Origin of the sequence: Gillisia marina, assembly GCF_000258765.1 — a bacterium.
Classification (GTDB): domain Bacteria; phylum Bacteroidota; class Bacteroidia; order Flavobacteriales; family Flavobacteriaceae; genus Gillisia; species Gillisia marina.
On sequence record NZ_AJLT01000004.1, the window covers coordinates 1 to 42,152 of the forward strand.

At 34.4% G+C, this 42,152-nt stretch carries 44 protein-coding genes and 1 pseudogene; 26 read left to right on the plus strand and 19 right to left on the minus strand.

Features of this window, described 5'->3' with window-relative positions:
- Window positions 1-130 precede the first annotated feature (130 nt).
- Window positions 131-1,456 carry an FUSC family protein gene (locus tag ON07_RS16825; protein ID WP_237708818.1) on the minus strand — a complete coding sequence of 442 codons (1,326 nt, stop codon included), beginning with the start codon at window positions 1,454-1,456 and terminating at the stop codon, window positions 131-133.
- Window positions 1,449-2,390 (minus strand): YccS/YhfK family membrane protein, encoded by a 942-nt coding sequence (locus tag ON07_RS16830; protein ID WP_237708819.1) that lies wholly within the window; start codon window positions 2,388-2,390, stop codon window positions 1,449-1,451. Before ON07_RS16830 ends, ON07_RS16825 begins: the two co-directional genes overlap by 8 nt.
- A gap of 173 nt (window positions 2,391-2,563) precedes the next feature.
- Here ON07_RS16830 and ON07_RS17575 point away from each other — a divergent pair, with 173 nt between their 5' ends.
- Both ON07_RS17575 and ON07_RS17580 read left to right on the plus strand, forming a co-directional pair.
- Window positions 2,564-3,199 carry an NADP-dependent oxidoreductase gene (locus tag ON07_RS17575; RefSeq protein ID WP_316928058.1) on the plus strand — a complete coding sequence of 212 codons (636 nt, stop codon included), beginning with the start codon at window positions 2,564-2,566 and terminating at the stop codon, window positions 3,197-3,199.
- 140 nt (window positions 3,200-3,339) lie between these two features.
- Complete coding sequence (locus ON07_RS17580) at window positions 3,340-3,561, plus strand: hypothetical protein (RefSeq protein ID WP_316928059.1); 222 nt, start codon at window positions 3,340-3,342, stop codon at window positions 3,559-3,561.
- A 57-nt stretch (window positions 3,562-3,618) separates the two neighbouring features.
- On the opposite strand, the gene ON07_RS01525 is transcribed toward ON07_RS17580, so the two are convergent.
- Both ON07_RS01525 and ON07_RS01530 read right to left on the minus strand, forming a co-directional pair.
- Entirely contained in the window at window positions 3,619-4,017 is a 399-nt protein-coding gene (locus ON07_RS01525) for a hypothetical protein (RefSeq protein ID WP_010227620.1), read from the minus strand.
- A gap of 165 nt (window positions 4,018-4,182) precedes the next feature.
- The gene (locus tag ON07_RS01530) at window positions 4,183-4,902 is read right to left on the minus strand and encodes an SDR family oxidoreductase (protein ID WP_010227621.1); all 720 of its coding nucleotides are present in this window, start codon (window positions 4,900-4,902) and stop codon (window positions 4,183-4,185) included.
- Window positions 4,903-5,174: 272 nt separating this feature from the next.
- On the opposite strand from ON07_RS01530, the gene ON07_RS01535 reads away from it, so the two are divergent.
- The 5 genes from ON07_RS01535 to ON07_RS16835 all read left to right on the plus strand — a co-directional run bounded on the left by ON07_RS01535 (window position 5,175) and on the right by ON07_RS16835 (window position 8,006).
- Window positions 5,175-5,552 carry a hypothetical protein gene (locus ON07_RS01535; RefSeq protein ID WP_010227622.1) on the plus strand — a complete coding sequence of 126 codons (378 nt, stop codon included), beginning with the start codon at window positions 5,175-5,177 and terminating at the stop codon, window positions 5,550-5,552.
- A 79-nt stretch (window positions 5,553-5,631) separates the two neighbouring features.
- Window positions 5,632-6,249 (plus strand): YqaA family protein, encoded by a 618-nt coding sequence (locus ON07_RS01540; RefSeq protein ID WP_010227623.1) that lies wholly within the window; start codon window positions 5,632-5,634, stop codon window positions 6,247-6,249.
- Between the two features lie 56 nt (window positions 6,250-6,305).
- Entirely contained in the window at window positions 6,306-7,073 is a 768-nt protein-coding gene (locus ON07_RS01545; protein WP_010227624.1) for a DUF1206 domain-containing protein, read from the plus strand.
- 149 nt (window positions 7,074-7,222) lie between these two features.
- Window positions 7,223-7,774 (plus strand): DUF1206 domain-containing protein, encoded by a 552-nt coding sequence (locus ON07_RS14150; protein WP_237708820.1) that lies wholly within the window; start codon window positions 7,223-7,225, stop codon window positions 7,772-7,774.
- Window positions 7,743-8,006, plus strand: a complete 264-nt coding sequence (locus ON07_RS16835) for a DUF1206 domain-containing protein (protein WP_237708821.1) — start codon at window positions 7,743-7,745, stop codon at window positions 8,004-8,006. Before ON07_RS14150 ends, ON07_RS16835 begins: the two co-directional genes overlap by 32 nt.
- Before the next feature lie 5 nt (window positions 8,007-8,011).
- Here the strand turns inward: ON07_RS16835 and ON07_RS01555 are convergent, their stop codons facing one another.
- Window positions 8,012-9,121 carry a DEAD/DEAH box helicase gene (locus ON07_RS01555; protein ID WP_010227626.1) on the minus strand — a complete coding sequence of 370 codons (1,110 nt, stop codon included), beginning with the start codon at window positions 9,119-9,121 and terminating at the stop codon, window positions 8,012-8,014.
- Window positions 9,122-9,279: 158 nt separating this feature from the next.
- Here ON07_RS01555 and ON07_RS01560 point away from each other — a divergent pair, with 158 nt between their 5' ends.
- A complete protein-coding gene (locus ON07_RS01560; RefSeq protein WP_010227628.1) occupies window positions 9,280-9,435 on the plus strand; it encodes a YqaE/Pmp3 family membrane protein in 156 nt (51 codons plus the stop codon).
- A gap of 61 nt (window positions 9,436-9,496) precedes the next feature.
- On the opposite strand, the gene galE is transcribed toward ON07_RS01560, so the two are convergent.
- A complete protein-coding gene (gene galE, locus ON07_RS01565) occupies window positions 9,497-10,528 on the minus strand; it encodes a UDP-glucose 4-epimerase GalE (RefSeq protein WP_010227630.1) in 1,032 nt (343 codons plus the stop codon).
- Window positions 10,529-10,708: 180 nt separating this feature from the next.
- On the opposite strand from galE, the gene ON07_RS01570 reads away from it, so the two are divergent.
- The 5 genes from ON07_RS01570 to ON07_RS01585 all read left to right on the plus strand — a co-directional run bounded on the left by ON07_RS01570 (window position 10,709) and on the right by ON07_RS01585 (window position 14,483).
- Entirely contained in the window at window positions 10,709-10,993 is a 285-nt protein-coding gene (locus ON07_RS01570) for a DUF3817 domain-containing protein (RefSeq protein ID WP_010227631.1), read from the plus strand.
- 1 nt (window position 10,994) lies between these two features.
- Complete coding sequence (locus ON07_RS01575; RefSeq protein ID WP_010227633.1) at window positions 10,995-12,308, plus strand: mechanosensitive ion channel family protein; 1,314 nt, start codon at window positions 10,995-10,997, stop codon at window positions 12,306-12,308.
- Between the two features lie 21 nt (window positions 12,309-12,329).
- Complete coding sequence (locus ON07_RS16840) at window positions 12,330-12,698, plus strand: hypothetical protein (RefSeq protein ID WP_237708822.1); 369 nt, start codon at window positions 12,330-12,332, stop codon at window positions 12,696-12,698.
- Window positions 12,649-13,422, plus strand: coding sequence for an endonuclease/exonuclease/phosphatase family protein (locus ON07_RS14155; protein ID WP_237708823.1), 774 nt, complete (start codon window positions 12,649-12,651; stop codon window positions 13,420-13,422). Before ON07_RS16840 ends, ON07_RS14155 begins: the two co-directional genes overlap by 50 nt.
- 131 nt (window positions 13,423-13,553) lie before the next feature.
- Window positions 13,554-14,483, plus strand: coding sequence for a mechanosensitive ion channel family protein (locus tag ON07_RS01585; protein WP_010227635.1), 930 nt, complete (start codon window positions 13,554-13,556; stop codon window positions 14,481-14,483).
- Here ON07_RS01585 and ON07_RS01590 read toward each other — a convergent pair.
- The 4 genes and pseudogenes from ON07_RS01590 to ON07_RS14160 form a co-directional block, all read right to left on the minus strand.
- A complete protein-coding gene (locus ON07_RS01590; RefSeq protein WP_010227637.1) occupies window positions 14,480-14,869 on the minus strand; it encodes an acyl-CoA thioesterase in 390 nt (129 codons plus the stop codon). The genes ON07_RS01585 and ON07_RS01590 overlap by 4 nt on opposite strands.
- Window positions 14,870-14,878: 9 nt before the next feature.
- A complete protein-coding gene (locus ON07_RS01595) occupies window positions 14,879-15,304 on the minus strand; it encodes an NUDIX domain-containing protein (protein WP_010227639.1) in 426 nt (141 codons plus the stop codon).
- Window positions 15,305-16,177 (minus strand): DUF72 domain-containing protein, encoded by an 873-nt coding sequence (locus tag ON07_RS01600; protein ID WP_010227641.1) that lies wholly within the window; start codon window positions 16,175-16,177, stop codon window positions 15,305-15,307.
- 18 nt (window positions 16,178-16,195) lie between these two features.
- Window positions 16,196-17,547: pseudogene (locus tag ON07_RS14160) on the minus strand (NAD-dependent succinate-semialdehyde dehydrogenase).
- Window positions 17,548-17,708: 161 nt separating this feature from the next.
- Between ON07_RS14160 and ON07_RS01610 the strand changes: the two are divergent.
- Complete coding sequence (locus ON07_RS01610; RefSeq protein WP_010227643.1) at window positions 17,709-18,116, plus strand: hypothetical protein; 408 nt, start codon at window positions 17,709-17,711, stop codon at window positions 18,114-18,116.
- Here the strand turns inward: ON07_RS01610 and ON07_RS01615 are convergent.
- The gene (locus ON07_RS01615) at window positions 18,090-18,812 is read right to left on the minus strand and encodes a DUF3307 domain-containing protein (protein ID WP_010227645.1); all 723 of its coding nucleotides are present in this window, start codon (window positions 18,810-18,812) and stop codon (window positions 18,090-18,092) included. The genes ON07_RS01610 and ON07_RS01615 overlap by 27 nt on opposite strands.
- A gap of 1 nt (window position 18,813) precedes the next feature.
- The gene (locus ON07_RS01620) at window positions 18,814-19,488 is read right to left on the minus strand and encodes a SatD family protein (protein ID WP_010227646.1); all 675 of its coding nucleotides are present in this window, start codon (window positions 19,486-19,488) and stop codon (window positions 18,814-18,816) included.
- 192 nt (window positions 19,489-19,680) lie between these two features.
- Here ON07_RS01620 and ON07_RS01625 point away from each other — a divergent pair, with 192 nt between their 5' ends.
- The gene (locus ON07_RS01625; RefSeq protein ID WP_029331320.1) at window positions 19,681-20,133 is read left to right on the plus strand and encodes a hypothetical protein; all 453 of its coding nucleotides are present in this window, start codon (window positions 19,681-19,683) and stop codon (window positions 20,131-20,133) included.
- Here the strand turns inward: ON07_RS01625 and ON07_RS01630 are convergent, their stop codons facing one another.
- Window positions 20,134-22,179: an HD family phosphohydrolase gene (locus tag ON07_RS01630; protein ID WP_010227648.1), complete on the minus strand. Its 2,046-nt coding sequence runs from the start codon at window positions 22,177-22,179 to the stop codon at window positions 20,134-20,136.
- Window positions 22,180-22,295: 116 nt separating this feature from the next.
- On the opposite strand from ON07_RS01630, the gene ON07_RS01635 reads away from it, so the two are divergent.
- Complete coding sequence (locus tag ON07_RS01635) at window positions 22,296-23,474, plus strand: acetyl-CoA C-acyltransferase (RefSeq protein WP_010227649.1); 1,179 nt, start codon at window positions 22,296-22,298, stop codon at window positions 23,472-23,474.
- A 23-nt stretch (window positions 23,475-23,497) separates the two neighbouring features.
- Window positions 23,498-24,247, plus strand: coding sequence for a C40 family peptidase (locus ON07_RS01640; RefSeq protein ID WP_010227650.1), 750 nt, complete (start codon window positions 23,498-23,500; stop codon window positions 24,245-24,247).
- Between the two features lie 237 nt (window positions 24,248-24,484).
- Here ON07_RS01640 and ON07_RS01645 read toward each other — a convergent pair whose 3' ends face one another.
- Together ON07_RS01645 and gyrA are read right to left on the minus strand one after the other, a co-directional pair.
- Window positions 24,485-25,738: a tetratricopeptide repeat protein gene (locus ON07_RS01645; protein WP_033445003.1), complete on the minus strand. Its 1,254-nt coding sequence runs from the start codon at window positions 25,736-25,738 to the stop codon at window positions 24,485-24,487.
- A gap of 22 nt (window positions 25,739-25,760) precedes the next feature.
- Complete coding sequence (gene gyrA / locus ON07_RS01650; RefSeq protein ID WP_010227652.1) at window positions 25,761-28,298, minus strand: DNA gyrase subunit A; 2,538 nt, start codon at window positions 28,296-28,298, stop codon at window positions 25,761-25,763.
- A gap of 257 nt (window positions 28,299-28,555) precedes the next feature.
- Between gyrA and ON07_RS01655 the strand changes: the two genes are divergently transcribed.
- Window positions 28,556-31,105, plus strand: a complete 2,550-nt coding sequence (locus ON07_RS01655) for an ATP-dependent Clp protease ATP-binding subunit (protein ID WP_010227654.1) — start codon at window positions 28,556-28,558, stop codon at window positions 31,103-31,105.
- Between the two features lie 223 nt (window positions 31,106-31,328).
- A complete protein-coding gene (locus ON07_RS01660; RefSeq protein ID WP_010227656.1) occupies window positions 31,329-31,703 on the plus strand; it encodes a hypothetical protein in 375 nt (124 codons plus the stop codon).
- Here the strand turns inward: ON07_RS01660 and hutH are convergent.
- The gene (hutH, locus tag ON07_RS01665; protein WP_010227658.1) at window positions 31,700-33,211 is read right to left on the minus strand and encodes a histidine ammonia-lyase; all 1,512 of its coding nucleotides are present in this window, start codon (window positions 33,209-33,211) and stop codon (window positions 31,700-31,702) included. The genes ON07_RS01660 and hutH overlap by 4 nt on opposite strands.
- 140 nt (window positions 33,212-33,351) lie before the next feature.
- Entirely contained in the window at window positions 33,352-34,884 is a 1,533-nt protein-coding gene (locus ON07_RS01670; protein WP_010227660.1) for a bifunctional ADP-dependent NAD(P)H-hydrate dehydratase/NAD(P)H-hydrate epimerase, read from the minus strand.
- A gap of 142 nt (window positions 34,885-35,026) precedes the next feature.
- Here ON07_RS01670 and gcvT point away from each other — a divergent pair, with 142 nt between their 5' ends.
- The 5 genes from gcvT to ON07_RS01695 all read left to right on the plus strand — a co-directional run bounded on the left by gcvT (window position 35,027) and on the right by ON07_RS01695 (window position 38,833).
- Window positions 35,027-36,109: a glycine cleavage system aminomethyltransferase GcvT gene (gcvT, locus tag ON07_RS01675; protein ID WP_010227662.1), complete on the plus strand. Its 1,083-nt coding sequence runs from the start codon at window positions 35,027-35,029 to the stop codon at window positions 36,107-36,109.
- Between the two features lie 5 nt (window positions 36,110-36,114).
- Window positions 36,115-36,930 carry a sugar nucleotide-binding protein gene (locus tag ON07_RS01680; RefSeq protein WP_010227664.1) on the plus strand — a complete coding sequence of 272 codons (816 nt, stop codon included), beginning with the start codon at window positions 36,115-36,117 and terminating at the stop codon, window positions 36,928-36,930.
- Between the two features lie 82 nt (window positions 36,931-37,012).
- Entirely contained in the window at window positions 37,013-37,723 is a 711-nt protein-coding gene (locus tag ON07_RS01685; RefSeq protein WP_010227666.1) for a flavodoxin family protein, read from the plus strand.
- Window positions 37,724-37,742: 19 nt separating this feature from the next.
- Window positions 37,743-38,030 (plus strand): 4a-hydroxytetrahydrobiopterin dehydratase, encoded by a 288-nt coding sequence (locus tag ON07_RS01690; RefSeq protein ID WP_010227668.1) that lies wholly within the window; start codon window positions 37,743-37,745, stop codon window positions 38,028-38,030.
- 83 nt (window positions 38,031-38,113) lie between these two features.
- The gene (locus tag ON07_RS01695) at window positions 38,114-38,833 is read left to right on the plus strand and encodes a YebC/PmpR family DNA-binding transcriptional regulator (RefSeq protein ID WP_010227670.1); all 720 of its coding nucleotides are present in this window, start codon (window positions 38,114-38,116) and stop codon (window positions 38,831-38,833) included.
- Window positions 38,834-38,845: 12 nt separating this feature from the next.
- Here the strand turns inward: ON07_RS01695 and ON07_RS01700 are convergent, their stop codons facing one another.
- Window positions 38,846-39,385 (minus strand): 1-acyl-sn-glycerol-3-phosphate acyltransferase, encoded by a 540-nt coding sequence (locus tag ON07_RS01700; RefSeq protein WP_010227673.1) that lies wholly within the window; start codon window positions 39,383-39,385, stop codon window positions 38,846-38,848.
- Between the two features lie 10 nt (window positions 39,386-39,395).
- Window positions 39,396-40,592, minus strand: coding sequence for a proline dehydrogenase family protein (locus ON07_RS01705; RefSeq protein ID WP_010227675.1), 1,197 nt, complete (start codon window positions 40,590-40,592; stop codon window positions 39,396-39,398).
- A gap of 103 nt (window positions 40,593-40,695) precedes the next feature.
- Between ON07_RS01705 and aroB the strand changes: the two genes are divergently transcribed.
- Window positions 40,696-41,763 carry a 3-dehydroquinate synthase gene (aroB, locus tag ON07_RS01710; protein WP_010227677.1) on the plus strand — a complete coding sequence of 356 codons (1,068 nt, stop codon included), beginning with the start codon at window positions 40,696-40,698 and terminating at the stop codon, window positions 41,761-41,763.
- A 69-nt stretch (window positions 41,764-41,832) separates the two neighbouring features.
- Window positions 41,833-42,126, plus strand: coding sequence for a hypothetical protein (locus tag ON07_RS01715; protein ID WP_010227680.1), 294 nt, complete (start codon window positions 41,833-41,835; stop codon window positions 42,124-42,126).
- Window positions 42,127-42,152 lie beyond the last annotated feature (26 nt).

The following is a 42,152-nucleotide window of genomic DNA, read 5'->3' on the forward strand; positions in this document are numbered from 1 at the left end:
AAAAAAAGCAGGATCAAAAGAAAACTCAACAGCCTAAACGATAATTAGGCTAAAATTTTAAATTAAAATTTTGGAAGCCACCTTTTTTAGGTGGCTTTTTGTAGTTAAAAGCATACTAAAAATTTAAGAACTAAGCTTTTGGAAAATCAATTATTCTAATTCTCTTTATAATTTTTTCACTCAAAGCATACAGCCATTTTAATTGAGTTGTAATTAATTGAACTTCTTGTAATTGCTCTATATTACTTATGTCAGTAGCGTCAGATCCCCTTTTTTCAAGTCCAGAATTTTCATTTATATTTTCAAATCGTTGCTCAAAATATTGTTGGGCTTCAGTTGTATTATTAGATTCTATAGGTTCTGTATAATCCTCTTCAGAAATTAGACCATGTGCAATATTTAAATTATTAGCTATCTCATGCATATAATTATTAAAATAATCAGAAGCCTTTGTAGTTGGATGGTTTTGGATATATGTACCCATAGATGCAAGCGAGGACAAAAATGTATGATTTAATACAACCACCTCATAAAATTTGTCCAAATGCATCTGCTTAGACTTTGGCTCTTGAGCCATCCTTTGGAATGCAGCACTTAAATTTCCACTAGCCAAAAAAGCTCTTTTTCTCGCCAATTTATAAGTAGTGGGAACTGCTCCTTTTTTTTGATAATATTTTTGAATAGAAGTTAAGTATTCTTTATTTGCATTTAAACTCTCCCCTATTACCGCATTAATACTAAAATATTCCCATGAGGGCCAAAGCACTGCATTTCCTAAGGCTGCTAAACCAGCCCCAATTATAGTATCTATTATTCTAAACTGAATCACATTAAGCACATCTGGTTTTAAAAGCGCATAAATAAATACCACGCTTAGCGTGATAAAGGTCGCAGAGGTCTTATAATTTCTCTGAACCATGGAAAAAGCAATTATTAAACTTAATATCCCAAGAATAGCATATACTGTTGTGTCCTGAATTAGTAAAACGATACCGGTAGCAAAGGCCCCTCCTATTAACGTACCTAAAATCCGCTGCTTAGATCGTTGCTTTGTAAGTCCATAATTGGGCCTCATTATCACTACAATTGTAAGTAAGATCCAATATGCGTTTTGTAAAGAAAAATATGCACCAATAGTAAACCCAATCATTACAACAAGCGCAAGTCTTAAAGAATGTTTAAAAATTGGTGACTTTAAACTGAAATTTTCACTTAGAATATTAAGGTCGTATACTTGATGCGAGATAAAACGTTGGGCATCTACATTTTTTATAAAGCCTAATTCCTTAAAATCTTTATTACTTAAGATGTGTTCAATCTTTCTAATTTTTTCTACCTGTTTGTATTGATAATCATATAAATTCTTAAGCAGAATAGAACTTTCTAAAGACCCAATTACTTCTGAAGGTTTTTCTTTATCTATGAGGTCTCTTATCTTTTGAAGATATTCATCCAAAATACCCGTGTTTTTTACTTTTTTTTGAATGTAATAAGAGTTCAGAAATATGACTCATCCTAGCAGCCATTTCAAAAGTTAAAGACTGAAAAAGTTGTGTTTTTTCAGGATGATTAGATAGAATCTCATCCATCTTTTCATAATCCACAGGATTAGCCATTGCTAATTCTAAAATATCGACTAGCTGAATAAATATTAATAATCGCCTACGCTCGAAATTTGAATTTCCCGATGATTTACGTGAAGAAATTAAAATATCGCGTAGCGTTTCATGATTTACATTTAAATCTGCCTGAAGCTCTAAGAGTCTTTTTTGTAGTTTTTCCCTGTTAGATTTTGCATCCCATAATTTCCCACGAATTTCCAAATACTGCGCAGTGAGATCTAAGCCTTGAGATAAAAATTGTTCGGTTTCTGCCTTGGGGTTTATCTTATGCCAAGCCATCGTCAAAAATAAATACCAAATTCCACCTAAGCCTATTAAAATAGCGCGTTCATAAAATTCGAGCACGTTAAAAATATTTGCAAAACTAAGCACGAGCGCAAATAACCCTGAAAAACTTATAAGGGAAGCTCTAAATCCATATACTGCGAAATAAGAGAAAGCAAACATAATGACACCTATAATTGGAATAGTAATCCAAGCTAAAGGATTTAAAAGCGCGCCAATTAAACTCGCCAACACTGCTATGAGAGCAGATAATAAAATTCCGAAATTTCTGTTCCGAAAACTTCCTGTCACATCACTTGGGGAACTTAGTAAAGCTCCAAGCGCCAAAGCAAGCCCTATCTCAAAGTAATTCACATAAATTCCGATAATTATAGGAATCGTTATTCCCAAAGCCAAAATGATTGCCTTAGTGAAATCGGTGCTTTTGAGAAACAATATAGATTCCTTGTAGGATTCCCTAAAATTAAACTTCGGGTACTTCAAATTTTAGTATAAATTTTGAAATGTAAAGGTAATGGCAAATGCTGTGAGGAGCGTTAAACTTTTCTGAAAATGCCACGATTTATAGTCTTTAAAACAAGGGAGGACTTAAAATTCAATAATTTTATAAGAAATCAATTAAAGGCATAAAAATTACAAATCGAAAATTATAGATTATGAATAAAACAATTTATCTAAAAAATAGGCCTTCCGGAACTCCTACTCTTAACGACTTTGAATTTAAAGAAGAGCACAAGCCTAGTGCCGGGGATGGCGAATTATTATTGAAAACAAAATATATTTCTGTAGATCCATATTTAAGAGGAAGAATGCGAAGTGGAGAATCCTATATAGCACCTTTTGAAGTTAATAAACCTTTAGAATCTGGAATTATTGCTGAAGTGATCTCTTCTAATAATTCGAATTTTAAAAAAGGGGATTTTGTTAACGGAATGCTGAAATGGAAAGAGTTTCAAGTGAGCGATGGCGCAGGATTAAATAAAGTAGATCCTAACTCGGCACCATTGTCTGCATATCTGGGAGTATTAGGCTTAACTGGAATAACGGCGTATTTAGGATTAGAGAAAATCGGGAAGTTAAAAGAAGGTGAGACTCTACTGGTTTCTGGAGCAGCGGGGGCTGTAGGTAGTATTGTTGGCCAAATAGGAAAGATAAAAGGATGTAAAGTGGTTGGAATTGCCGGAACAGACGAAAAAATCGAAATGCTTCAAAATGATTTTGGGTTTGATAATGCTATCAATTATAAAACCACCTCTAATATGAGCGAAGCTATAAAAAAAAGCATGTCCTAACGGAGTTGATGTTTACTTTGATAATGTGGGAGGTGAAATTCTGGATGCTGCTTTAGAACACATCAATAAATTTGGTAGAGTTATTAATTGTGGTGCAATTTCTCTTTATAATGCTACCGAAACGCCTACGGGTCCTAGAAATGAAGGCACTCTCATCAAAAAAAAGTGTTTTAATGCAAGGATTTACTGTTAGAGATTATGTAAAAGAATTTGGACCTGCGATCAAACAATTAGCAACGTGGCTACAGGAGGATAAAATTAAATATTCTGAAACTATAGTTGAAGGCTTTGATAATACTCCACAGGCGTTCCTAGATTTATTTAAGGGTAAAAATAGCGGTAAAATGATTGTGAAGATCTAAATTAAAATTCCTGAACTTTCTTAAAAATGAGTTCAGGAATTCCTTGTTTTATTAATCTCAGATCGAGTTTCCATTCATTTTATTCCAAATAGTTTTATCATCTATCTTTTTTAGCTTGGAATCATTTATAATCTCAAACACAAGGGTTCCTTGTGGCACTTCAGGATTATTTTCAAATCTTAAAATTATATTTTTATTTATTACAGAGTATTCTCCCCTCCAGATAATATCCGTGAGAATAATTTCAGCCAAACCATTTTCAAAGAAACTAATTTCAGAATGACAGTTTATAAAAAAATCTGAATGTTGCGAATCTAAACATTGCTGTTCAGTTTTAAAATGAAGATATACAAAAGTTTCATTTTCAAGATCAATAGTACCTTTTGGATGTTCACTTCTCTCACAAAAACTGGCCATCAAAAAGAATGAGCATAAAAAAAGTAGTTTTATTTTCATAATTAGACATTTAAGGAAAGTTGTATTTAATTTACTAAATATCAGGCAATTATTAAATAAACTTATGCTCTTTAATTATAACCATTTGCTATAAAAAATGCTTCCAAAACATTAGCCTTGGAAGCATTTTTATACCTATTTAATTCTTTCTAAATATTATAAAAATTAAGATTTTGGAGGCATAGAAGGCCGCACTTCTATTTTGCTAGGCAAGGTTCTAGGATTCATTTTTAAAAGATCTACGACTAGTTCTCCTATATCCTCTTTTTGAATTTTCCAAGAATCCTTCTCACTAGGCTCATGATCATTAAAGTGAGTTGCAACAGACCCCGGCATTATGGTACTTACTTTTATTCCATATTCTCTAAGATCGAGCATTGCTGCTTGAGTAAATCCTGTTACTCCAAATTTACTCGCATTATATGCCGTACCTCCGGCAAAGAAATTGGTTCCCGCCAAACTTGAAATGGTAATTACATAACCTTCAGACTTTTTTAAGCTTTCTAAACAAGACTTAATACTATAAAACACACCTGATAAATTAGTATCTATAGTAGCTTGCCAATCTTCTACGCTCAATTCATCTATAGGTGCAAAATGCCCTACTCCGGCATTGGCAATCAAAACATCCAATTGTCCCCAGGTATCTTTAACTTTCTTTACTGCATTTTCCTGGCTTTTATATTGTCTAACATCGGCTTCCAAGGCTAAAACCTCTCCGCTTCCTATATTTTTTAAATCCTTAGCAGCCTTTTCTGCAGAATCTAAGCTTCTACTCGTAATAGCTACCTTCATACCCAATTTCAATAGAGATTCGGCTACACCATATCCTATTCCTTTGCTACCTCCTGTTATAAGAGCTACTTTTCCTTTATAATTTTCCATTTTCTTTATTTTATTGAATTGATTTAAAACTACTAAAGATCTATTGCCACTAAAAATTTTAGAGACTAATTAATTGTTAATTCTTGGTGAGAATATGGCTTGCTTACTATGAATGAAGACTTTAAACAAAGCATTAAAATCTTTTATAAATATTAGCCAAAATGGTTTCAAAAAAACTTTAAAGCAGTAACTTTGCGATCACCCTTAAAAAGCCTATAAAATGAGCTGATATAGGGTTTCACAATTTGACAGTAACATAAAAAATATATAAGTTGAAAAATCCTAAAGCTCAAAAATTAATTGATAAAATACAACGCGATTTAATGCGCAATGGTTTAGTAATCAATACGCTTGTAGATGATCTAAAGCAATTAAGGCCTTTTGCTATTGAAGAAGAAAATCCTCTTTTGGCAAAAGTGATTCGATTAACTTTTGAACATATTGAGTCTACAAATTCTTTCGAAATTGCTATTCCAGATGATGAACCAATTGATGAGAATGAAGAAGAAGCAACTGCTGCTATTGAATCTACTCCTCAGGAAAGTTTAGATTATTTACTATCCTTGATGCATGACACTTCAATAAAAAATAATGTGATCGATCTACGTGAATATAGTCGTGCTTTAACTGAATATGCTGAAGATAATTAATTGTATTTCAATGCTATTATATAAGTTTTAATCGACTTTTATAATAGCATTAATATGTCTATAACTAAATTAATCATGAATGAAAAAGGAAGCGAAATCTAAAAAGAAATCGCGAGCGCGTTTACTTCATCAATATTATAGCTACACAGGCTTTTATAAGTTTGTAGCTAAGAGTGTAAAAAAGGCAATTATTCCGATTATCCTTTTTATCGCAGCCATTTTCGCATTGGATTATTTTGTTCTGGATCTAGATAAATTATTAGTTACAGTTACCGAAACCTATTCTCCTATAGGTATTCTTAGTGTATTTTTTGCTTCAGAATCTTTACTAGGAATTATCCCTCCCGAATTATTTATTGCTTGGGCGGGAAAATCTGAATTCCCTATATTTTATTTATCGCTTTTGGCCGCCGCCTCTTATTTGGGTGGAATTGTTTCTTATTGGATTGGAGTTGGAATCACTAAAATTCCGGCGGTACATAAACAAATTGAAACCAACATGGCAAAGCATATTAAAAACACTCGAAAATGGGGTGGTTTTTTAATTATAGTGGGAGCACTACTTCCCATTCCTTTTGCTATGACTAGTATAGCTGCTGGAATTATAAGATTTCCTTTCATGAGTTATCTTATGTATGGCTTACTTAGGTTTGTTAGGTTTTATGCCTATGCTTTGGTAATATTTGAAATGGTTTAAAACAAGCTTATTTGTGATTTTCAAATTTATATGAACATTATTCCTGATACTTATTAATGGGCGCACTAAGAAATATAGCTCGCACAGGATATATCGCTAAGGGTGTCATTTATACCATAACAGGTGTATTAACATTTATGGCGGCAATAAATATTGGCGGGGAAAAAGCTGGGAAAGAAGAAGTTCTTGATTTTATTAAAAAACAAGACTTAGGTAGCACCTTATTAATTCTTTTGGCTTTGGGACTTTCTTGCTATGCTACTTGGCGTTTTGCACAAGCTTTTGTGGATCCTCAAGGCAAGAAAGGGAAAAGCAAAAATAAAGGGCAACGTTTTGCTTTATTTGTAAGCGGACTTAGTTACCTAGGTTTAGCAGGGCTTGCAATTCTCACAGCCGGCGGAAGATCGGGCTCTTCTAGTCTTAAGCATTCCAGTATTTTAACTACAGAAAAAGGTCTTTGGATTTTAGCAGCAGTAGGTTTAATTTTTGCCGGAAGGGGGATTTACCAGATAACACGACTGTTTAAAACGAATTTTATAAGAAAATTCGATTTTGAATCCATGACAGACGAAAAGAAAAGAAAGATTATTAAAAATAGCGCTTATATGGGAATGACTTCCCGCGCAATAATTTTCTTAATTATCGGTTTTTTTGCCTTAAAAGCAGCTATTACTGCAGATTTAGATGAAATAAAAAACACCTCGGATGTATTTCATTTTATTGAAACCTCCACTTGGGGATCTTTTCAATTAGGAATGATATCCGTCGGGTTTTTGGGATATGCAGTATACATGTTTCTCTCTTCTAAATATAGAAGTTTTTAAGTTTTACAATCCCTTTAAGTTACTTCCATTTCCCTAAATAAGATTTCTTTTTTACTCTTCGTGTAAATCTTGAACTTTTCATAATTTAATTATAAAGGGCATATAAAATTATATGTTTTCTGATATATTGAACATCCAACCAGAAAATTATGAACAAGAAATTAAAAAACATAGCGCGAACGGGGCTAGTTGCCAAAGGAATTATTTATGCGATCATAGGAATACTAACTTTTTTAGCTGCCTTTAATATGGGCGGACAAAAAGCTGGCAAGCTTCAAGTTATAGATTTCCTGGAAAAACAAACATTTGGAAAAATCTTGCTTATTATCGTTGCTCTTGGTTTGTTATGCTATGCATTTTGGAGGCTTACTCAGGCTATCAAAGATCCTGAAAATATTGGAAGTGATAAAAAAGCGAAAGTAAAACGCACGGGCTATTTTGTGAGCGGATTCTTGTATTTAGGTCTCGGAGTTCTTGCATTACTAGACGCCATTGGATCAGCAAATAGCTCTGGAGGATCATCTGGGGAAGATGGAAGCTTTTTAGGTACTAATACAGGTTTGGTACTATTAGGAATTGTAGGAGTTATATTAATAGGATTAGGTATTTATCAATTTACACGAATAAAAAAGGATAAATTCGAAAAGAAATTCAGTTCTAAAGCTCTAAGTGAAGAAAAACGAAAAAAAAACCATCTATAATTCTGCTTATTTTGGCCTTGCTGCAAGAGGAGTTATTTTTTTAATTTTAGGTTTCTTTGCGATTAAAGCTTCCTATACTTCAGATCCCGATAAAATTAAAACCACATCAGATGTATTCTCCTTTTTAGAAGATTCATCCTATGGTTCTTGGTTACTAGGAGTTGTAGCCGCAGGATTAATAGCATATGCCATTTACACGTTTATGCTAGCAAAATATAGACGCTTTAACTAATCGATCTATTTAATCTTAGTAAACTTAATGCTAAGCTCCTTCTCCAATTCATAGATCCTTCTGGTTTCCTTTGGATTGACTAAAACCAAAGAAATTCCAGTTTTTCCGGCTCTGGCAGTACGTCCACTTCTATGAGTATAGTATTCGGTTTGATCTGGTAACTGGTAATGCACCACAAATGCTAAATTATTTACGTCTATTCCTCTGGCGGCAACATCTGTAGAAACTAGTAAACGCAAACTTTTATTTTTAAAGGCTCTCATTACCTTTTCCCTATCTTTTTGAAGCATATCACCTTCTAACAGGCCAACTTCATGATTTTTGGAATGTAATTGCTTAGCCAAAATCTTTGCAGCAGCCTTTGTCTTGGTAAATATTATTCCTCTTTGTTTTCCCTGAGATTTCAGAAAAGAGGCTAAAGTATCTAGCTTATTATTATCGTCCCCGGTTACATAGTGATGAGAAATTCCAGTATTCACAGAATCACTTTTATCTACAGAGATTCTAAGCGCATCTTTAGAAACGTAGTTTTCTATAATTTCATTAAGTTCTTTTGGAATAGTAGCCGAAAACAACCAAACATTCCTGTCCCCTTTTGTTTTTGAAAGTATCTTGGTAAGATCATCCTTAAAACCCATACTCAACATTTCGTCTGCTTCATCCAAAACAAGCGTATGAATTTTAGAAATATCCAATGCCTTCCTATTCAAAAGATCTATTAGTCTTCCAGGGGTAGCAACCACAATTTGGGTTGGTCTTTTCAATCTTGAAATCTGAATATCGATCTTCTCACCTCCGTAAACGGCTTCAGTAAATACATTTTCAGAATATTTTGTGAATTTGAATAACTGTTTAGCAATTTGTTGCCCAAGTTCCCGAGTTGGTGCTAATACTAAGGCTTGAATATAATCTCTACTAGGATCTACTTTGGCCAATATTGGTAATCCAAAGGCCGCAGTTTTACCAGTTCCCGTTTGCGCCTGTCCTACAAAATCTATATTTTCTACAGATAAAACCGGGATGGCAGCCATTTGGATTTTAGTAGGATTTATTATTCCTAATTCTTTTAATCCTTTATCGATTTCTTTAGAAACACCTATTTCAGTAAAGCTCATAATTATATTTTGAATTTGCAAAGATACCTTTTCTAATTCAGTTTAAGTATTCCTAAGAAGAAGTTATAATTAGTTAAAATATAGCTAAACCAAATGCCTGAATTGTAGATTATAGAAGAGAATAGTTAAATTCGGCAAAACCAAAAAAAACATATACTATGTCTTTGATTACTATTATTATAAATATATTATTACCACCATTAGCTGTATTCTTAAAACATGGCCTTGGAGTTACTTTTTTAATTAGTTTATTGCTTACAGCTTTAGGTTGGTTACCCGGTGTAATTCACGCCTTCTATGTGAATGGGAAATAAAAATAAAAAAGCCACTTATCTATAAGTGGCTTTTTTATTTTCAAATTTATAGATGCGATTCCTAATCTTCTTTCTTAAAGACTTTTTTCTCCCATTTCCACGCACTTTCTAAAGCTTCATCCAAGCTATGTTCTGCTCTCCAATTTAATACTGAATTTGCCTTATGTGTATCTGCATAAGCTGCTGTAATATCTCCTTCTCGCCTGTCTACTATCTTATAAGCCAACTTCTTTCCTGTAGAACGCTGAAAAGACTCTATTACCTCTAATACTGAATTTCCTTTCCCTGTTCCTAAATTGAAAACATCGTAATTGCTTTCAGAATTACCATTCATTAATTTCTGCAAAGCGACTACATGAGCTTTAGCCAAGTCCATTACATGAATGTAGTCTCTAATGCAAGTTCCATCACTTGTTGGATAATCATTTCCAAAAACAGATAATTGTTCGCGCTTCCCAATAGCTGTTTGGGTGATAAACGGAACTAAATTTTGAGGAGTTCCTATTGGCAACTCTCCTATTTCTGTACTTGGATGCGCCCCAATAGGATTAAAATACCTCAAAGAAATTGCGCTTAGATTAGGATGCACCTTACAGGTATCTTTAATGATCTCCTCCCCTATTTGCTTGGTGTTACCATAAGGAGACATCGCTTTTTTAATAGGAGCATTTTCATTAATTGGTAAAGAATCTGCTTGCCCATACACTGTACAAGAAGAACTGAATATAAAATTAGCGCTATCCTTCTTACTTAGATGTTGTAATATATAAATTAAAGTAGATAAATTATTTTCATAATAAAGCAACGGATTTTCAACGCTCTCCCCTACTGCTTTGGAAGCTGCAAAATGAATAACTCCATTTACATCATCGTATTTCTCAAAAAACTCATTTACCGCTTCCTTATTTCGAAGATCAATATTTTCAAACTCTGGAGTAATTTGGGTGATTTTTGTGATTCCTGCCAATACATCTATGGAAGAATTTGATAGATTGTCTATAATTACAACTTCAAATCCTTGCTGCTGAAGCGCCACTACCGTATGAGAACCAATAAATCCAAGTCCGCCGGTAACTAATATTTTAGATTTCATTTTTAATTTTTCTAATTGAGTGCAAAATAGTCAAATTGCGAAAAATGAAGCATATTTAAAGACATTTCCATTTAATTTTTGGTATAGTTTTAACAGGCTTGCTCCTTCAACACACATTTTAATAGAAGGAATATTTACCTACTCTAAGTATTAAATTTATCTTTGCGAAAATTTAAATTGATGAATGATCAAATTCAAATTAAGGTTTTTAAATGGGTAAGTATTCTAGAAGGCCTTTCCTTTTTGTTATTGCTCTTTATAGCCATGCCATTAAAGTATTTGTTTAACCTCCCGCAAATGGTTCAAGTGGTTGGAATGGCACACGGAATCCTTTTTATATCCTATCTTGTGGGTGCTATACTTGTTTATAATATTCTGAATTGGAATTTTAAAACCTTACTGATTGCCGTTGCATGTTCAGTAATTCCATTTGGCCCATTCTATATAGAAAAAAAGTATTTATAATATGTTTGAAGACATTCTTAATATAAAACCTACAAGTTGCTTTCTTGAAAATTATTTTATTGAACAAGGAATGAATACTGTTGCCGCAGGTTATCTTAATCTGGCAATAAATCTTCTAGCACTTTTTGGTTTGGTTATTTTGGTGAATTATATCATTAGAAGATTTGTAATTGAATCTTTTAAAGCATTTACCAATAAAACCAAAACTACGTTCGACGATTTCTTGATAAAGAGTAATTTCCCAAAATATGTAGGGAGAATTATTCCAATTCTTTTGATTTACGCTACTATTCCGGTTATTCTAATAGATCATCAGTTCGTTTTAAAGGTTGTTATTTTCTTGACGAATCTGTATATAATAATTTTAGTTGTTTGGATCTTTAGAAGCTTGTTACGCACCAGTAAAAACTATTTAAAAACCAGAGAAGAATTTTATGACAAGCCTTTAGATAGTTACATACAAGTACTTATGATCTTTATTTGGATTGTAGGCATCATGTTTATTTTTTCTGAAATAACCGGGAAATCCGTTCTCAATTTTGCGATATCATTAGGTGCTGCATCTGCAGTTATTTTATTGATATTTAAAGATACAATCATGGGATTTGTAGCATCTATACAAGTTTCAGTGAATGACATTGTGCGTATTGGAGACTGGATTACTTTCAGTAAATATGGAGCAGATGGAGATGTTACTGAAATAAATCTTGCAACTGTTCGGGTTCAGAATTTCGATAATACATTCACTACAATTCCTACCTATAGTTTAATTGCAGATTCTTTTCAAAACTGGCGTGGAATGCTGGAATCACCTGGCAGACGAATTAAACGTGCAATAAATATCAAACAGAATTCAGTGAAATTTGTGACTTTAGAAGATCTGGAAAAACTTAAATCTATAACACTCATAGCTCCTTATTTAGAGCATCGCCAAAAAGAGGTAAATAAATATAATAAGACAAATAATATAGACACCTCACTTCCTATAAATGGTAGAAATCAAACCAATTTAGGAATTTTTAGAAAGTATGCCGATGCTTATTTACATGATCATCCGGCTATTAATAAAGAGCTATACTTAATGGTTAGGCACCTATCACCAACCCCACAGGGAATCCCGTTGGAAATCCTTTGTTTTAGTAGCGATAAGCGTTGGGAGAATTATGAATATATCGCAGCAGATATTTTCGATCATTTAATAGCAGCATTGCCTTATTTTGGGCTTCAACTTTTTGAAGCTCCATCGGGAGATGATCTAAAATATTTAGCAGATAATATGAATCAGAATTCTCAAATAAACAAAAACCAAGCATAACCAACCCATAAAACTAACCCTATGAAATTAAAACCCTTCTTACAAGGTTTCGGACTATTTGCCATCCTGTTAACCTTAATTCCCATAGCTGCAGCAGATTTCTGGTGGATTAGAATGTTCGATTATCCCCATACGCAGTTAACCATTCTTACCTTCGTGGCCTTGGTGGTTTATTTTATGAGATTCGATGTAAAATGGATCAAGGATTATGCATTTGTAACCGTTTTACTTGCGTGTTTTGTTTTTCAGCTATATAAGGTTTATCCTTATATCCCTCATAATTCATATGAAGTTGGAGAAGCTGAAAACACAATAGATAATAAAAATGCATTTAAATTTTATGCGGCCAACGTGCTACAAAAAAAACACCAATCCAAATATTTTAATTGAAGAGATTAATACGATAGATCCAGATATTCTTCTCTTAACTGAAACTGATACTCGTTGGATGAATGATGTTGCTGGAGCGGTTTCTAAGTATAAGTACAAAGTAGAAATCCCAATAGATAATACCTATGGAATGCTTTTGTACTCTAAGCTTCAATTAAAAGATACAGAAAAGAAATTTTTAGTAGACGATAGTATTCCTTCAATTCAAACCATTGTTAAATTAAGATCGGGTAAGGAGATTATGTTGTACGCAATCCACCCTACACCACCTATGCCTCAGGAAAATCCAAGTTCTACAGATAGAGACGGGGAAATGATGATGGTCGCTAAAAAAGCTTTAAATCGAAATATGCCAGTTGTTGTAGCCGGAGATTTCAACGATGTTCCTTGGTCTGGAAGTACCAAATTATTCAAAAAGGTAAGTACGTTATTAGATATTAGGGTTGGTCGAGGTTTTTATAACACATTTGATGCAACCAGTTTTATAATGAAATGGCCCTTAGATCAATTCTATGTTTCTGAAGAGTTTAAAGTAATCAAGCTTGCAAAAGGAAAAGATATAGACTCAGATCACCTTCCATTTTATGTGGAATTAAGTCTTGAACCAAAAGATGCAAAGGAACAAGAATCTGAAGAGCCTACCGAAAGTCAACTAGAAAATGCTGAAGAACAAATTCAGGATGCAAAAGAAGAACAAGTAGAGAAAAAAGCGGAAGGTCAATAAAATTAAAACTAGCTGAAATACAAATCAGTACATCGTTTCATTTCACTTAAGCCTTCATCTATTTAATATTCTAACAAATATTTAATAGAAGAAGGTTTTTTTAATATCTATATTTCAGAAAATTATAATAAATGCAGGATAGTTCTACAGATCAGGTAAGTTTAAATGAATCTTTTAAACATTTCTATGAAAGTTTTATAGATCAGTTACCTGGAATAGGATTGGGCTTACTAATTATAATTTTAGGAGTCCTAATTGGCTCTTGGATTGGCAATTTCGCGAGAAAGCGGATTTCCAATCGTACCAATGACCCGCTAATGAGTCGGTTTTTAGGGAAAACTATTAAAATTATCGCTTTATTAATAGCAATTATGCTCGCCTTGAGAGCTGCTGGTTTAGGCGGAATTGCAACTGCAATTCTAACGGCTGCTGGAGCAAGTGCGGTAGTCCTAGGCTTCGCTTTTAAAGATATTGGAGAGAATTTTATAGCTGGAATCATTCTCGCTTTCAATAGGCCTTTTGATATAAATGACACTGTAGAAATTGGTGATAATTTTGGAAAAGTGAAAGCCTTGGAATTTAGATATACAAAGCTGAAAACATTCGACGGAAAAGATGTTTATATCCCAAATAGTGATGTTTTAACTGAACCTGTGACAAATTATACGGAAGATGGTTTCTTTAGATGGAATTTTGTGATTGGGATTGCATACGAAGATAATATCGAAGGAGCTAAGAAAACAGTTATGGAAGCTTTAAGAAATGAGCCAGACGTAATTGAAGATGAAGAGCATGAAAATTTTGTGATCGAAGATGAATTAGCGACAAGCACCGTTAATTTAAAAGTGTTCTTTTGGGTAGATACTAAAGATTTTAGACGAAAAGCACTTACAACTAAAGGAAGTGTGGTGAGAGCCGTGAAAGAGGCCTTAGAAGACAATGGATATTATATGCCGGCAGATATTCAAGAGATTAAGATCTATGGTGGTAACAAGGACTTAGAGTTACCAGTAAGACTTTCTTCCTTAAAACAAGATGAGAATCCAACGAAAAAGGCTTAATCCTTAAGACGGTCTTTTACATATTCTATTTGAGATTTACCATGAGCCTTGGGTTTCCCATTCTTATCTAAACTAACCATAACAATATTTTCTATAGTTATAATAGTGTCTCTAGTCATCTTATTTCGTACTTCACAACGCAGGGTTAAAGAAGCATTACCAAATTTCACCACATCTATCCCAATTTCAATGATATCCCCTTGAGAAGCTGAGCTTTGAAAATTTATTTCACTCATAAATTTAGTGACCACTTTTGGGTTTTCTAATTGAATAATGGAATACAATGCGCATTCTTCGTCTATCCATTCTAGTAATCTGCCACCAAATAAGGATGCATTAGGATTTAGGTCTTGTGGTTTTACCCATTTTCTGGTATGAAATCTCATATTTACTAATTATAATTTATTACGCTGAAGATACCTTTTTGCATCTTCAATTATTTCTGAATGGTCAAAAGCGAGTTCGGGTAGCTCATCTAAATTAAACCAGACTGCTTCTTTAGCATCATCTCCCGCCTTTATTCTCACTTCCTTATTTACTATTCCAATAAAAGCGATTGAAACTGTTCTACCTCGTGGATCTCGATTTAAATCACCATAGGCTTTCAATTGTATTAAATCTTCTACTTCCACCCCAGTTTCTTCCAATAATTCTCTTTTCGCAGCATCTTCCAAGTTTTCAATAGCTTCAAGGAAACCTCCCGGCAAGGCCCAATTATTTTTATAAGGCTCATTCTTCCGTTTTATTAAAAGAATTTTAGCTGAAGAATTTAAATCTTTAATTATTACAGCATCTACAGTAATTGCTATTTCTTGCCTCATTTAGCTTAAGGTGTTTGGAATTGGAAGCTCCAAATTAAACTTGGCGTTCAGCTTTTTTATAAAATACGCAGATAAGAGTGGGGATGCCTCTTCAACATTTTGATGCACAAAGAAATATAGGTTCTTAAGGCCTAATTCATACCACTCTTCTATCACGTTTAACCAATCATCTAAACGGGTATAATCTGAAGGATGATTTGCGCCATTATACCTAATGAATGCGGTTTCGTTACTAAGCCTCATATGAAGTAAGTCGCGTCTACCAGCACTATCGGTGATAATATTGGTGATATTATGTTTCATTAAAATTTCATTCAACTCATCAGAGATAGATGAATCTTGAAACCATTCTGTGTGTCTTAATTCTAATCCAAGTGGAATTTCCTTCGGCCAATGTTTTAGAAACGGTTCTATTCTATCTAAATTTTTAGGATGAAAATTCTCCGGCATTTGCAAAAAAACCATCCCCAACTTCTCTTTCAAAGGCATTAAATTACTCACATAATCATCTACCAATATTTGTGAATCATTTAGTCTTTTAATATGACTGATAGATCTTGTTACCTTCGGAAAAAATTGAAAATCTCCTTGAGCTTTATCATACCATGTTTGAAATTGTTCTGGAGGGAACATTCTATAAAAGGAAGCATTTAATTCTATAGAATTAAACTGCGATGTATAATATGTTAATTCATCTTTTGTTCCTTTAGGATAAAAGTTTTTGAGATCTTTCTTATTCCATTTAGCACAACCCACTCTCACATTTAAAAATTTAGATGGCTCCTGCTTTTTTAAAACTTTAATTGTTTGCTCGTGTGTTGGTGGCAAAGTAAAATCTATATTGCCGGGATCGTCTACTTTTCCGAAATTCATATATTATAATTAGAAATTTTATTTAATATACACCGTTTTCTTATTTACAAACTCCCGAATACCATGAATAGACAATTCTCTTCCATAACCAGATATTTTTGTTCCTCCAAAGGCTAATCTAGGGTCACTTTTCACCAATTCATTTATAAATACCGCACCATCATCAAAATTAGGAGCTATTTTTTCTGCAAATTCCAAGTCGTCGGTGAATACAGATACTCCCAATCCAAAATCTGAAAAATTTACTAGTTCTACCGCTTCTTTTTCATCTTTAAAAGTTGTTACAGAAATTACAGGGCCAAAAGTTTCTTCTTTAAAAACCGTCATCTCTTTAGTAACGTCTGTTAAAATTGTAGGCTCATAATAAGTGCCATTTCTAATGCCTCCTAAATGAATTTTTGCTCCTTGTTTCACAGATGCTGCAACTTGCTTTTCAAGATCTTCCGCAAGATCTTCGCGTGCCAAAACGCCAATGTAGGTTTCTTCATCCATTGGATTTCCACTTTTAAGCTCTCTAACCTTTTTCGAAAAAAGCTCCAAAAATTCGTCAGCAATGGAATCTTGTAATAAAAGTCTTTTTCCTGCAATACAACTCTGTCCTGTATTCTGAAACCGTGCCTGTACACAGGTATCTACAGAATTTTCAAGATTGGCATCTTCAAAAACTACCAAAGCATTGCTTCCGCCTAACTCTAAAACGGATTTTTTGATCTCCTCTCCAGCCACCGAAGCTACGGCGCTACCTGCAGGTTTACTTCCTGTTAACGTAACTGCTTTAATTCTAGGATCTCTAATAATTTCTTCTACTTTCTTACTACTAATTGGAAGATTTTGAAAACATCCCTTTGGAAAGCCTGCTCTTTCAAATATTTTCTGAATATTATTGGCAGATTCCATCACATTACTAGCGTGTTTTAGAACACCTATATTTCCAGCCATTAATGCCGGAGCAGCAAATCTAAAAACTTGCCAAAAAGGATAATTCCAAGGCATTACGGCCAAAACAACACCAATAGGCTCAAAGGAAGTATAGCTCTTCTTTGCATCTGTTTTAATAATTTCCTTTGCCAGATGCTTTTCTGCATTTTCAGCATAGTACTCACAAACCCACGCACATTTCTCAACTTCGGCAATAGCTGTGTAATTGGTTTACCCATTTCTAACGTAATAGTTTCGGCATATTCCTGTTTATTCTTCTTTAACTCTGCTGCTGCAGACATCATCAATTTTGAACGTTCGCTAAAAGAAGTTTGTCTCCAGCTCTGAAATCTTTTATCGGCAGCCTCTAATGCCTCATCAATCTCTTTCTTATTAAATTCCTTGACACTGGCTACTTCTTCCCCATTATATGGATTACGTGATACAATCATAACTTTTTTCAATTTGATTAAAGGTAAAAAGAACCATGTTAAGGACTAAAGCGATTAAGAGACTTTTAACTGACGAATTTGTTTATAAATCGGTTTAAAAGTTGACTAAGCGTTCTAAAAATCAGCCTTTATTTTATTTAAATTTAATAAACTTCACAACTATGAATCATCGAGATACAGAATTGCTTCGTCTTAGACCAGAAATTCCATCGGCAAGAGTTTCAGAAATAATGAGTCGTGATGAACAATTTCAAAACAAAACCTTACGCCCAGTTATTAAGCTCCAAAATGAACTCTTTGTAGAAGTGTTCAGGAATTACATTAAGAAGCACAAAAATAGTTTTCACACTTATTCTGTAGAAAAGAAATTGAGTTTCATTGAAAATGCTATTCAGCGGGATATAAAATTCAGAAATAGCCTTAAAGGAATTGTTATTGGCCAATTTACTACTGAAGAATATTTGCTTTATATCGAAAATTCTTCAGCTTTAAATAAGCGAATGATGAACATTCTCAAAGAGCGAATGTTTAGCAATATTCAACTATTGGAACAAGAAATGGCGTACTAACAACCCAATAAGGATTGTTATTGTAAAGCTTATTAAAGTTCCAATAAGCACATATTCTGTTTGCTTTCTGGCTCCACTTTCAGATTTATCGCTAAACCTTAAAATAGACTTGGCAGCGATTAAAAACCCAATTGCCGAGAAATTGTTGGTGAGGATAAAGGTTAATACGAGGATACGCTCAAATATACCAATATACCGCCCGGCATCGTCAAGACTGTTCTTTTGGTGGGATTCTTTTATTTCATTTTGCCATTTCTTGGTTGCTTTTCCAATTAAAAAACCTGCTGGGAATATTACAAATAAATATGCGCCAATAACTGCGAGTAAACCTATAGAATTTAAAAGCTCTTTTAAAAATGGGAGGATGTTAGAAAACCCATTTATTAAGTATAGCCATACCGCAACTATAATTATTAAATGAAAGACCTGATCTAAAATGAAATACTTGAGGTTGTCTTTTTTCTGATTTAGTTTCCACCAATCTATTAAGAAATGTGTGACACTTATAACTAATCCAATATACCACCACTCTAATTTCTGAAGAAATACTACTGTCAAAACCCCTGCTATTAAAGCATGGATAATCAAAAAGTGAGATTTTGCTTTATATTTTCTTTTATGCTTTATCCAGCTATTTGGCTGCAGCACAAAATCTGTTAAAAGATGTGCAAGAAGTAATTGTATTAAAATGAGCATCTTATTTCTTGTTTGCTAAATTGTTTATAATCACATCTCTATATCTATCTAATAATACAGAAATAGCATCCCAGCCAGCGGCCTTTTTACGTTGGTTTACGGCAGACTGACTAATGTTGATGGCTGCTGCCACTTCCCGCTCCTTAAGATCTTTTAAAAGATAATATACAACCTCTGCAGAGGCCGTACTCCACTTATCGGTGATGGTATCTAATAGAAATAATGAGGTGTTAAATTCATTATTAATCTCCTCAACATCGGTTTTTAGTTTTGTTTTTCTATGCTCAGACTTCATTTCATCCAAAGTGCGCCCGGAGTATTGAAAAGCGGGACCATTAGATTCTGAAATCGCTTCCCGTTCTAAGTCTTGTTCTCCAATCCCAATAGCGATCTTAAAATCGGCTATTTTAGAATAGGCTTTGCTTTTTACTGTTTCTTTAAAATGAATCCTGTTTATAGCTGTTTTAATTTGAAGCGCTATTTTAAGTGCATTTTCAGGGCTTTTAATAATCCCTTGAAAACTGTCTCCCCTGTAGATTTGAAGACGTACTTCATTTGATTCATATTCATTAGTAATCCCCTTAAATTCTTGCTTAAGAGTATCTAATACTTGTTTCAGAACTTTCTCCTCATAAAGGGAAGAATCTATTAAATCGGCTGTTAAAACTGCTATCATAACTTCAAATATATAAATTTTATTAGTCTAAAGACTTATAAATATAAATTATTAGTCTGTAGACTTATAAAATACCAATATAAGCTTATGGACTTATAATGATGAAATATATGGAATTGGATAATTATTAATTTTTTCCAAATATTTATATAAGATGAAAATCGATACCTACTTTTAATGAAAACTCTAAAGATGGTACCAAATAAAATTCAATTATTTAACAATTGCTTGGATGTAATTAACAAGCAAATATCGCGATACAAGGCAGAAATGGACTCGGTAAAAGAATCTATGGAAGCAAACGATACTCATACAGATTATGATGAAGAGGGAAACCAAGGAGAATTATTAGGAAATTTTGAAAAATATGCCAAATATCTTGATACTGCCCAAACTATGAAACTCACCCTTAACAAAGTAGATAGAGAACATTACAGTGAAACCATAAAATTTGGAAGCGTGATAGAGACCGAAGAAAATTACTATTTTATTGCATGTGGTTTAGGAAAAGTGCAAATGGATGATGGCAGCAGCGTATTCGTTATTTCTACTGAAGCCCCTATTTATGAAAAATTGAAGGGCAAGAAAGCCGGAGAAACGTTTGTATTAAACGAAAAAGAAATTAAAATACTAGAAGTTCATTAACTACTCCGGATATTCTACTCTTAAATGAAAAATATTTTTCAGCTTCTGCTTTAACACCTTCTTAATGAGCTGAATCTCTTTAAAAGTAATGTTAGAATTTAAAAACTGAGCTTCGTCCATTTGTTTATTGATAATTCTTTCTACAAAATCATCAATTTTGGCCGACGTAGGTTCCTTTAGACTCTTACTAGCTGCTTCTACACTATCGCACATCATTAAAATTGCAGTCTCTTTACTAAACGGAATTGGGCCAGGATACCTGAAGTCTAAAGTAGACACCTTTTCGTTCATTTCCTTTTCCTTCATATAAAAGAAATACACTAAAGAAGTACCGTGATGGGTTCTAATAAAATCTATAACCCTATCCGGGATATTATGCTTTCGGGCAATTTCAATTCCATGAATCACGTGATTAATAATAATTTCTGCACTTTCTGCAGGGGATAATTCATCATGAGAATTCACAGAGCTTGTTTGATTCTCAGAGAAATAAGTGGGATTTTCCATTTTTCCAATATCGTGATACAGGGCTCCTACCCTAGCCAGCATGGCATTTGCACCAACTTCATTAGCTGCAGCTTCAGCCAAATTTGCAACATTCAAGGAATGATGAAATGTTCCGGGTGCTTTTTCTGCCAACTCCTTTAATAGTTTCGAATTAGTATCAGATAATTCCAAAAGTGACATATCTGAAACCAATCCGAAGAGTTTTTCATAAATATAAATAAGCGGCTGCACGAACAAGGTTGCCAATCCACCTAGAATAAACGTAAGAAACATTTCAGAATTAAGATCCTGAATATTTCCTTCCTGAATGATGGTAAAAGCAAAATAAACAAGAATGTAAATAAAGGTAATTTGCCCTACTGAAATAAATAAGTTAGCTCTTTTATACAATTCTGAAACCGTTAGAATGGTAACAATCCCGGCAATAATCTGAAGGAACATATATTCATAACTATTTGGAACCACGAACCCCAAAATTAGAACGGTTATAACATGAGAGAACAAACCAAGCCTGGAATCGAAAAATGCTTTTAAAGTTAATGGCAGTATACAAAGCGGTACGATGTAGACATATTTCGCTTCGAACCTTACCACCAAGGTGGTTAGAAAAACCATCAATAGAATATTGAAGAAAATAAACGACACCTTTACATTGTTATCAAAAATATCTCTTCTATTTCTTCTAATAAACAATAGCAACATCAGCAAAGCAAGGCAAACTAAAATACTGTAACCAAATAAAATCCAATTATAACTGGAATCACTCCATACCTGAGATTCATATTCAGATTTAAGAGAGGTTAAAATATCCAAGGTTTCCCCTTCTACAATTTCTCCTTTGGAAATAATGATAGTCCCGCGTTCAATACTTCCCCTAGTATAAGAAATGGATCCTAATTTACTATCTAGTTCCTTCTGGGTAAGTGCTGCATCGAAGGTGACATTTGGCTTAACTACATTATAAAAGAACTCTAACAGCTCCGGTTTTAAAGAAGCTAGATTGCTAAGGTTTATTTGAATATTTAGATAAGGCCTAATTTCATCCTGAAGGAGTAATTTATCGTAGTTCACCTCAAAAGCCTCATTGCCTCGTTTTAGATAAATTAGTTTGTTTGCATCGGCTGGTTTTGCATCGAGTAAAACTCCATATTCGTAAATATCATCTAAGGTTTTATCGATAAAACTAGATAATTGTCTTTCCTTTCTTCTTAAAATACTATCGGTAAAAGTTCTTTCTAATTGTTCCGAAACCTTCGATTTTACTTGTTCAATTACATTTTCATTAACCGTATAATAAGGAATATGATTAGTATTTATCTGAAGCTTTTCTTTAACTATTTCGGCATCGCTTTTTAAGATCGCAAAATCAAACGGAGCATATAAATTTTCGTATTGCCAAGGTTTGCCTTTTGTAATCTCATATTTGAATTTGCCGCCCTTGGGAAGAAGGTAAACAATTAAAATCGCGGTGATTATAAATAGAAAAATCTTGTAAAATAATGCCTGATTTTTGTAAAAGTTGTTTACGAAATTGTTCATGTATTGTAGTACTATTTTTCAAATGTAGTAAAAAAACACGGTGCACCTAGAAGCCTTGGTTTGTTCTTGATAAAATCACTAAATTCGCATCAAGAGAAAAATTAAAATTTTAAGTTATGAATAAGGAAGTAGTAATTGTAAGTGCTGCAAGAACGCCAATAGGGAGTTTCCTAGGTGGATTATCTACAGTACCAGCAACAAAATTAGGTTCTATCGCGATTCAAGGAGCTTTAAATAAAATAGGATTAAAGCCAGAAATGGTGGAAGAAGTATTAATGGGAAATGTGGTACAAGCCGGAGTGGGACAAGCGCCTGCCAGACAAGCTGCATTAGGAGCCGGGATTCCGAATACTGTACCATGTACTACTATAAATAAAGTATGTGCCAGTGGAATGAAGGCAGTTATGCAAGGAGCGCAAGCTATTATGTTAGGCGATGCCAATATTATTGTTGCAGGTGGAATGGAAAACATGAGTTTAATACCTCATTATATGCATTTGAGATCTGGACAAAAATTTGGCCCTGCTACGATGATAGATGGAATGCAAAAAGATGGCCTAGTAGATGCATACGATCATAATGCAATGGGAACCTGTGCCGACCTTTGTGCAACAGAACATAACTTTAGTAGAGAAGATCAGGATGCATTTGCAATTCAATCTTATGAAAGATCTTCTAAGGCATGGAAAGATGGGAAGTTCGATAATGAAGTTGTTCCTGTAGAAGTTTCTCAAAGAAAAGGAGATCCTATAGTAATAAAAGAGGACGAAGAATTCAAGAATGTAAAGATGGATAAAATTGCTTCTTTACGTCCGGCATTCTCTAAAGACGGTACTGTTACTGCTGCAAATGCTTCAACAATTAATGATGGAGCCGGAGCTGTAGTTTTAATGAGCCGTGAAAAAGCAGATGAATTAGGATTAAAAGTATTAGCAAGCATTAAAAGTTTTGCTGATGCTGCTCACGAACCAAAATGGTTTACGACTGCACCTTCTAAGGCACTTCCTAAAGCTCTAGCTAAGGCTGGAATTACAAAAGAAGATGTGGACTTTTTTGAATTTAACGAAGCTTTTGCTGTTGTTGGATTGGCAAATATGAAGTTGTTAGGACTTACAGACAAAAATACAAATGTTAATGGTGGAGCGGTTTCTTTAGGCCATCCGCTAGGATGTTCGGGAGTTAGAATTATAATAACCCTATTGAATGTTTTAGAACAAAATAATGCTAAAACCGGTGCCGCTGCTATTTGCAACGGAGGTGGTGGAGCATCTGCAATTGTAATTCAGAGAGACTAAGTCTAATAAGCAAGTTTTAATTAATGCAATACGGAATATGCAACTTGAGCATTGTGCCGGTTAGAATTCAACCGGCCGATGCTTCTGAAATGGTTACCCAACTCTTGTATGGGGAATATTTTAAGGTTCTTGAAGAACGTGGTAAGTGGAGCCGAATTCGTATTGCATTCGATTCTTATGAAGGTTGGATAGATAACCGCCAATTCGTAAAAATTGAAGAATCTGTATATTTTGAGCTTTCCTCTGAAACCAGAAGATATTCTGCAGACCTCATCGAATTCCTTACAGATGATTCCGAAGGTCTTACCACGATCCCTTTGGGATCTGTTCTTAATAGCAATGCGCCTCTCAAAAGCACTTTTGATGGCAGCAGTGTTTCAGGAATAAAGGAAAAGATCAATTTGGTAAATACAGCACTTTTATATCTTAATGCTCCATATATGTGGGGTGGAAAAACGCCTTTTGGAATAGATTGTAGCGGGCTAACGCAAATGGTCTATATGCTTAATGGATATTCTTTACTTAGAGACGCCTCCCAGCAAGCTACTCAAGGAGAAGCTTTGAGTTTCATTGAAGAAAGTGAACCTGGAGATCTTGCATTTTTCGATAATTCTGAAGGGAAGATTACGCACGTCGGAATTATTATGCATGATAATTATATTATTCATGTAAATGGAAAAGTGAGGATTGATAGAATAGATCACTCCGGTATCTTTAATGCTGAATTAAAAAGGCATACCCACCAATTAAGGGTGATCAAGAAGATTATTTAAATCTGGTATTCTTCGAAAGGCTTAATAACATTGAACTCGTAATTTCTTATTCTGAAAGAGAGAAATAAACCGAAGAATCTCTTTCGTGCAAAATCATTGTAGTTAAAGATTCCTTCTCCGTAGGAATGACAAAAAGCAATGTCTGAATAGATTATAAAGAAATATTAAATTTAAATACAAGAACAAAAAAAAAAGGCTGTCAGAAATGACAGCCTTTTTTAGTAGAATATAAAATTCTTAATTATTTTCTTTTGCAGTTAGTTTTGCTTGTAATGCATCTGCCTTTTCATTATCTCCTAATTGGTAGTAGATATTCATAGACGTTCTAATAGCCTCTAAATTGTCGGCATCATTTTCCATTACTGTTTCTAAATATGGAAGTGCTTTTCTATAAACTTCTTCACGCTTTTCAGCAAGTTCATCATACTTTTTAGTATCAGCTTTACTCATACCTAAAGTATTCATTTCTTCCACAATTTTCGCTTCGTTAGAAAGTATTGCAGCAGCTATATTTAAACGAGCCTCAGTCATTTCTGGCTTATACTCTAGAGCTTTTTCGTAATAAGCGATAGCTCCATCATTATCTCCCATCTCAAAAGCAGTAACTCCTAAATTGTAATATAAAGTTGCATTGGTAGGATCTTGAGCAACAATTTCCTCCATAATCTCTTTATATTTATCCTTATCACCCATTTTGTAATACATATCGGCTTCCGTTTGCATTAAAGTAGAGTCATCTGGATTAGCAGCTTTTGCAGCTTCTAAAGCAGTAATAGCCTCATCTTCTCTACCTTGCTCGATATAGATTAAAGCAATATTCTTAGTGATTTCTCCAGCTTTAGAAGGAGCAACTCTATCTTCCGGCTTAATATATTCACCAGTCTTAACCATTAGGTCACGTTGCACTTTCGGCATAGCCTCTTCCTCACCTGTTGCCTTGTTCACTGCTATATATTCAGTTTCAATACCAGTATATCCAAGATCTTTGAGGTCTTCATAATATTTAAGAGCAGTATCATAGTCCTTTGCGGTTACCGCGTTAGAAGCTGCAAAGTATAAATACAATGTATCCTTAGGATTTAGTTTATAACCTGCATATAACTTTTCTGCAGCCATATCATATTTCTCTGCATTTTGATCGTTAATTGCGCTTTGGATTAAACTATTAGTAACACCAGCTAAACCTTGAGCCGCTGCTTCTGCATTTCCTAATTCTTCAGCTTTTTTGAAAGCCTCTGAAGCAGTCATAAGATCTTTTACAGAAGTTCCTTCTCCTGTTCCCAAATATGCTTGACCTTTAAAAACGTAAAAATCTTCTTTAAGATTATCATTAGCATCACCTAACATAGATTCTGCCTGAGTCAATAAAGTTTTTGCTTCCGCATAACTTCCTTTTTCGATTGCTTTTCCAGCATCGCGAATTTCCTTTTTCTGGGCTATTGCAACTATCGATAGTAAAGATAACCCTATTGATAAAATATTCTTTTTCATTTTGTAATTGGTTTTTTTATTGTTATTCATCTTCGTTGTTGTCTGCAATTGTTGTGCCATCTGAGTTTTCATCACTGATTTCAGTATCTGACAGCTCATCTATCAGATCTTCTACTTCTTCATCATCCTTCATCACTTTGGCAACCGCTGCAATGGCATCGTTACTTTTCAAGTTAATAAGTCGAACTCCTTGCGTAGCTCTTCCCATAACCCTTAAATTCTCGACACTCATTCTAATAGCAAGCCCAGATCTATTTATTATCATAAGGTCATCGTTATCACTAACGTTTTTAATAGCAACCAATTCACCTGTTTTTTCTGTAACAGAAATTGTTTTAACTCCCTTCCCACCACGATTGGTAATTCGGTAATCATCCAGTTGTGAACGTTTTCCATACCCATTGGCAGAAACTACCAAAATGTCAGTATCCATATCGTTTACAGCAATCATTCCAACAACTTCATCATCTTCACTTGCTAAAGTAATACCTCTAACTCCTGAGGCATTTCTCCCCATTGGTCTGGTTTTTTCTTCTTCAAAACGAATTGCCTTCCCACTTTTAATAGCCAACATTACATGACTGTTTCCTGTAGTAAGTTTCGCTTCTAAAAGTTCGTCGTCCTCACGAATGGTAATTGCATTAATACCATTTATTCTAGGTCTAGAGTATTGCTCTAAAGATGTTTTCTTTACCTGACCTTTTTTGGTAGCCATGATTACAAAGTGATTATTTATATACTCTTCATCTTTGAGATCCTGAGTACAGATAAATGCTTTCACTTTATCGTCCGGCTCGATATTTATTAAATTCTGAATTGCTCTTCCCTTTGAAGTTTTGCTTCCTTCAGGAATTTCATAAACCCGCATCCAGAAACATTTTCCTTTTTGAGTAAAGAAAATCATATATTGATGGTTTGTTCCCGAGAATAAATGTTCTAAGAAATCTTCATTTCTAGTAGTAGAGCCTTTTTGACCAACTCCTCCTCTATTCTGAGTTTTATATTCTGTAAGAGATGTCCTTTTAATGTAACCGGCATGAGAAATAGTAATTACTACCTGCTCATCTGGAATCATATCCTCTATACTTAGATCTCCACCTGCATATTCTATAACAGATCTACGCTCATCTCCATATTTATTCTTGATTTCCAATAACTCATCTGTAATAACCTGCATACGACGTTCTTTTCTATCAAGAATGTCCTTCAAGTCTTCGATGGTCTTTTTGATTTCATCGTATTCTGAACGTAATTTATCTTGTTCCAGACCGGTAAGTTGTCTCAATCGCATTTCTACAATTGCCTTTGCCTGAATTTCAGATAAACTGAAACGTTCAATCAATTTAGATCGAGCTTCATCTCCATTGCTGGAAGCTCTAATTAAAGCAATCACTTCATCTATATTATCTGAAGCTATGATTAATCCTTCTAAAATATGTGCTCTTTCTTCAGCCTTACGTAATTCATACTTGGTACGTCTTACAACAACTTCATGACGATGCTCCACAAAGTAATAGATCATATCCTTCAAATTCAACATTTCAGGTCGTCCTTTTACCAAGGCGATGTTGTTAACACTGAAACTGGTTTGAAGTGCCGTATGCTTGAATAATGTATTTAAAACGATATTTGGAATTGCATCTCGCTTAAGAATATAAACGATTCGCATTCCATTTCTATCTGATTCATCTCTAATAGTAGAAATTCCTTCGATCTTTTTCTCATTAACAAGATCGGCAGTTTTTTTGATCATATCGGCCTTATTCACCTGATATGGAATCTCTGTAACAATTATGGCCTCTCTACCGTTAACTTCCTCTAAAGTAGATTTTGCACGCATCATCACTCTACCTCTTCCTGTTTTAAAGGCTTCACGAACACCATCGTATCCATAAATTACACCTCCTGTTGGGAAATCCGGGGCTTTTATATGAGTAATTAATTCGTCTATCTCTATATCATTGTTTTCAATGTATGCAATAGTTCCGTCAATAACTTCAGATAAATTATGAGGCGGCATATTGGTAGCCATCCCTACTGCAATTCCACTTGCGCCATTTATCAATAAACTTGGAACTCGCGTAGGTAAAACGGTAGGTTCTTCTAGAGTATCATCAAAATTCAATCGGTGGTCTACAGTATCTTTGTCAATATCTGCCAACATATCTTCGGCAATCTTCCGCATTCTGGCTTCAGTATATCGCATTGCTGCGGGACTATCACCATCTATAGATCCAAAGTTACCTTGACCATCTACAAGCATATATCGCAAACTCCATTCCTGGGCCATACGTACCATTGCGTCGTATACAGAAGTATCTCCGTGCGGGTGATACTTACCTAATACTTCCCCTACAATTCTTGCAGATTTTTTATGAGCTCCAGTAGCTCTAATACCTAATTCATGCATCCCGAACAAAACCCTTCTATGAACAGGTTTTAATCCGTCACGAACATCAGGTAGCGCACGTGACACAATGACCGACATCGAATAATCGATGTAAGCCGACTTCATTTCATCTTCAATGTTGATAGGAATTAACTTTTCTCCTTCAGCCATATTAAATATTTTAATTTAGTTTGAAAATATAACGTGCCAATTTACGGATTTTGCAGTTGTTTTTAGTACTATTGGTAAGGCTTTGTATAAATTTTATTAACAAAAAATTAGCGCAGCTTCGTTAATAAGTTAGCTATCTTATATTTTGTTTATTGAAAGTAATTTTGTCAATTAGCTAGCGACACATTACCTAATAGGTATAATTTTTGAACTACCCCCAGTAATGATAATATATAATTTTAGAGAAAGGAAATAAGATGGACGATAATTTTTCTCCCAAAGTAAAGGATGTGATTGCCTATAGCAAAGAAGAAGCTCTTAGGCTAGGTCACGACTTTATTGGTACAGAACATTTAATGCTTGGGCTTTTGCGAGATGGAGACGGCAAAGCTATAAACATATTGAATGCCCTAGATATAGACTTGAGTCACTTAAGACGAAAAGTTGAAATTTTAAGCCCTGCAAACCCGGAATCTTTAGGGATTTCTAATGAAAAAAAGAATTTACACCTTACAAGACAAGCGGAGCGGGCTTTAAAAACGACATTTTTAGAGGCGAAGCTTTTTCAAAGCACCTCTATTAATACTGCACATCTATTACTGTGTATTTTAAGAAATGAAAATGACCCTACAACCAAACTTTTAAATAAACTAAAGATTGATTACGATGGAGTTAAAGATCAATTCAAATATATGATTACAAATGATGACGATTATTTAGAAGCTCCAAGAGCCGAATCATTTTCAGATGAAGATGCGAGTGCCGATGATGCTACTAAGGACAATCCTTTTAGTAATACTGGAAAAACCAATAAAAAATCTAAAACTCCTGTTCTGGATAACTTCGGAAGAGATTTAACTGCAATGGCGGAAGTCGATAAATTAGATCCCGTTGTTGGTAGAGAGAAAGAGATTGAACGAGTTAGTCAGATTCTTAGTAGACGTAAGAAAAATAATCCGCTCTTAATTGGAGAACCAGGTGTTGGTAAATCTGCAATTGCTGAAGGATTAGCACTGAGAATTGTACAACGAAAAGTGTCAAGAATTCTTTTTGATAAACGTGTTGTGACTCTAGATTTAGCCAGTTTAGTTGCTGGAACAAAGTATAGAGGACAGTTTGAAGAACGTATGAAAGCGGTAATGAATGAACTTGAGAAGAATGATGATATTATTCTTTTTATAGATGAAATTCATACAATTGTTGGCGCTGGCGGTGCAACCGGAAGTTTGGATGCAAGCAATATGTTTAAGCCGGCCTTAGCAAGAGGTGAAATACAATGTATTGGCGCTACTACTCTAGACGAGTATAGACAATATATAGAAAAGGACGGTGCCTTAGAAAGAAGATTCCAAAAAGTAATCGTCGAGCCTACAACTGTAGACGAGACATTGGAAATTTTGAACAACATCAAAGGGAAATATGAGGAACATCACAATGTAACTTATACTCCAGAAGCCATTGAAGCATGTGTGAAACTTCCAAATAGATACATTACAGATAGATTTCTTCCAGATAAAGCGATTGATGCTCTAGATGAAGCTGGTGCTCGGGTACATATTACCAATATAGAAGTGCCAAAGCAAATCTTAGATCTTGAACAAAAGCTGGAAGCAGTTCGAGAAGATAAAAACGCTGTTGTTAAAAAGCAGAAGTACGAAGAAGCTGCGAAACTTAGAGACGACGAAAAGAATCTTGAAAAACAACTAGGTTTAGCTCAAGAAAAATGGGAAGAAGAATCTAAAAAGCATAGAGAAACTGTTACAGAAGATCATGTTGCAGATGTGGTGTCTATGATGACTGGAGTTCCGGTAAATAGAATAGCCCAAACAGAAATAACCAAACTTGCAGAATTACCAGACCGTATTAAAGGTAAAGTGATTGGGCAGGATGATGCGGTTAATAAAGTGGTTAAGGCTATCCAGCGAAATAGAGCCGGATTAAAAGACCCAAATAAACCAATTGGTTCCTTTATTTTCTTAGGTCAAACAGGGGTTGGAAAAACACAACTAGCAAAGGTTTTAGCAAGAGAATTATTCGATAATGAAGACACTCTTATCAGAATTGATATGAGTGAGTACATGGAAAAATTCGCTATTTCAAGATTGATTGGTGCGCCTCCAGGTTACATTGGATACGAAGAAGGTGGACAGTTAACAGAAAAAGTAAGACGTAAGCCATATGCTGTAATTCTTTTAGATGAAGTAGAGAAAGCTCATCCAGATGTGTTTAATATGTTACTTCAAGTATTGGATGATGGATATCTTACCGATAGTTTAGGTAGAAAGATCGATTTTAGAAATACCATTATTATAATGACTTCTAATATTGGATCTAGAAAACTTAAAGATTTTGGACAAGGTGTAGGATTTGGAACAGCATCTCAAAAAGCTCAAATGGATGATAACGCGAGAAGTGTTATCCAGAATGCGTTGAAAAAAGCCTTCGCTCCGGAATTCTTGAATAGAATAGATGACGTAGTGATCTTTAATTCTCTAGATAGAGATGATATTCATAAGATTATTGATATCGAATTAGAAAAGCTTTATTCTAGAATTGGTGTGATTGGTTATACTTTAATACTTAGCGACAGTGCTAAGGATTATATCGCAGATAAAGGCTTCGATAAAGATTATGGTGCACGACCTTTAAATAGAGCTATCCAAAAATATATTGAAGATGCGCTTGCTGAGGAAATAATTACATCACATCTTCAAGAAGGAGACAAAATATTCATGGACTTGGATAAAGAAGGTGATAAGCTTACAATTAAAATTGAAAAAGCTAAAGAAGAAAACGAGGTTAAATAACCTAAATTATATTAAAAGAGGGACAGCCATAAATTAATATTTATTGGCTGTTTTTTTTGCCTAATTTCTTCAAAAATTAAAATAATCTAAAATATCAACATTTAAACACGTCACATATAGCTGGATTTCAACCAATTGCATTACGCTGTTTTCCTTTTAAAAATTGATTTGGTTTTCTCACTTAAATTCTTAAATTTGATCACATAATTTCCCCTAACATCTTATGATAAAATCTGCTTTAGAGCTTGAATTTGGATCGGTTACATTTCTTGAAAAGATTCAAATAGCCGAACTGAACGAAGGTATTCTTTTTGACATTCCCCATAATCAAGAATTATTGGAATTAGCACGAAAACGATTTAGTAATATGCCCTACGGCTATATTTCTAATAGAGTGAATTCCTATTCTGTAAATCCAATGATTCATTTAGAGTCGGCGAATGTTCCCAACCTAATTGCCATAGCAATTGTCTCCACAAACCCTGTTGTGAAACAAAATTCTATCATAGAGAAACAATTCTTTAGAAATAGTAGTTCCTTCGAAGTTTTTGAAACTTTAGATGAAGCCGTAAATTGGATGAAACATCAGCTTATTTAGTCAAATAAAACCTGAGGTTCAATTTTAAAATTATCCACAAAGTTTTTGGCTGCTTTTATATGTGTAGACATTATTTGATCTTCCAATAATATCGGCACCACTTTTCTAAATTCCGTTATTACTTCCTGAAGAAACGGTGATGTCTTTTGTGGCTCTCTATAATGTAGTGCTTGCGAAGCGTTGAATAATTCTATTGCCAGAATCGTAGAAATATTGTCTACAACCTTTAAAAGTTTAGTCGCCCCGTTAGATCCCATACTCACATGATCCTCTTGTCCGTTTGAAGAAACTATAGAATCTATACTAGATGGGGTGGCGTATTGTTTATTCTGACTCACGATACTAGCTGCGGTATATTGCGGAATCATAAAACCACTATTCAATCCAGGGTTTTCCACCAAGAATGTAGGAAGCTCTCTTAATCCGGAAACTAATTGATAAATTCTTCTTTCAGAAATATTTCCAATCTCAGCCATTGCGATGGCCATATAATCTAAAGCTAAGGCCAAAGGTTGTCCATGGAAATTCCCTCCGGAAATAATTTTATCTGCTTCGATAAAGATGTTAGGATTATCTGTTACCGAATTGATCTCAGTTTTTATCGTTTTTCTTGTAAATGATAAGGTGTCTTTACTTGCTCCGTGCACCTGCGGAATACATCTAAAAGAATAAGGATCTTGTACACTTGCCTTTTCTTTTATCGCTATTTCGCTTCCATCTAAAAATGCTCTAATTCTTTCAGCAGTTTTTATTTGTCCACGATGAGGACGCACCATATGCACCAACTCATCATAAGGTGACATATTGCAATTAAATGCATCTACAGAAATAGCACCAATCATATCTGCCAAATAACATAACCTATAAGATTCTATCAAAGCATATACTCCATGTGCACTCATAAACTGAGTACCATTTAATAAAGCCAAGCCTTCTTTAGACTGCATTTTAATTGGCTCCCAATCAAACTTATTGAGCACTATGGCAGCATTTAATTTTTCACCTTGATAAAAAACCTCTCCCTTTCCTAAAAGTGGTAACGATAAATGCGCTAATGGCGCAAGATCCCCGGAAGCTCCCAACGAACCTTGTTCGTAAACTACCGGTAAAATATCTTCATTATAAAAATCTATTAATCGTTGTACGGTCTCTAATGCAATTCCGCTATGACCATAGCTTAATGACTGAATTTTCAATAATAACATCAAACGAATTATCGGCTTTGCTACTAACTCACCGGTACCGCATGCGTGAGACATCACTAAATTCTCCTGCAGTTTTGTTAAATGATCGTTGGATATTTTTACATTACACAAAGATCCAAAACCAGTATTAATCCCATAGATAGGAACATCGCTTTGTTTAATCTTTTTGTCTAGATATTTTCTGGATTTTATAATATTTACTCTGGACTCTTCACTTAATTCCAGTTTCAATTTATTTTTAATAATATCCTGAATAATTTGCAAATCAAGGACAGCAGAACTTATATAGTGGTATGAACTCATAAACAATTAGGCATTTTAGGAAGAAAAGAAATCAATAATATTAGGGTTCTTAAGAATTCTTAAAGAATAATTATGGTTTAATTCTGCAGGTTTTAAAACGCTGCAAATGTTAAACAAGTGCTAAAATAACTGAAAATTTTTCAATTCCCCTCAGATTGCATTTCCTTTTTAAACAAATCTAAAAATGATCTTCCAATATTAGTTGCAAGATCCCCTGCAATTAGACCTTCATAACTCATTTCTTTAGCCATGATATCTCCAGTTTTTCCATGCAAATACACGCCAAAAACCGCGGCAATCAAAGGTTCATATTGTTGTGAAATAAGGGAAGTAATTACACCAGAGAGAACATCTCCGCTTCCTGCGGTTGCCATCCCCGGGTTTCCGGTATTATTTATATAAAGATCGTCTTTAAAAACAGTTATAGTATGAGCTCCTTTAATAACTACGATCACCTTATGTTTCTTGCTGAATTTTTTAACCTTATATAATTTATCGAAATCGTCTTTCCATGTTCCCACCAGGCGTTCCAATTCTCCGGGATGCGGAGTTAATATAGAATTCTCTGGCAATTCCTTTAAAAACTGCTTATTTTTTGAAAGAATATTAATACCATCGGCATCTATAACCATCGGTTTTTTGGTCTTAATCAATATCTCTTCAAAAGCTGAAGTTGTTTCTTTAGAAGTCCCTGCTCCCATTCCAAAACAAATTACATCTGGTTCAAGATCAAATTCAATTGAATTCAGCATCATCTCACTTTTATCTGTTAGCACCATAGCTTCCGGCAAAACCGTTTGCAAGATCTGATACCCGCATTTTGGTGAAAAGATAGTTACCAAGCCCGCACCTGTTTTTAGCGCAGCCATTGCTGTTAAAGAGATACTTCCAATTTTCCCATAACTCCCGCCAATAATCAGCGCATGACCATAATCTCCCTTATGAGCAAAATTTGTTCGCTGTCTATACAACAACTGCGCTTCTGGCTTATTAATTAATTGCTTGTTTACAATGGTTTTAGCCAAATATTCCCTATCCAACCCTATATCTATTACTTGCATATCTCCTATATATTCTGCAGCCTGGGGCAGGAAAAATATCAATTTTGGAGATTGAAATGTAATAGTCACATTTGCTTTAATTGCAGGCTGCGTTTCATTCGGAATTTTATCTGCAAACATTCCAGAAGGCATATCTATGGCAGCAATAAAGGCTTTGGATTTATTAATATAATGTATTAGTTTCCCAACCCAATCTTCCAGAGGTCTATTAAGACCAATCCCGAACATGGCATCTATAATAAAATCCTTTTCTGAAAGTTCAGGAAAATCATCTTCACCTTTTATTGTAATTGGCCAATCATTATTTACTTCTTTGATCTTTTCATAATTAATCAAAAAATCTTCCGAACGATTATTGCTATAATTAACTACATAAACAGTAACCTGATACCCGTGCTCTAATAAAAGTCTTCCAATCACTAGACCATCTCCCCCATTATTTCCAATCCCACAAAAAATCTTAATCGGAATTTGAGCGCCATTAAGTTTGGAATGAATATCATTAAAAACCAAGGTTGCGGCTCGTTCCATTAATTCCGTAGAACTAATTTCCTGTTTTTCTATGGTTACTTTATCAGCTTCAGCAAGCTGGGCTATATCAAATATCTTCATACTTAAGTTTCTTTATCTCGTATTTACAAATATAAATTTTATAGGAGTGCAATAATATATAAGCCCGAGATTCTTAAGAATTATGTTTATTTGCACCACTATTAAAATTGAAATAAATAAATTTGCGCAAATTCTAAAAGAAATGAAAAAAATAGCCCTTAACGATATACATCATTCCCTAAATGCTAAAATGGTTCCATTTGCAGGATTCAATATGCCAGTTTCTTATGAAGGAGTAAATATAGAACATGAGACTGTTCGTAAGGACGTGGGAGTATTTGATGTTTCTCACATGGGAGAATTTTTAATCTCTGGAGAACATGCGCTGGAGCTTATCCAAAAAATAAGTTCTAATGACGCTTCTAAATTAATAGATGGAAAAGCGCAGTATTCTTGTATGCCTAACGAGGATGGAGGAATTGTAGATGATCTTATTATCTACAGAATGAACGAAGAAAAATACATCTTGGTTGTAAATGCATCTAATATAGAGAAAGATTGGAACTGGATTGCACAGCATAATACCATGGATGCAACTATGAAAGATCTTTCAGATGAATTTTCTTTATTGGCAATTCAAGGCCCAAAAGCCGCAGATGCCATGCAATCTTTAACCGATGTTAATTTAAAAGAGCTTAAATTTTACACTTTTGAAGTAGCAGAATTTGCAGGAGTGAAAAATGTAATTATTTCGGCAACAGGATATACCGGTAGTGGTGGTTTCGAAATTTATTTTAAAAATGAAGACGCCGAAACTATCTGGAATAAAGTATTTGAGGCAGGAGCAGATTTTGGAATCAAACCAATTGGTTTGGCAGCGAGAGACACCTTAAGATTAGAAATGGGGTATTGCTTATACGGAAACGATATAGACGATACAACTTCTCCTTTAGAAGCAGGATTAGGATGGATTACAAAATTCACCAAAGATTTTGTAAATGCTGATGCATTAGCTAAGCAAAAAGAAGAAGGTCCTAAAAGAAAACTAATCGCTTTCGAATTGGATGAAAGAGGAATCCCAAGACAAGGCTATGATATTGTAGATGCTGAAGGAAATGTAATTGGAAATGTTACTTCGGGTACCATGTCACCTTCTTTAGATAAAGGAATTGGAATGGGTTACATCCCAACCGAAATGGCTAAGGCTAATGATAAGATCTATATTCAAATAAGAAAAAAAGCAGTTCCTGCTACATTAGTGAAATTGCCTTTCTATAAAGGATAAACCCATTGGAAAAAGTACTGATATTAGGAGCAAGTGGCTTTATAGGGAATGCCCTATATAAAGAACTCTGCTCCTATTTTGATACTTATGGCACCTATCACACGAATTCAGATTTCTTTGAAGCAAATCATAAGTTCTATGAATTTGATATGGAGTCTGAAAATATTGAGATTTTACTCGAAAACCTTCGGCCAACGGTAATAGTTTCTGCCTTAAGAGGTGATTTTAACGCCCAGGTAAATACCCACTTTTTAGTCATAGATTATATCTTAAGGAATAACAGCAAATTGCTTTTTATTTCTTCAGCAAATGTATTTGATGCCTTTACCAACTATCCTTCTTACGAGTATGATAAAACCTTGTCGCAAAGTATTTATGGCAGATTCAAAATAAAAATTGAAAATGCGTTGCTTAGACTTCCAAATAATAAATACAATATCTTAAGATTACCGATGGTTTTTGGGGCTAATTCTCCAAGAACAATGGAAATCAAAAATAAAATTGAATTTGGCGAAGCGATTGAGGTTTTCCCGAATGTGGTTGTAAATGCTACCGACATTACAAGAGTCACGCAACAAATTCACTATATCATAAATAGGAAAAAACAAGGGGTTTTTCATTTAGGTAGCGAAGATCTCACACATCAGCATGACCTTATAAAAGATATCGCTGCCGCATTGGGTTATAAAAATCCACTTTTAAAGCAAGTGTACGATTCTAATTACGATCGTTTTTTGGCTGTGCTGCCAAAAGACAATCTCTTACCAAAGAATCTAAGCATCTCCTTACAGCATGTAATTAATTCTTCTGTGGTTATCTAATTTTATTAAGCCTTTCCCAAACTTGGCGACATTTTTTTAAGAGTTCTCTGCTATTTAGTAACTTTAGGAAAAATGAAAATAAATGAACACGCCACAATTTAAAGATCTTAAAGCGGTATTTATAAACTGTACGCTTAAGAAATCTCCAAAGCAAAGTCACACCAAAGGTCTTATAGAAGTTTCAAAAAATATTATGGAAAAAGAAGGTATCTCTGTAGAAGTTATTCGCGCTGCAGATTATACACTACCTAATGGAATCCAGCCAGACATGACCACAGAAGGAGAAGAGAAGGACGATTGGCCGAAACTTTTTAAGAAAATTATAGCTGCAGATATTCTAGTTCTCTGCACTCCCATTTGGTTAGGCGCAAAATCTTCTATATGCACTAAAATAGTTGAACGTTTATATGCCATGAGTGCTCAGCAAAATGAAAAGGGACAATATATTTATTACGGAAAGGCCGGTGGCTGTTTAATTACGGGTAACGAAGATGGTATTAAACATTGCGCTATGAATATGCTTTATTCTCTTCAGCATTTAGGCTATTCCATTCCACCCCAAGCAGATGCCGGTTGGATTGGAGAAGTAGGTCCTGGCCCCAGTTATTTAGATGAAGAATCTAATGCTCAAGAAAGTGATTTCACCAATAGGAATACTACCTTTATGACCTATAATCTTATGCATTTAGCAAGCATGTTAAAGCAATTTGGCGGATATCCTGCCTATGGCAATTTGCCTGAAGAATGGAAAGACGGTAAAAGATGGGCTTTTGAAAATCCTGAATACCGGTAATAATTTAAAATAAAAAAAAATGAAAAAATTATCTGAACAAGAAATAAACGAGAAATTAGGAACATTGGAAGGATGGAGTTATACAGACAACTCTTTGCAAACTTCTTTTGAATTTGAAAACTTCAAGGAAGCTTTTACCTTAATGACCAGAATTGCGTTTGAAGCTGAAGCACAAGACCATCATCCAGATTGGAACAATGTTTACAATCAACTGGAGATTTCTCTGTCTACACATGATGCCGGTGGCGTTACCGAAAAGGATTTTAAATTGGCGAAAGCAATTGAAGGAATTGTAAATGCCGAATAAATTATAATTATTTTGATTGTCGTTCCATTTTTTTAGCTAGAAATGGAACGTTTTTTTATTTTTACACCAGATTAATACTATTTATGGGAAGAGCATTCGAATTTAGAAAAGCGCGTAAGATGAAGCGATGGTCTGCAATGGCTAAAGCATTTACTAGAATTGGAAAGGATATTGTGATGGCTGTTAAAGAAGGTGGCCCAGATCCAGATAGCAATTCCAGGCTTCGTGCGGTAATTCAGAACGCCAAGAGTGTGAATATGCCCAAAGACAATGTTGATCGTGCCATTAAGCGTGCGAGCGATAAAAGTCAAGGGGATTATAAAATAGTCATGTTCGAAGGTTATGCTCCTCACGGGATCGCTGTTCTGGTTGAAACCGCCACAGATAATAACAATAGAACTGTTGCTAATGTGCGTATGCATTTTAGTAAAAGTGATGGAAACTTAGGAACTTCCGGCTCTGTAGAATTCATGTTCGACCATACTTGCAATTTCAGGATAAATGCTGAAGGTCATGATGCTGAAGAATTAGAACTGGAATTAATCGATTTTGGTGCAGAAGAAGTTTTTGAGGATGAGGATGGAATTTTAATCTATGCTCCTTTTGAAAGTTTTGGCGCTATTCAGAAAGAGTTAGAAAATAGAAATATCGAAATTTTATCATCCGGCTTCGAAAGAATTCCACAAGTAACCAAAAAATTATCACCAGAAGAAGCTGCAGATGTAGAAAAATTATTGGAACGTCTAGAAGAAGATGATGATGTGCAGAATGTATATCATACCATGGACGAATCTGAAGACTAGATTTGTCAGACTCTAAAATTGTTCAGGGAATTTCCCTTTCACGCCTTTATAAAAACTTTGAATTTCAGGAAGATCTTTTTCAATATCTCCCGTGGTATAAAAAGGTTCAGAAAATTTAGTTTGCTTTTTACCATAATCAAAAGCTACCATTATAATGGGAACATTAGCTGCTTCAGCAATATAATAGAAGCCCGTTCTCCATCTTTCGGTTTTTTGTCTGGTTCCTTCTGGGGATAAAGCCAGTCTAAAAATTTTCTTAGATTCAAAAATAGCCGCGATTGCAGCTACCTTTTTTTCTTTGGAAACCCGGTCTACCGGCGCTCCACCCATCCATCTAAAATACCAACCAAATGGAGGTTTAAACAATTCCTTTTTTCCGACAAAGTTTATTTCTAGATCTAAAATATTTCGAGTTAAAACTCCTAAGAAAAAATCCCACCAACTAGTGTGAGGAGCAACTACAAAAACACATTTTTTGATATTTGGATCAAAAGTCCCATCTATCGTCCATTTAAAAACTTTGTAGTAAATAAATTTAGAAATGGAACTCATAAGAATTAATTTATTCTCGGTTACCCTTTGTAGGCTCTCCTTTACGGCGCTTTTTCTCTTCAATAAGCAAAGCCAATTCTCTACCGGTTTGCCCTTTTACAGAAGTATTTTCCTGCGCTCTTCTAATTAAATAGGGAACAACTTCCCTAACAGGACCAAAAGGTACTAATTTTGCCGTATTATACCCTTTTTTAGCAAGGTTTAAACTAATATGGTCACTCATTCCATATAACTGACTAAACCAAACCCGGGAGTCGTTTATAGCGATATTCTTATCCTCCATTATTTGTAAAGCCAGATAATTACTCATCTCATTATGGCTACCTACAAATAGGGAAATATCATCTATATAAGCTAAACAATAGGCCAATACTCCATTAAAACTAACATCTGTAGCTTCTTTACTTTCACAAATAGGAGTTGGATATCCCATTTTATGCGCTCGTTCATTCTCCTTCTCCATATAAGCTCCACGCACGATCTTGGCCCCAACCTTATAGCCGGCAGCTTTCGCTTTTAAATGTAAAGCTTGTAAATAATTTAACCTATCCCATCTATAACATTGCAAAGTATTAAACACAATTGCTTTTTCCTGATTGTATTTTTTCATCATCTCCTCCATCAAATCATCTGCCGCATCTTGCATCCAAGATTCCTCACCATCTGCCAAAACACCTATATCATTCTTAAAGGCCGCATTACAAATAAGATCTACTCTATTCTTAACGCGCTCCCACTCTTCTTCTTCCTCTTTTGTTAAAGTATCTTTTGAAGAAACTTTCTCCCAAATCTCAAACCTTCCAATTCCTGTTGGCTTAAAAACTGCATACGGCAGTTCTTTTTTTTCTGAAGCGAATTCAATAATACTGATCTTCTTTTGCATGGCCGCATCAAATTGCGCCTCCTCTACTTTTCCCTCTACGGAGTAATCCAAAATACTATGCAACTTCTTTGTATACATTTTTTCGATCACCTTCATACACTCTTCCATGGTCTCACCACCACTGAATTGTTTAAAAATAGTTTTCTTGATAAGCCCTTCTACCGGTAAGTGTAATTTTAAGGATACTTTAGTAAGATAAGTCCCAATCTTTACTAGGCTTGGCCTGTTAATCATGCCAAAAAGAAACAAAGCTCTATTAAGATCTTCGTTGGATTTTAATTTAAAAGCAGTCTCTGTGTCGTCAAAGATTTTTTGTGTGATCATCTGTAGGATATTGATGCGGCAAATATAATTATTGAGTTAGGATAAATTAATTATTTTCTGCTTATTTTCGATATCTGTTAATTTGAATAAAACCTCTAAAAATATGGCTGTTTTAGCTAGTCAAGCTCCAATTTTTTATGCAGAAAATGGATACTCTGAATTATCAGATTATTTAAAGTATTCCAATCCCTCCCTAATATTTGTTTTGGTAGATAGTAATACACACGATAATTGTCTAAACATTTTTCTTCAGCAACTAGAAACAGAGATTACTATTGAAGTCATTGAAATGGAAGCTGGTGAGGAGCATAAGAATATTGAAACCTGCTCGGGAATCTGGGAAACTCTTTCAGAATTAGGAGCCGATAGAAAAAGCATTATGCTAAATCTTGGTGGTGGTGTTGTTACAGATCTTGGCGGCTTTGTGGCTAGTACCTTTAAAAGAGGGATCCCTTACATTAATATACCCACGAGCCTACTGGCCATGGTAGATGCATCGGTTGGCGGGAAATGTGGGGTAGATCTTGGGAATTTGAAAAATCAGATTGGTGTTATTAATCAGCCGGAAATGGTTTTGATAGATTCCAATTATCTAACAACATTACCTGCAAATGAAATGCGAAGTGGTTTAGCTGAAATTTTGAAACACGGTCTCATCGCTAGTGAAGAATATTGGGATAAAGCAACTAATTTAGAAGCGCTTAGTTTAGAAGATCTTGATAGCCTAATTATTGAATCTATCGAGATAAAATCTAAAATTGTTAAGCAAGATCCCACAGAAGAAAATATTCGAAAAACACTTAATTACGGACATACTTTGGGACATGCTATAGAATCCTATTTCTTAACCAATCCTAATAAAACTACCTTACTTCATGGAGAGGCAATTGCCGCAGGAATGATTATGGCAACGTATCTTTCTAATGAATTATGTGGATTTCCAAAAAACAAACTCAATACTGTTACCCAAAAAATTAATGAATTTTTTCCGAAGATAAATCTTCTGGAAGAAGATTATGAAATAGTCATTAATTTGCTCAAATTCGATAAGAAAAATTCTCACGGAAATATAAATTTTGTGCTTTTGAAGAATTTTGGAGAATCAGAATTAGACGTTATTGTACCAAATAACAAGCTGATAGAGGCTATGAATTACTATTTAAAAAATTAAATTGAAAATTTATTTGACCGCTTGAAAATAATGCTAATTTTACTATAATTGCATCATCAAATCTTAGTTATGAAAAGAGTCATTGTAGATTACAAAAAGTTAACTCCAGAAATTTTAAGCCTATTGGTAGATAAATATCCCGATGGATATGATGATGACCATGTGATTTCCTTTAAAAATGCTAAAAACGAAACTGTCGAGGCGGTAGAAGTTCGAACTGAAGATTCTATTTATTTGGTGAAAGTAAGTACCAAATTAGAGAATACAATGGCGAACTACGATGAAGACGATTACGATGATGAAGATTTTAATGAGCCAATTTCTGAAATTCCCGAAAAGGATGATGAAGATAATGAGGATTAAAACTTAAATACCTAAAATTCAAAAAA

Coding starts and splice junctions, on each gene's coding strand:
- ON07_RS17575 (WP_316928058.1), top strand. CDS start 2,564: ATGAATAAAACAATTTATCTAAAAAATAGGCCTTCCGGAACTCCTACT.
- ON07_RS17580 (WP_316928059.1), top strand. CDS start 3,340: ATGAAGGCACTCTCATCAAAAAAAAGTGTTTTAATGCAAGGATTTACT.
- ON07_RS01525 (WP_010227620.1), bottom strand. CDS start 4,017: ATGAAAATAAAACTACTTTTTTTATGCTCATTCTTTTTGATGGCCAGT.
- ON07_RS01530 (WP_010227621.1), bottom strand. CDS start 4,902: ATGGAAAATTATAAAGGAAAAGTAGCTCTTATAACAGGAGGTAGCAAA.
- ON07_RS01540 (WP_010227623.1), top strand. CDS start 5,632: ATGAAAAAGGAAGCGAAATCTAAAAAGAAATCGCGAGCGCGTTTACTT.
- ON07_RS01545 (WP_010227624.1), top strand. CDS start 6,306: ATGGGCGCACTAAGAAATATAGCTCGCACAGGATATATCGCTAAGGGT.
- ON07_RS14150 (WP_237708820.1), top strand. CDS start 7,223: ATGAACAAGAAATTAAAAAACATAGCGCGAACGGGGCTAGTTGCCAAA.
- ON07_RS01555 (WP_010227626.1), bottom strand. CDS start 9,121: ATGAGCTTTACTGAAATAGGTGTTTCTAAAGAAATCGATAAAGGATTA.
- ON07_RS01560 (WP_010227628.1), top strand. CDS start 9,280: ATGTCTTTGATTACTATTATTATAAATATATTATTACCACCATTAGCT.
- galE (WP_010227630.1), bottom strand. CDS start 10,528: ATGAAATCTAAAATATTAGTTACCGGCGGACTTGGATTTATTGGTTCT.
- ON07_RS01570 (WP_010227631.1), top strand. CDS start 10,709: ATGAATGATCAAATTCAAATTAAGGTTTTTAAATGGGTAAGTATTCTA.
- ON07_RS01575 (WP_010227633.1), top strand. CDS start 10,995: ATGTTTGAAGACATTCTTAATATAAAACCTACAAGTTGCTTTCTTGAA.
- ON07_RS16840 (WP_237708822.1), top strand. CDS start 12,330: ATGAAATTAAAACCCTTCTTACAAGGTTTCGGACTATTTGCCATCCTG.
- ON07_RS14155 (WP_237708823.1), top strand. CDS start 12,649: ATGCGGCCAACGTGCTACAAAAAAAACACCAATCCAAATATTTTAATT.
- ON07_RS01585 (WP_010227635.1), top strand. CDS start 13,554: ATGCAGGATAGTTCTACAGATCAGGTAAGTTTAAATGAATCTTTTAAA.
- ON07_RS01590 (WP_010227637.1), bottom strand. CDS start 14,869: ATGAGATTTCATACCAGAAAATGGGTAAAACCACAAGACCTAAATCCT.
- ON07_RS01595 (WP_010227639.1), bottom strand. CDS start 15,304: ATGAGGCAAGAAATAGCAATTACTGTAGATGCTGTAATAATTAAAGAT.
- ON07_RS01600 (WP_010227641.1), bottom strand. CDS start 16,177: ATGAATTTCGGAAAAGTAGACGATCCCGGCAATATAGATTTTACTTTG.
- ON07_RS01610 (WP_010227643.1), top strand. CDS start 17,709: ATGAATCATCGAGATACAGAATTGCTTCGTCTTAGACCAGAAATTCCA.
- ON07_RS01615 (WP_010227645.1), bottom strand. CDS start 18,812: ATGCTCATTTTAATACAATTACTTCTTGCACATCTTTTAACAGATTTT.
- ON07_RS01620 (WP_010227646.1), bottom strand. CDS start 19,488: ATGATAGCAGTTTTAACAGCCGATTTAATAGATTCTTCCCTTTATGAG.
- ON07_RS01625 (WP_029331320.1), top strand. CDS start 19,681: ATGGTACCAAATAAAATTCAATTATTTAACAATTGCTTGGATGTAATT.
- ON07_RS01630 (WP_010227648.1), bottom strand. CDS start 22,179: ATGAACAATTTCGTAAACAACTTTTACAAAAATCAGGCATTATTTTAC.
- ON07_RS01635 (WP_010227649.1), top strand. CDS start 22,296: ATGAATAAGGAAGTAGTAATTGTAAGTGCTGCAAGAACGCCAATAGGG.
- ON07_RS01640 (WP_010227650.1), top strand. CDS start 23,498: ATGCAATACGGAATATGCAACTTGAGCATTGTGCCGGTTAGAATTCAA.
- ON07_RS01645 (WP_033445003.1), bottom strand. CDS start 25,738: ATGAAAAAGAATATTTTATCAATAGGGTTATCTTTACTATCGATAGTT.
- gyrA (WP_010227652.1), bottom strand. CDS start 28,298: ATGGCTGAAGGAGAAAAGTTAATTCCTATCAACATTGAAGATGAAATG.
- ON07_RS01655 (WP_010227654.1), top strand. CDS start 28,556: ATGGACGATAATTTTTCTCCCAAAGTAAAGGATGTGATTGCCTATAGC.
- ON07_RS01660 (WP_010227656.1), top strand. CDS start 31,329: ATGATAAAATCTGCTTTAGAGCTTGAATTTGGATCGGTTACATTTCTT.
- hutH (WP_010227658.1), bottom strand. CDS start 33,211: ATGAGTTCATACCACTATATAAGTTCTGCTGTCCTTGATTTGCAAATT.
- ON07_RS01670 (WP_010227660.1), bottom strand. CDS start 34,884: ATGAAGATATTTGATATAGCCCAGCTTGCTGAAGCTGATAAAGTAACC.
- gcvT (WP_010227662.1), top strand. CDS start 35,027: ATGAAAAAAATAGCCCTTAACGATATACATCATTCCCTAAATGCTAAA.
- ON07_RS01685 (WP_010227666.1), top strand. CDS start 37,013: ATGAACACGCCACAATTTAAAGATCTTAAAGCGGTATTTATAAACTGT.
- ON07_RS01690 (WP_010227668.1), top strand. CDS start 37,743: ATGAAAAAATTATCTGAACAAGAAATAAACGAGAAATTAGGAACATTG.
- ON07_RS01695 (WP_010227670.1), top strand. CDS start 38,114: ATGGGAAGAGCATTCGAATTTAGAAAAGCGCGTAAGATGAAGCGATGG.
- ON07_RS01700 (WP_010227673.1), bottom strand. CDS start 39,385: ATGAGTTCCATTTCTAAATTTATTTACTACAAAGTTTTTAAATGGACG.
- ON07_RS01705 (WP_010227675.1), bottom strand. CDS start 40,592: ATGATCACACAAAAAATCTTTGACGACACAGAGACTGCTTTTAAATTA.
- aroB (WP_010227677.1), top strand. CDS start 40,696: ATGGCTGTTTTAGCTAGTCAAGCTCCAATTTTTTATGCAGAAAATGGA.
- ON07_RS01715 (WP_010227680.1), top strand. CDS start 41,833: ATGAAAAGAGTCATTGTAGATTACAAAAAGTTAACTCCAGAAATTTTA.